Annotated in this window: 47 protein-coding genes (2 of these 47 running past the window's edge); 34 read left to right on the top strand and 13 right to left on the bottom strand. The window is 71.8% G+C overall.

Translation table 11 applies throughout. The features are described 5' to 3' along the window. Window positions 1–1,637, bottom strand: the 5' portion of a protein-coding gene (locus ABT123_RS03945; protein ID WP_351309392.1) for an AAA domain-containing protein. Its footprint begins 1,528 nt before the window's first position; the window shows 1,637 of its 3,165 coding nt (coding positions 1–1,637); its start codon is at window positions 1,635–1,637; its stop codon lies off the left edge, out of view. A gap of 325 nt (window positions 1,638–1,962) precedes the next feature. Between ABT123_RS03945 and ABT123_RS03950 the strand changes: the two genes are divergently transcribed. The 13 genes from ABT123_RS03950 (at window position 1,963) to ABT123_RS04010 (ending at window position 22,361) form a co-directional block, all read left to right on the top strand. Beyond that, window positions 1,963–3,525: a TIGR02677 family protein gene (locus tag ABT123_RS03950; protein WP_351309395.1), complete on the top strand. Its 1,563-nt coding sequence runs from the start codon at window positions 1,963–1,965 to the stop codon at window positions 3,523–3,525. Continuing rightward, a complete protein-coding gene (locus ABT123_RS03955; RefSeq protein WP_351309398.1) occupies window positions 3,522–4,757 on the top strand; it encodes a TIGR02678 family protein in 1,236 nt (411 codons plus the stop codon). The genes ABT123_RS03950 and ABT123_RS03955 overlap by 4 nt, the downstream gene beginning before the upstream one ends. Next, complete coding sequence (locus ABT123_RS03960) at window positions 4,754–8,875, top strand: TIGR02680 family protein (RefSeq protein WP_351309401.1); 4,122 nt, start codon at window positions 4,754–4,756, stop codon at window positions 8,873–8,875. Before ABT123_RS03955 ends, ABT123_RS03960 begins: the two co-directional genes overlap by 4 nt. Beyond that, window positions 8,866–10,113: a TIGR02679 family protein gene (locus ABT123_RS03965; RefSeq protein WP_351309404.1), complete on the top strand. Its 1,248-nt coding sequence runs from the start codon at window positions 8,866–8,868 to the stop codon at window positions 10,111–10,113. Before ABT123_RS03960 ends, ABT123_RS03965 begins: the two co-directional genes overlap by 10 nt. A 169-nt stretch (window positions 10,114–10,282) precedes the next feature. Beyond that, on the top strand, window positions 10,283–11,971 hold the full coding sequence (locus ABT123_RS03970; protein ID WP_351309407.1) for a GMC oxidoreductase: 1,689 nt from the start codon (window positions 10,283–10,285) through the stop codon (window positions 11,969–11,971). Continuing rightward, on the top strand, window positions 11,971–13,533 hold the full coding sequence (locus ABT123_RS03975) for a patatin-like phospholipase family protein (RefSeq protein WP_351309743.1): 1,563 nt from the start codon (window positions 11,971–11,973) through the stop codon (window positions 13,531–13,533). The genes ABT123_RS03970 and ABT123_RS03975 overlap by 1 nt, the downstream gene beginning before the upstream one ends. A 21-nt stretch (window positions 13,534–13,554) precedes the next feature. After that, on the top strand, window positions 13,555–15,462 hold the full coding sequence (locus ABT123_RS03980) for a hypothetical protein (RefSeq protein ID WP_351309410.1): 1,908 nt from the start codon (window positions 13,555–13,557) through the stop codon (window positions 15,460–15,462). Window positions 15,463–15,570: 108 nt separating this feature from the next. Then, entirely contained in the window at window positions 15,571–15,969 is a 399-nt protein-coding gene (locus ABT123_RS03985) for a hypothetical protein (protein ID WP_351309413.1), read from the top strand. Continuing rightward, the gene (locus ABT123_RS03990; protein WP_351309416.1) at window positions 15,966–16,538 is read left to right on the top strand and encodes a hypothetical protein; all 573 of its coding nucleotides are present in this window, start codon (window positions 15,966–15,968) and stop codon (window positions 16,536–16,538) included. The genes ABT123_RS03985 and ABT123_RS03990 overlap by 4 nt, the downstream gene beginning before the upstream one ends. After that, window positions 16,538–21,055, top strand: a complete 4,518-nt coding sequence (locus ABT123_RS03995; protein ID WP_351309419.1) for a putative T7SS-secreted protein — start codon at window positions 16,538–16,540, stop codon at window positions 21,053–21,055. The genes ABT123_RS03990 and ABT123_RS03995 overlap by 1 nt, the downstream gene beginning before the upstream one ends. A gap of 7 nt (window positions 21,056–21,062) precedes the next feature. Further along, on the top strand, window positions 21,063–21,515 hold the full coding sequence (locus tag ABT123_RS04000; RefSeq protein ID WP_351309422.1) for a hypothetical protein: 453 nt from the start codon (window positions 21,063–21,065) through the stop codon (window positions 21,513–21,515). Next, complete coding sequence (locus tag ABT123_RS04005) at window positions 21,512–21,982, top strand: hypothetical protein (protein WP_351309425.1); 471 nt, start codon at window positions 21,512–21,514, stop codon at window positions 21,980–21,982. The genes ABT123_RS04000 and ABT123_RS04005 overlap by 4 nt, the downstream gene beginning before the upstream one ends. Further along, window positions 21,969–22,361, top strand: a complete 393-nt coding sequence (locus tag ABT123_RS04010; protein WP_351309428.1) for an Imm50 family immunity protein — start codon at window positions 21,969–21,971, stop codon at window positions 22,359–22,361. The genes ABT123_RS04005 and ABT123_RS04010 overlap by 14 nt, the downstream gene beginning before the upstream one ends. 18 nt (window positions 22,362–22,379) lie before the next feature. Here the strand turns inward: ABT123_RS04010 and ABT123_RS04015 are convergent, their stop codons facing one another. After that, complete coding sequence (locus ABT123_RS04015) at window positions 22,380–22,835, bottom strand: Lrp/AsnC family transcriptional regulator (RefSeq protein ID WP_351309431.1); 456 nt, start codon at window positions 22,833–22,835, stop codon at window positions 22,380–22,382. Between the two features lie 130 nt (window positions 22,836–22,965). Here ABT123_RS04015 and ABT123_RS04020 point away from each other — a divergent pair, with 130 nt between their 5' ends. The 3 genes from ABT123_RS04020 (at window position 22,966) to ABT123_RS04030 (ending at window position 27,328) form a co-directional block, all read left to right on the top strand. Continuing rightward, window positions 22,966–23,976 carry an asparaginase gene (locus tag ABT123_RS04020; protein ID WP_351309434.1) on the top strand — a complete coding sequence of 337 codons (1,011 nt, stop codon included), beginning with the start codon at window positions 22,966–22,968 and terminating at the stop codon, window positions 23,974–23,976. Between the two features lie 110 nt (window positions 23,977–24,086). Continuing rightward, window positions 24,087–25,259, top strand: a complete 1,173-nt coding sequence (locus tag ABT123_RS04025) for an NACHT N-terminal Helical domain 1-containing protein (RefSeq protein WP_351309436.1) — start codon at window positions 24,087–24,089, stop codon at window positions 25,257–25,259. Next, window positions 25,172–27,328: an NACHT domain-containing protein gene (locus tag ABT123_RS04030; protein ID WP_351309439.1), complete on the top strand. Its 2,157-nt coding sequence runs from the start codon at window positions 25,172–25,174 to the stop codon at window positions 27,326–27,328. The genes ABT123_RS04025 and ABT123_RS04030 overlap by 88 nt, the downstream gene beginning before the upstream one ends. 38 nt (window positions 27,329–27,366) lie before the next feature. Here ABT123_RS04030 and meaB read toward each other — a convergent pair whose 3' ends face one another. From meaB to ABT123_RS04045, 3 genes are read right to left on the bottom strand one after another with little or no spacing between them, the layout of a single operon-like run. Further along, complete coding sequence (gene meaB, locus ABT123_RS04035; RefSeq protein WP_351309442.1) at window positions 27,367–28,371, bottom strand: methylmalonyl Co-A mutase-associated GTPase MeaB; 1,005 nt, start codon at window positions 28,369–28,371, stop codon at window positions 27,367–27,369. A 9-nt stretch (window positions 28,372–28,380) separates the two neighbouring features. Continuing rightward, entirely contained in the window at window positions 28,381–30,570 is a 2,190-nt protein-coding gene (gene scpA / locus ABT123_RS04040) for a methylmalonyl-CoA mutase (protein ID WP_351309445.1), read from the bottom strand. Beyond that, on the bottom strand, window positions 30,567–32,471 hold the full coding sequence (locus ABT123_RS04045) for a methylmalonyl-CoA mutase family protein (protein ID WP_351309448.1): 1,905 nt from the start codon (window positions 32,469–32,471) through the stop codon (window positions 30,567–30,569). The genes scpA and ABT123_RS04045 overlap by 4 nt, the downstream gene beginning before the upstream one ends. A gap of 888 nt (window positions 32,472–33,359) precedes the next feature. Here ABT123_RS04045 and ABT123_RS04050 point away from each other — a divergent pair. From ABT123_RS04050 to ABT123_RS04075, 6 genes are read left to right on the top strand one after another with little or no spacing between them, the layout of a single operon-like run. Then, entirely contained in the window at window positions 33,360–34,337 is a 978-nt protein-coding gene (locus ABT123_RS04050) for a TauD/TfdA dioxygenase family protein (RefSeq protein WP_351309451.1), read from the top strand. Between the two features lie 10 nt (window positions 34,338–34,347). Further along, entirely contained in the window at window positions 34,348–34,935 is a 588-nt protein-coding gene (ssuE, locus tag ABT123_RS04055; RefSeq protein WP_351309454.1) for an NADPH-dependent FMN reductase, read from the top strand. Window positions 34,936–34,966: 31 nt separating this feature from the next. Continuing rightward, window positions 34,967–36,013 (top strand): ABC transporter substrate-binding protein, encoded by a 1,047-nt coding sequence (locus tag ABT123_RS04060; protein WP_351309457.1) that lies wholly within the window; start codon window positions 34,967–34,969, stop codon window positions 36,011–36,013. 9 nt (window positions 36,014–36,022) lie between these two features. Continuing rightward, window positions 36,023–36,817 (top strand): ABC transporter ATP-binding protein, encoded by a 795-nt coding sequence (locus ABT123_RS04065; RefSeq protein ID WP_351309460.1) that lies wholly within the window; start codon window positions 36,023–36,025, stop codon window positions 36,815–36,817. After that, a complete protein-coding gene (locus tag ABT123_RS04070; RefSeq protein WP_502970855.1) occupies window positions 36,814–38,007 on the top strand; it encodes an ABC transporter permease in 1,194 nt (397 codons plus the stop codon). Before ABT123_RS04065 ends, ABT123_RS04070 begins: the two co-directional genes overlap by 4 nt. 15 nt (window positions 38,008–38,022) lie before the next feature. Then, window positions 38,023–39,396, top strand: a complete 1,374-nt coding sequence (locus tag ABT123_RS04075; protein WP_351309463.1) for an LLM class flavin-dependent oxidoreductase — start codon at window positions 38,023–38,025, stop codon at window positions 39,394–39,396. A 24-nt stretch (window positions 39,397–39,420) separates the two neighbouring features. Here ABT123_RS04075 and ABT123_RS04080 read toward each other — a convergent pair whose 3' ends face one another. From ABT123_RS04080 to ABT123_RS04090, 3 genes are read right to left on the bottom strand one after another with little or no spacing between them, the layout of a single operon-like run. Then, the gene (locus ABT123_RS04080) at window positions 39,421–40,338 is read right to left on the bottom strand and encodes an NADP-dependent oxidoreductase (RefSeq protein ID WP_351309747.1); all 918 of its coding nucleotides are present in this window, start codon (window positions 40,336–40,338) and stop codon (window positions 39,421–39,423) included. A 47-nt stretch (window positions 40,339–40,385) separates the two neighbouring features. Beyond that, a complete protein-coding gene (locus tag ABT123_RS04085; protein ID WP_351309466.1) occupies window positions 40,386–41,129 on the bottom strand; it encodes a DUF2470 domain-containing protein in 744 nt (247 codons plus the stop codon). A gap of 42 nt (window positions 41,130–41,171) precedes the next feature. Then, complete coding sequence (locus ABT123_RS04090; protein ID WP_351309469.1) at window positions 41,172–41,816, bottom strand: TetR/AcrR family transcriptional regulator; 645 nt, start codon at window positions 41,814–41,816, stop codon at window positions 41,172–41,174. Between the two features lie 98 nt (window positions 41,817–41,914). Here ABT123_RS04090 and ABT123_RS04095 point away from each other — a divergent pair, with 98 nt between their 5' ends. From ABT123_RS04095 to ABT123_RS04110, 4 genes are all read left to right on the top strand, one after another. After that, window positions 41,915–42,310, top strand: a complete 396-nt coding sequence (locus tag ABT123_RS04095; protein ID WP_351309472.1) for a cell division protein SepF — start codon at window positions 41,915–41,917, stop codon at window positions 42,308–42,310. A 67-nt stretch (window positions 42,311–42,377) separates the two neighbouring features. Further along, complete coding sequence (locus ABT123_RS04100) at window positions 42,378–43,667, top strand: AAA family ATPase (protein WP_351309475.1); 1,290 nt, start codon at window positions 42,378–42,380, stop codon at window positions 43,665–43,667. Then, window positions 43,664–44,035, top strand: a complete 372-nt coding sequence (locus ABT123_RS04105; protein ID WP_351309478.1) for a nucleotide pyrophosphohydrolase — start codon at window positions 43,664–43,666, stop codon at window positions 44,033–44,035. Before ABT123_RS04100 ends, ABT123_RS04105 begins: the two co-directional genes overlap by 4 nt. A 120-nt stretch (window positions 44,036–44,155) precedes the next feature. Further along, complete coding sequence (locus tag ABT123_RS04110; protein ID WP_351309481.1) at window positions 44,156–44,641, top strand: DUF6099 family protein; 486 nt, start codon at window positions 44,156–44,158, stop codon at window positions 44,639–44,641. A 56-nt stretch (window positions 44,642–44,697) separates the two neighbouring features. Here the strand turns inward: ABT123_RS04110 and ABT123_RS04115 are convergent, their stop codons facing one another. Further along, window positions 44,698–44,898, bottom strand: coding sequence for a hypothetical protein (locus tag ABT123_RS04115; protein WP_351309484.1), 201 nt, complete (start codon window positions 44,896–44,898; stop codon window positions 44,698–44,700). Between the two features lie 184 nt (window positions 44,899–45,082). On the opposite strand from ABT123_RS04115, the gene ABT123_RS04120 reads away from it, so the two are divergent. Together ABT123_RS04120 and mmuM are read left to right on the top strand one after the other, a co-directional pair. After that, on the top strand, window positions 45,083–46,006 hold the full coding sequence (locus ABT123_RS04120) for an LLM class F420-dependent oxidoreductase (protein WP_351309487.1): 924 nt from the start codon (window positions 45,083–45,085) through the stop codon (window positions 46,004–46,006). A gap of 7 nt (window positions 46,007–46,013) precedes the next feature. After that, entirely contained in the window at window positions 46,014–46,904 is an 891-nt protein-coding gene (mmuM, locus tag ABT123_RS04125; RefSeq protein ID WP_351309490.1) for a homocysteine S-methyltransferase, read from the top strand. Window positions 46,905–46,955: 51 nt separating this feature from the next. Here the strand turns inward: mmuM and ABT123_RS04130 are convergent, their stop codons facing one another. The 4 genes from ABT123_RS04130 to amcB all read right to left on the bottom strand — a co-directional run bounded on the left by ABT123_RS04130 (window position 46,956) and on the right by amcB (window position 49,730). Further along, window positions 46,956–47,672: a hypothetical protein gene (locus tag ABT123_RS04130; RefSeq protein WP_351309493.1), complete on the bottom strand. Its 717-nt coding sequence runs from the start codon at window positions 47,670–47,672 to the stop codon at window positions 46,956–46,958. 13 nt (window positions 47,673–47,685) lie between these two features. Further along, on the bottom strand, window positions 47,686–48,360 hold the full coding sequence (locus ABT123_RS04135; RefSeq protein WP_351309496.1) for a pentapeptide repeat-containing protein: 675 nt from the start codon (window positions 48,358–48,360) through the stop codon (window positions 47,686–47,688). 67 nt (window positions 48,361–48,427) lie between these two features. Continuing rightward, window positions 48,428–48,634 carry a multiple cyclophane-containing RiPP AmcA gene (gene amcA, locus ABT123_RS04140; protein WP_351309499.1) on the bottom strand — a complete coding sequence of 69 codons (207 nt, stop codon included), beginning with the start codon at window positions 48,632–48,634 and terminating at the stop codon, window positions 48,428–48,430. Further along, complete coding sequence (amcB, locus tag ABT123_RS04145; protein WP_351309502.1) at window positions 48,612–49,730, bottom strand: cyclophane-forming radical SAM peptide maturase AmcB; 1,119 nt, start codon at window positions 49,728–49,730, stop codon at window positions 48,612–48,614. The genes amcA and amcB overlap by 23 nt, the downstream gene beginning before the upstream one ends. A gap of 610 nt (window positions 49,731–50,340) precedes the next feature. On the opposite strand from amcB, the gene ABT123_RS04150 reads away from it, so the two are divergent. The 6 genes from ABT123_RS04150 to ABT123_RS04175 all read left to right on the top strand — a co-directional run. After that, complete coding sequence (locus tag ABT123_RS04150) at window positions 50,341–51,420, top strand: helix-turn-helix domain-containing protein (protein WP_351309505.1); 1,080 nt, start codon at window positions 50,341–50,343, stop codon at window positions 51,418–51,420. 19 nt (window positions 51,421–51,439) lie between these two features. Continuing rightward, window positions 51,440–52,021, top strand: a complete 582-nt coding sequence (locus ABT123_RS04155; RefSeq protein ID WP_351309508.1) for an HD domain-containing protein — start codon at window positions 51,440–51,442, stop codon at window positions 52,019–52,021. Window positions 52,022–52,202: 181 nt separating this feature from the next. Continuing rightward, complete coding sequence (locus ABT123_RS04160) at window positions 52,203–53,687, top strand: 3' terminal RNA ribose 2'-O-methyltransferase Hen1 (protein ID WP_351309511.1); 1,485 nt, start codon at window positions 52,203–52,205, stop codon at window positions 53,685–53,687. Continuing rightward, window positions 53,684–56,248, top strand: a complete 2,565-nt coding sequence (locus tag ABT123_RS04165; protein ID WP_351309514.1) for a polynucleotide kinase-phosphatase — start codon at window positions 53,684–53,686, stop codon at window positions 56,246–56,248. Before ABT123_RS04160 ends, ABT123_RS04165 begins: the two co-directional genes overlap by 4 nt. 162 nt (window positions 56,249–56,410) lie before the next feature. Further along, window positions 56,411–56,908, top strand: a complete 498-nt coding sequence (locus ABT123_RS04170; RefSeq protein ID WP_351309517.1) for a hypothetical protein — start codon at window positions 56,411–56,413, stop codon at window positions 56,906–56,908. Window positions 56,909–56,954: 46 nt separating this feature from the next. After that, window positions 56,955–57,671: the 5' portion of an arginine deiminase gene (locus ABT123_RS04175; RefSeq protein ID WP_351309520.1), read on the top strand. The gene runs 510 nt beyond the window's last position; 717 of the gene's 1,227 nt are visible here — the first part of the coding sequence; it begins with the start codon at window positions 56,955–56,957; its stop codon lies off the right edge, out of view.

Consider the following 57,671-nt stretch of genomic DNA (forward strand, 5'->3'; position numbering starts at 1 on the left):
GCCTCGTCGACGAGGACCACGTCGTACGGGCCCTCGAAGACCGTTCGGTTGGTGCGGAACCGGGCCAGGGTGGTGGCGACCAGCTTGGCGGACTTGATGATCTCGCCCTGGGCGTTGCGGGCGAGCCGTTCGTACTCCTCCTGCGCCTGCTGGTACTGCTTCTCCAGCTCCGGTCGGCGGGTGAGGTCGGTGGCCACGGCGGGACGCAGTCGTTCGGCCCGGTCGTGCTGGGCCGGCCAGCCTCGTCCGGCGGCGTGTTCGGTCAGGTCGTGGGCCTGCCGGGCGCGGGCGGCGGTCTCGGAGGCCCGGATCGCCTCCTGTTCGAGGGCGAGCGCGCGCTGCTGCGCCTGCTCGCTCTCGGCCACGAGGGCGACGGCGTCGGCTTCGAGCCGGGCGATCTGGTCCCGGGTGAGCGGGATGGTCTCTGCCAGTGCGTTGATGCGTGCACCGATACGGGCGATGTGCGCGGTCGCGGTGGCGCGGGCCTCCTGGGCTGCCACACGGGCGTCGGTGGCGGCCCGCCGGGCGTCTGCCAGTTCGTCCTGGAGGGCGGTGATCGTGTCGCGCTGTCGCCACCTGCCGACGGCGCCCTTCGTCTCAAGGTCCGTCAGCCTCAGCTCCAGGGCACGGCGGTGGTCGTCCGCGAGCAGAGCGTCGGCCTCGCTGTTCCCGGCCGCTTCCCGCACCCGGGTGATCTCCTCCGAGAGGTCGTCGACTTCGCGCCACCGGTCCTTCGCGGCGTTGGCGGCCTTCCGACGTGCCTGCGCTGTCCCGATGGCCTCCGCGAGGCGAGCCAGGCGCCGGACCGCCTGGCTGAGCCGCTGCTCCGCCTCCGTCGCCCGGGCTTGCGTCGCTGCCACGTCCTGTCCGGGCGTCCGTATGAGCTTCAGTGCCGCGAAGTACGCCGGGGCATCGAATCCCGCAAGGCTGCTTTCCAACACTGCCAACTGCCCCGCCCGGTCCCCGACCGCGACGAGTTCGGCCTCGAGTGCCGCGCGCCGGGCCGTTGCCTCCGTCAGCCGGGCCCGGACCATCAGGGGCAGGGACACGGAAGGGTCCTCGGCCACCTCGCGCAGGTGCGGCGGTCCCACCCGGACGATGTCACCCGGCTCGTGGCGCTTCTCCCGCACCACCCCCAGCAGGGCGTTGTCCACGGCGATATTGGTCGCCGACACCAGCAGCACGCGCCGGCCCTGGGCGATCAGGTCACCGATGGCCCGCTTGAGGACGGTGGTCTTCCCCGTGCCCGGCGGCCCCCACACCAGGTGGACGCCCTCGCCGAGGCAGGCCCGGTAGGCGTCCGCCTGGGCGGGATGGAAGCCCGGCGGGTCGACGGCGTGGGCCGAGGGGCCGCCGATCACGGCGGTCGCGAGAGCCGTGGCGAGGGGATGTTCGCCCAGTCCCGCGATGCCGTCACGCAGGGCCTCGATCAGGAAGGTGGGTGGCTGCTTGAGCATCCACAGGTAGGGGTCGGTGATCTCGGTGAACTCCGGTACCCGCAGCGTGAGCAGGGAGCCGTTCTGCACGGTTTCGGAGACGGCGAAGCCCTTGGTCTCGATGCCGTCGTCGTCCGGTCCGGCCAGCCTCAGGGAGTCCAGCTGTTCCGGTCCGATGTCGGAGCCCCGTAGATCGACCACGTATCGACCGGGATCACCGCTCCGGGCCGCCCTACCGACGCGCTGCCAACGTGGCTGCCTGCCCGCGCCCCCCCTCGACGGCGATCCACTCGCCGAGTGCCGAGGCGATCTCCTCGCGCCATCCCACCTACCGTCCCCCGATCCGTCCGGTCCGGTCGCCGGCCCGCTGCTGCGCCGCACCCTACCCACCTGGTGGTTGTCACATACAGTGAATGTCCGATGGCAGGCGGGCTCAACGCGGTCGGAAGCCGACCGACCGGTGAGATCCGGCCAACTGCTCCAGTCCCTGGCCGCGGTCGCGTCCCGTACGGGAGAATCGCCCGCGATGACCGACAGCACCACCGGCTCGGAAGCGCAGCCCGGCGCGTACGGCCCCTTCGCCCACCTCACTGCGCCGAATGCCGTGCTCTACCGGCACGCGATGCGTGCCTTCGTCACCGCCAAGGAGCGGTTCGCCGTTCATCTGCGGCCCGAGGACGTGTACGCCGCGCTGCCGGCCGAGGCGCGGCCCGACGGAGTGGACGGCGTGGCCAAGGCGCTGGACAGCCTCGTCGGGTGGGGGAACCTGCGGGCCGACCCGGACACCGCCCGGGTCACTGCTGTCGAGGACTTCTACCGGAAGCGGTTCATCTACCAGCTCACGCAGGCGGGGGAAGCCGCCGAGGAAGCGCTGGGCATCTACGACGAGGCGCTCGGGCGGCGCGGTGCGCTCCAGGCCGTGGCCCTGCATGACATCGTCACGCAGCTGCGGGCGCTGTTGGTGCTCGCCGCTGAGGACGAGCCCGATCCGGCCAAGGCGCACCTGGCGCTGGACGCGCTGGCGAGTCGGTTCGGCGCGCTCGCCGACAACGCGCGGGCCTTCATGGGGTCCCTGCAGCGCACCATCGATCTGCACGAGGTGGAGGAAGAGGTCTTCCTCGCCTACAAGGACCGGCTGATCCAGTATCTGGAGCGGTTCATCCAGGACCTCATCACGCTGGGCGGCCGGATCGCCCGGCTGATCCTGGAGCTGGAGGAGGGCGGCCTGATCGAGGGGCTGCTGCGGGCCGCCGCCGCGCGGGAGGCCGCCGACGCCGGTCCCGAGGAGTCGGTGCGGGCCGAGCGGGACGCCCTGGAGCGGTGGGCGGGGCGGTGGGCCGGGCTGGCCGCCTGGTTCATCAGCCGGGACGGCCGCGAATCGCAGGCCCGGCTGCTGCGCGGCCGGGCGCTCGGCGCGATCCCGCAGCTGCTGGCCGTCGTACGGTCGCTGAACGAACGCCGCGCCGGGCGCTCCGACCGGTCCGCGGACTTCCGCACGCTCGCCCGCTGGTTCGCCGAGGCGCCCGATGACGATGCCCGGCACCGGTTGTGGCGGACCGCCTTCGGGCTCTATCCGGCGCGTCACCTCACCATCGACGCGGACACCCTTGCCGCGCGGGTCGCGCGGCCGGTTCCCGCGGGCACGCCGTGGGCCGGGGCGGAGCCGCTCCGGATCAGCCCCCAGCTGCGGCGCACCGGCAGCTACGAGCGGCGCGGCAAGCCGCGCAAGGTCGAGGACCGGGCAGACCGGCGACGGCAGCTTGCCGAGGTGGCCGCCAAGCAGCGGGCCGAGATCGCGGCAGCGCGCGCCCGGCTCGTCACCGACGGGATCACCCGACTCTCCGGGCTCGGCGAACTCGACCCGGTCGCGTTCGGCCTGTTCCTGCACCTGCTCGGCGACGCGCTGGCCACCTGGCGGCCGGGCATGCGCCATACCGTGGCCACGAGCAACGACGGCTCCATGGAGATCCGGCTCAGTGCCCTGGCCGACCCGGCCACGGCCGAGGTCCGCACACCCGGTGGGGTGTTCCGAGGACCCGACCATCTCATAGAGATCATCGACCTGACGGGCGGGGAGGGGGAGCCGTGAACCATCAGCTCGCCGAGGTGCTCGACGGGCAGCACGCCGCCGATCTGCGCAAGGCAGCGCGCGCCCTGTTGAAACAGCCCCTCTTGCTGGCGCGCGGTCGCGCCGCGGAGGAGTTCCGTCTCGTTCGCCGGCACGCCTCCGAACTGCGTGAATGGTTCGACCGGAACACCGGATGGGCGCTCCAGACGGATGCCGGGTCCGCCCGCCTGCGCAAGATCCCCGGTGTGCTCACCGACCCCACGCACCCCGCGCGGGAGGTGAGCCGGGCGGCGGCTCCCTTCACCCGGCGCCGGTATGTGCTGTTCTGCCTTGCCCTCGCCGCTCTCGAACGCGGTGAGGCCCAGATCGCGCTCGGCCGCCTCGCCGACCAGGTGGTCCTCGACGCCGCCGACCCCCACCTGACCGCCGCGGGCATCGAGTTCACCCTCGACCGGCGCGACGAACGCCTCGACCTGGCCGCCGTCGTACGGCTCCTGCTCGGCCTCGGTGTGCTGCGGCGCGTCGCCGGTGACGAGGAGGCGTACGTGAGCGGGGCCGGGGACGTGCTGTACGACGTGGAACGGCGGGTACTGGCCGGACTGCTCGCCGCGCGCCGGGGCCCCTCCACGGTGGACGCCGAAACCCTGGACGACCGGCTCGCCGAACTCGTCGCGGAGACCGCGCTGGACAGCGACGAGCTGCGGTTCCGGGCGCTGCGGCGCACGCTGACCCGACGGCTGCTCGACGACCCGGTGCTCTACTACGCCGAACTCGACGACGCCGAACTCGCCTACCTCACCCGCCAGCGAGGCTTCCTCACCGCCCGTATCACCGAACTGACCGGACTCGTCCCGGAGGTGCGGGCCGAGGGCATCGCCATGGTGGACCCGGATGACGACCTGACCGACCTGCGGATGCCCGAACAGGGCACGTACGGCCATGTCACGCTGCTGCTCGCGGAGCACCTGGCCGCCGCGGACGGGCCCGTCGGCGCCGACGAGCTGGCCGGCCGTGTCCGGGAACTGGCCGCCGAGCACGGCGGGTTCTGGGCCAAGTCCGCCCGGGAACCGGGCATGGAGGCCGAACTCGTCGAGCAGGCCGTGGCCCGGCTCACCGCGCTGCGGCTCGCCTCGCGGACGGACCGCGGCGTGGCGCCGCTCCCCGCCCTCGCCCGGTACGCGGTCGGCCCGGCCGTCGTCATCGAACCCACGACAGCGCGGATGCCCGCGCAGCGAAAGGCCGGCAAGCCGTGACCCGCCTCCCCGTCCCCGAGCGATCCCGCTGGCAGCCCCTGCGCATCGGCCTGGTCGACCTGTTCCACTACGACGTGGAGGAGTTCTGCTTCCGGGACGGCCGGCTGCTGCTCCGCGGGAACAACGGCACCGGCAAGTCCAAGGTGCTCGCCCTGACCCTCCCGTTCCTGCTCGACGGAGACCTCACCTCCCGCCGGGTGGAACCCGACGGCGATCCCGGCAAGCGGATGGAGTGGAACCTCCTCCTCGGCGGTGAGCACCCGCACTCCGAGCGGCTCGGGTACACCTGGATCGAGTTTGGCCGGCGCGACGAGACCAGCGGCGTACCGTACTTCCGTACCCTGCTCTGCGGCCTCAAGGCCGTGAGCGGGCGGGGCATCGCCCGCCACTGGTACGCGCTCACCGACCAGCGCGTCGACCACAGCCGGGACGATCCGGCCGAAGACGCGCTCAGCCTGCTCGACGCCACCGGCACCGCGCTGTCCCGGGACCGGCTCGCCGAGGCCGTCGCCGGCCACGGCATGGTGTACGACCAGGCGAAGACCTACCGCAGGGCGGTCGACGAGGCGCTGTTCGGGCTGGGGGAGCAGCGTTACGGAGCCCTGGTCGACCTGCTGATCCAGCTGCGCCAGCCGCAACTGTCCAAGCGCCCCAACGAGGCTGCCCTCTCCCGGGCCCTGACCGAGGCCCTGCCGCCCGTGGACCAGGCCGTCATCGCCGATGTGGCCGAGGCATTCCGGTCCCTGGACGAGGAGAAGGAGGAGCTGGCAGCCGCCTCCGCAGCCGAGCGGGCCGCCTCCGGCTTCCTGGACCACTACCGCAGGTACGCGCGGATCGCCACGCGGCGCCGTGCCCGCCTCCCGCGCGCCGAACATTCCCGTTACGAGCACCTCCAGCGGGACCTCGTCGGCGCCCAGGAGCAGCGGGTGCGGGCCGAGGAGGAGCGGGAGGCCGCCGAGGAACACCTCGCCGTGCTGGAGGAGACCGAGGCCCGGCTGCAGGCTCAGGATGCGGCCCTGCGCGAGAGGCCGGAGATGCGCAGTGCGCGGGAGCTGGAGCAGGCGGCGCACGCGGTGGAGCGGACCGCCGGGGCCCGGGACCGGTCCCGGGACGACCAAGAGCAGGCCGCAGGGCACCACACCCGGGCGCTGGGCCGCCTCGGGGCCGCCCAGAACAGGCTGCGTGCCGCCGGACTGCTCGCCGAGGACACGTTCCGTGCGGTGCGGGAAGCGGCGGACACGGCCCGGATCGCACTGCCCGGCGACGGGCTCCCCGAGACGGATCTCCGGCGGGCGGCCGAGGAAGCCATGGACCGGGGCCGCCGCGCACTCGCCCACGCGGAGGAGCTCGCCGGGGCCGCCGAACGCGCGGCCGAGCAACGGCGTCAGGCGGCCGTCCGCCTTGACGAGGCGGACTCCGACCTCGACCGGGCCGCCGACGCGCTGGGCCGGGCGGAGGAAGCCGCCGCTGCCGCCGGGCAGGTCCTGCTGGACGACGTACGGGAGTGCGTTCGGGCATGGGCCGAGCTGACCTGCCCCGACGTGGCGGGTCTGCTCGACGAACTCCAGGAGTGGACCGGGCACTGCGACGGCCACTATCCGGTCCGTGGCCACGCCGCCCGGGCACATGGCGAGGCATCGGCGCGGCTCGCCGGGCTCGCGGCGGACACGGCCCGGCGGCTCGCCGACCTGATGGCGCGTACCGGTGAGATCCGTGTGGAGCTCAGCGCACTGGAGGCGGGTGGCCGCCGTGCTCCCCGGCCCCCGCACACCCGCGCACCGGGCCGGCGGGAGCACCTCGCCGGCGCACCGCTGTGGCGGCTGGTGGACTTCCGCGACGGACTGTCGCAGGCGGACCGTGCCGGACTGGAGGCCGCTCTGGAGGCCTCGGGGCTGCTGGACGCCTGGGTCCTGCCCGACGGCACTGCGCTCGCCGCGGACGGATACGACGTACTCCTGTCGCCGGACACCGGGCCGGTGCCTGGTCCCGGGCTCGGCGCGTTGCTGCGCCCCGCCGTGGACGGGGGCGACGCCCAGGCCGCTTCGGTGGGCGAGGACACCGCGGCACGGCTCCTCGCCGCCGTCGGGCTGGGGGAGTGGAGCGGCTCCGGCACCTGGGTGGCGGCCGACGGACGGTTCCGCGTGGGCGTGCTGACCGGCCGCTGGACCAAGCCGGCCGCCGAGTACATCGGCGAGGGCGCACGGGAAGCCGCCCGGCGGGCCCGCGTGGCCGACCTCAGGGCCGAACTCGGCGTGCTCCAGCAAGAGTCGGAGGAGGTCAGGAAGCAGGCGGAGGCAGTGGCCGCGCGCCGCCTGACCCTCGACGCCGAGCTGGCCGGCCTGCCCGATGAGGGCCCGCTCGTTCGCGCCCACGCCCGGATCACGGCTGCCGCCGAGGCGGTACGCGCGGCCCGGCTCCGGCGCGAGGAAAGGGCCGCCGGACTCGCCGAGGCGGCCGAGCTGGCCGAGCGTACGGCCGCCGAGCTCACCGGAACGGCCGCGGATCTGGGTCTGCCCGCCGACCGGCCCGGCCTGGCCGCCGTACGCGCCGCGCACGGTGCCCTCGCCGTGGCCCTGGCCGCCCTGTGGCCCGCACTGCGGGAACGGGCCGAGGCCACCCGTCAGGTGGAGGACGAACAGGCCGAGGCGTCACGGGCGGAAGAGCGCGCCGTCGAACTCGCCCGGCGCGCCGAGGACGCCGGGCGTGAGGCGGCTGCCGCGGAGGAGCGGCACCACACGCTTCGCTCGACCGTCGGCGCGGCCGTCGCCGAACTCCAGCGTCGGCTCACAGAGACCGCCGACGCTTTGCGGCACTGCCTTGCAGACCAGAAGGCGACTCGGCAGCGTCATGCGGTAGCCGACCGGGAGGCCGGCAAGGCCGAAGGACGCATCGAGCAGCTGGAGAAGGGGCTGACCGAAGCCGCCGCGGCCCGGGCAGAAGCCATCGCGGGACTCCAGCGGTTCACCGCCACCGGCCTCATCACGGTCGCCCTGCCCGATCTTCCGGTTCCCGCCGCGGACGACGGTCCGTGGGCCGCGACCCCCGCCGTCGCCCTCGCCCGGGCCATCGAGTCGGGCCTGACGGTCACCGACGATTCCGACAGCGCCTGGGAACGCGTACAGCGCCGGCTGGGCGAGGAGCTCAAGATCCTCCAGGATGCGCTCTCCCGGCACGGCCACACCGCTTCCGCCCGCATGGTGGAGGACGGCATGGTCGTCGACATCGTGTACCAGGGGCGGGAACGGGCCGTACCCGAACTCGCGGAGGCGCTCGCCGCCGAGGTCGGTGAACTCATCCGCATCCTGTCCGCCCACGAACGCGAGATCCTGGAGACCCATCTGGTCACCGAGGTGGCGGGGACCCTCCAGGAACTCATCGGTGCTGCCGAACGGCAGGTCCGGGACATGAACGTCGAGTTGGAGGACCGTCCCACCTCCACCGGCATGAAGCTGCGGCTGGTCTGGCGGGCCTCCCGCAAGGCCCCCGCCGGACTGGCACAGGCCCGTGAGCGGCTGCGCCAGTCCGCCGATGCCTGGACCCCCGAGGACCGTTCGGCGGTGGGCGAGTTCCTCCAGGCACAGATCGCCCGCCAGCAGATCGATGACACCTCGGGCAGCTGGACAGAGCACCTCACCGCCGCACTCGACTACCGCACCTGGCACGAGTTCGGCGTCGAACGCCACCAGCATGGCCACTGGGTCCCCGCGACCGGTCCTGCCTCCGGCGGTGAGCGCGTCCTCGCGGTGTCCGTGCCACTGTTCGCCGCCGCCTCATCGCACTACGCGAGCGCGAGCAGCCCCCACGCACCGCGCCTGGTCACCCTGGACGAGGCGTTCGCCGGCGTGGACGACGACTCACGCGCCAAGTGCCTCGGTCTGCTGCACGCCTTCGACCTGGACGTGGTGATGACCAGCGAACGGGAGTGGGCCTGCTACCCGCAGGTGCCCGGCATCGCCATCGCCCAGCTGTCCCGGATCGACGATGTGGCGGCCGTACTGGTCACGCGATGGGAGTGGGACGGCACACGGCGGATGCGCCGCGATGACCCGGTCCGGAACACGAACACGTCAGCGGCCGATACGACCGTGCCCGGCAGCCGGGAGCCCTTGTGGAGCTGACAGTGGGCACCGGAGCGGCGCCGGTCGACGCAGTACGACTGCGTCGTCTGCTCGGGGTTCCCGAGCTCGCCTGGCTCGTGGAGCGGACACGCCGACGCCTGGCGGCCGAACAGCCGCTCACCGGCGCCGTCACCCTGACCCGGCCCACCCCGGACCAGCGGCGCGGGGCCGAACGACTGCTCGGCCGCGTGCCCGGGGGAGGCCGTTCCCTCACGTTGCGGCTGGAAGCAGTGGACGCCGTACTGCGCCGGTCGGGCATCAGCCCGGACGGGCTCGCCGCGGCGGTCATCGCGCTCACCGGACCGGTCACCCTCCTCGGACCCGCCCGCCGGGCCGAGGAGGACGACTGGCAGGCGGCGTTCGCCCCGATCGAGGAGCTGGCCGCGGAACGTCCGGCCCTGGCGGCGTGGGCCGTCCGCCTCCGCGGGGACGGCCTGGTGCGGCGCCTGGCAGTGACCCCGGCAGCCGCCCGGCTCCTGCTCAGCCACACCGCGACCGTCCTGCGGGCCCTGCCCGCCGATCCGGCGGTTTCACTGCCCGCCTTCGCTGCCCGCGTCCTGGACAGCTCCCACGCGCTGGACGAGCGTACGGCTCTGGCCACTGTCACCCTGTCCGGCATCCGCGCGCTGACCGGCTTCCCCGACGGGACCGGGGCCCAATGGAGAAGGGATGCCTGGGCGTCGGCGGGTCTGCTGCGCGACGAGCTGTCCTCGACCGTTCTCGCCTTGAACCTGCGGGGCACCCCTGCCCTGGACTGGATGGCCGAGGCGGGTGAACCCGCCGTCCTGACCTTGCGGCAGCTCATCCGCTGTCCTCCTGCGTCCACTGCCGATGCCATTCACGTGTGTGAGAATCCGGCCGTGCTCGCGGCGGCGGCCGACACCCACGGACAGGACTGTTCGCCGCTGGTGTGTCTGCAGGGCCAGCCATCCGCCGCCGCTCTCGCCCTGCTGAGCCACCTTCACGAGCGTGGCGCAACGGTCCGCTACCACGGTGACTTCGACTGGGGCGGGCTGCGCATCGCCTCCGCCCTGCTGCGCCGCGTCCCCTGGCTGCCGTGGCGCTTCACGGCTGCCGCATACCGGGCTGCGGCGCTCGCAGGCCCGGTAGGCCAACCCCTTACCGGCCACCCGGCCGAAGCCCCCTGGGACCCGGAGCTGTCCGACGCACTCGCGGAACTCAACATCCGGGTCGAGGAGGAGACGGTCCTCGACCAGTTGTTGTCAGACCTGGTGTGACGACATGCAGCCTTGGTTTGTCAGGACGTTCGTTTGACGCTCCAGGCGCCCCGCGCTTCGAGGTGCGCGTTGCTGTGTGTGGGTGAACCATGGGAAGGGGTTGCGCGTGTTGCGGCTGCATGCGGGGGGGGCGTTATGGCATGGGCCTCGACTTTTAGAGGTGGCGAGCGTGGAATCTTTCGATGCCGTCGTCGTCGGGTCGGGTTTTGGTGGGTCCGTGACGGCCTTTCGTTTGGTCGAGGCCGGGCTGAGTGTATGCCTTCTGGAGCGGGGGAAGGCATTTCCGCCCGGGTCTTTTCCGCGTAGTCCTCATGACGCGGCCAAGAACTTCTGGGATCCGGATTCCCGTCTGTACGGGATGTATGACATGTGGAGCTTCTCGAAGCTCGACGCCCTGGTGTCCAGCGGGCTGGGCGGAGGGTCGTTGATTTATGCGAACGTGCTGATCCGCAAGCCGGAAAGCTGGTTCGTGCACGAGTCGTTCGACGGTGGTTACGAGAGCTGGCCGGTATCGCGTGAGGATCTTGATTCTCATTATGGCGATGTTGAGAAGATGATGGACGCGCAGCCGTACCCGTTCGGGGTGAAGCCGTACCAGGACACGCCGAAGACTGCTGCGATGCAGCAGGCGGCCCAGCGGCTGGGGCTGCCGTGGGAGCTTCCGCTGTTGGCCGTCTCCTTTGGGGAGCCCCCGGTGCCCGGTGTTCCCATCGAGGGTGGTGAGGACAATCTGCACCACAGTCCGCGGTATACCTGCCGATTGGTCGGCGAATGTGACGTGGGCTGCAATTTCGGCAGCAAGAACAGCCTGGATTTCACCTACCTCAGTGCCGCGGACCGGCTCGGGGCGGAGATCAGGACCTGCTGCGAGGTCCGGTCGTTCGAACCCGTCCCGCAGGGGTTTCTCGTCTCGTACATCGAGCACGCCGCCGCGGGCGGGGACCCGCTCCGTCCGCCCGAGCGGCGCACCGTCAAGGCCAGGCGGTTGGTTCTTTCCGCCGGTGCGCTCGGCACCACTTATCTGCTGCTGCGGAACCGCAGCGCCTTTCCGGCACTCAGTCCGGCGCTGGGGAGTCATTTCTCCGGAAACGGGGACTTTCTCGGGCTGGTGTTCAAGGCGCTGGAGAGGCGTGAGAGTGGGGAGACGGTGCCGCGCATGCTGGAGCCGAGTTTCGGGCCGGTTATTACGAGTGCGATGCGTGTGGATCGGGCGGGGGGTGGAGAGGGCAGTCGAGGTTTTTACATCGAGGACGCCGGCTATCCGGAATTTCTCAACTGGCTCGTCGAGCACAATGTCCTGACCCTGTCCAACCGGGTCGCGAGGTTCCTGATGCGCCGAGGGTGGTCGCAGCTGACCCATACCGCCAGAAGCCGGGTGGGGCGACAGCTCGGGGACGCCATGGGCAAGGGGCTGTTCACGGCGACCTCCATCCCGTTGCTGGGCATGGGAAGGGACGTCCCCAACGGCCGGATGTTCCTCCGGGACGGACACTTGGACCTCGACTGGGATCTCGCCGCCTCCGATCAGTACTTCGACCAGATGAACGAGACCATGCAGCGGGTGTCCCACAGTCTGGGCGGGCGCTACGCCTCGAATCCGCTGTGGTGGCTCAACCGGCTCATCACCGTGCATCCCGTGGGCGGCGCGCCGATGGGGCGCAACGCGCAGGAAGGCGTGGTGGATTCCTTCGGGCGGGTGTACGGCTATCCGGGGCTGTCGATCGCCGACGGCTCGGTGATGCCCGGGCCCGTGGGCCCGAATCCTTCGCTCACGATTGCGGCGCTGGCCGATCGGTCGGCCGTACGCATCGTCGAGGATCACCAGAAGGACCGGAAGAACCGTGCGAGGCCCTCATGATGGACGGTCAGGGTGCTGAGTCCCGCAGCGGCTCCAGCGGCTCCAGCGGATCCCCGCGGAGATCTCTTATTCTCGCCGGCGGCGGGCTGAAGGTGGCCTTCCAGGCGGGGGTCCTCCAGGTCCTGCTCGACGAGGCTGAATTGAAGTTCGACCACGTTGACGGTGCCAGTGGAGGTGTGTTCAACCTCGCCATGTACTGCCAGGGGATGTCCGGGCATGAAATTGCGGACAATTGGCGCAACCTTTCTCCGTTGAGGGGCGTTTCTCCGAACTGGCGTGAGTTGCCGAAGGGGCCCTACGCCCGTTCCCTCTTCACGCTGGACGGATATCGTCGGCATGTCTTCCCGGGCTGGGGGCTGGACTGGGAGAAGATCCGGGCCACCGATCGGGAAGCCACCTTCAACCTCTACAACTTCAGCGCCAACGAACTGGAGACGGTGACCGCCGACCGGATGGACGAGGACCGCTTCTGTGCCGGAGTGTCGCTGCCCATGTGGTTCCCGCCGGTCGTCATCGACGGGCAGACCTACATCGACCCGGTCTACCTGACCGACGGAAACGTCGAGGAGGCGATCAGGCGGGGCTGTGACGAGCTGTGGATCATCTGGACGGTCAGCCGCCGGCAACGCTGGCGGGACGGCTTCGTGGCCAACTACTTTCACATCATCGAAACGACGGCCAACGGTCAGTTGCAGTACTGGCTGCGCCGGATCGAGGCCAACAATGCGGCCATCCGCAGCGGGGATCGCGGAGAGTTCGGGCGCCTGATCGAGGTCAGGCTGCTGAGCGCCGAGGTCCCGCTGAACTACCTCATCAACTTCGGCAGGGACCGATTCGCCCAGGCCGTGGAACTCGGAGTCCACCGGGCCCGTCTCTGGTGCACCGCCCAGGGGATTCCCTGGCGGCCCGCCGCTCCTGCGGACCGCCCCGACGACCCGACCCGTATCCGGTTCACCGAACGCATGGTCGGCCGTGTGGCGTTCGGTGAGACCGACGTCCAGGCGGGGGCCTCGGCGGAGGGCGGAGCAGCCGCCGACCTGGCCGTGCACCTGACCGTCGACATCCGGGGCGTGGACCGCTTCATCGTCGGCCCGGAGCACGAAGCCGAACTGCACGGCGAGATCGTCTGCCAGGAGCTGGGCGGACGGCTTCCGGTGGAGCGGGGAACCTTCCGGCTGTTCGTGGAAGAGCCCGATCCGGAACACCTGCGGATGCGGTACCGCCTGTTCTTCACCGACCGGGCCGGTCACCGACTCACCCTCAGCGGCTACAAGGACGTCAGCGAGGACTCCCGGCGGGGCGTCTGGAAGGACACCTCCGTCCTCTATACGCGCATCCTGCGCGGCCACGTCGATGCCGGCGAGGAGTCCGGAGCCGAGGTGGTGGCCTCGGGGGCGGTCCACATCCGCCCGGCCGACTTCCTGAAGCAGCTCACCACCTTCCGGGTCGAAGCGGCAACGCTGCCCGGCAGGGTGGCCGCGTTGGGCCGCTTCGGGCAGTTCTTCTTCGGCAGGCTGTGGGACGTGTACGCGCAGAACGTCCTGCCCTGGTCGCCGCTCTGAGGCAGGTAGGCAGGAGCCATCGTGGACGTCCATGAGTTGCGCAAACACGCGGCGGCGCTCCGGTTCACCCCGCAGGAACCGGTGCGGTGGCTGGCACCGAAGGAGCTGGCCCGTACGGCGGTCAAGGTCGGGCTGGCCGCCGTGTTCGCCGACTACGCGGACAAGCGCGAGATCCAGGGCGCGCTCAAGGCCGGCCTGCTGCGGGCACCCCTGGCGGATCCCGGCTCTGCGGAGATCTGGATCGACTTCGTCGCCGACCTCGGCGACGGCTTCGAGGCGACCTGCTCGGTGGCGTCCGCCCTGGCGGCGGACCGGCAGACCATAGCCGGGGCCGCTGCCGGCGCCGGTGCCGAGCCCGCCGGGCCCGTCTCGTTGCCCCGCGCCTCGCTGCTGGTCCTCGGCGGGGACCAGGTGTACCCGGTGGCCTCCACGACGGCGTACGAGGACCGGATGAAGGGCCCCTACCGTGCCGCGCTCCCGTCGGCGCCGGACCAGCCGCTGATGGTCGCGCTGCCGGGCAACCACGACTGGTACGACGGCCTCACCGCGTTCCTGCGTACGTTCGCCCAGGGACGGCGCATCGGCGGCTGGCAGACCCGGCAGACCCGGAGCTACTTCGCCGTGAAGCTGCCGCAGCGCTGGTGGCTCGTCGGGCTGGACAGCCAGCTCGACTCCTACTTCGACGACCCGCAGCGGCGCTACTTCGAGTCCTACCTCACGCCGCGACTGCTGCCGGGCGACAGCGTGATCGTCTGCTCCGCCGAGCCCACCTGGGTGAAGAGCGACGAGGAGTCCAACGCCTTCAACTCCCTGCACTGGTTCGACCGGAACGTCATCCGAACCCGGTTCGACCGGGCGACCGGGAGGCGCGAGGAAACGGGCGCGTCGATCCGGCTGTGGCTGACCGGCGACGCGCACCACTACGCCCGCTACGCGGAACTCCTGCCCGAGGAGCAGCCCGGATCCGGCGGGACATCCGGCGGAACATCCGACGGGATATCCGGCGCGACCCTGCCGCCCGATCCCCGGCGGCGCCAGATGGTGACCTGCGGCCTGGGCGGCGCCTTCCTGGCGTCCACGCACCGCCTGCCGAAGGTGCTGCCGCTGCCGCCCGCCGCCTCGCGGATGCGGGAGAAGGACGGCCCGCCGGCGCCGTTCGCCCTCGCGCAGCAGACGTATCCCGATGAGAAGGAGTCCCGCTCGCTCGCGCGCGGGATCGCCAAGCCCTGGTCGCGTTACTGGCTGCCGCGGCGCAACCCCGGGTTCGCCGTACTGGCCGGGGTTCTGCAACTGGTGCTCGTGCTGCTGGTGGGTTGCGCGTTCGCGGTGGCGGAAGGAAGCCGCAATCCGGTCGACGCGATACGCCGGGCCGGCACCGACGACCTGGTCGGCCTGCTCTGCACGAGTGTGGCCCTGTTCGGTCTGCCCTTTGTGTTCGGGTGGGGGAGCGGGCTGCTGCCCGGACATCGGCCCAGACCGCCGACCGGCGCGATCACCGCCGTGCTGTTCCAGCTGGCGGTCGCCGTCGCGGCACTGGCGGTCGCCGTCGCCCTGGCCCGTCCGGTCCCACCCTCCTGGAACGGGGGCTGGGTGCTGCTGATGCTGCTGGTCGTCGCTGCGGTGACGGGGGCGTTCCTGGGCTCCGGGCTGTTCGCCCTGTGGGTGCTGTGGACGAACCGGGGCACGGTCGCCGAATGGCAGATGTCCGGTCAGTCCATCGACGACCACAAGGGGTTCCTCCGGATGCACATCGCACCGGACGGCACGCTCACCCTCTACCCCCTGGCGCTTGACGGCACCTGCCGTGACTGGCACCTCGCCGAGGTTGCGGACACCCCGGTTGCATGGGTGCGGCCGATGCCCGGAACGCCGCCGGCCGTGCGGCTGATCGAAGAGCCCGTCGTGATCGCGCGGACGGGCGCTGCGTAGCGACCGGACACGTTTGTTTCGTATCAGCATCACGAACATGTAGACCCCCTGTTGGGCCGGCCGGCCCGGTCGCGTAGGTTGGACGGCCGAGCGAACGGGGGCGTTGCCGTGGAGTTGACCGAAGAGATAGCCCGGGTGCGGGCAGGGGACGGGGATCCGGGGCGGCTCGTGGGGGAGTTCCGGCGGGCGGTGCTGTTGGTGCCGGTCGTGGACGGCGGGCTGATGTCCGGGTTCCAGGGCGGGATCCGCTGGATCTACGCGTTCACCGATGAGGCGGCGCTCGCCCGTTTCGCGGTCAAGCGGGGCATGCCGGCCACCGAGGAGCTGGAGTTCCTGGCCATCCTGGGGGCGCGGCTGGTGGATGGCGTGGTGCCGGGGCTGGACGGGCCGACCGGGGTCGCCGTCGACGTGGCCGACGAGGACGGGGCGATGTTGTTCCCGCCGGTGAGCGGGATCGTGCCGGATGCCGTCGCCGTCGATGCCGGCACGGAGGGGGACGGCCGGTGAGCGGCAATGAAGACCTGGGGATGGACGCATCCGCGGTCAAGAACATCACCGTGGGACTGCGCGGCGCCATCGCCGAACTGCGCGAGATCGGCACGGCCGGCGGCGCCTCGATGGGTGCCGGTTTCGAGTCCCTGTCGATGACGGGGATGGAGGCCGGGCACCCGGGGGTGGCGGACCTGTTCGAGGATTTCTGCGAGCGCTGGGAGTGGGGCGTACGGGCGCTGATCCAGGATGCCAGCACGCTCGCGTCCAATCTGGGCATCGCGGCGGGCACGGTCTGGGAGGAGGACCAGTACATCCAGGGTGCGTTCAAGGTCGGGGTGAACTCCCTCTATGGCAACCCGCACGCCTTGGAGGACGACATCGAGAAGAAGTCCTGGGACGACATCACGCGTCCGCCGTGGGAGGTCTACAAGCCGGACTGGAGCGGCGAGTCCTTCGAGAAGATGCAGAAGGACGTCGCGGAGAACTGGTCGCAGACCGGTGAGACGCTCAAAAACAACGGCCAGATCGGTTCGCTGAACGACCTGCTGCAGCAGACGGCCGGGAACGACGGGGGCAAGGACTGATGAGCTGGCGGGACTTCACCCCGGACTTCATCGAGGACGCCGGCGAGGATGTCGTCGAGGGCATAGGCGACGGCGTCGAGTGGCTCGGCGACAAGACCGCCGATCTCGCCGAGGACGTCGGCTGGGACGACGGCGCGGACTGGGTCCGGGAGAAGAGCCGGTCGCTGGCGAACTCCATGGGGGCGGAGGTCGCCGAGCTGGAGCTCGACCAGACCGAGGACCCCAAGAAGATCATCTACGGCAGTGTGTCGAAGATCCGGTCGAACGCCAAGCACCTCACCGACTTCCGGACCAACTTCGACAAGGTCGGGACGGGCATCAAGGGCTTGAGCGCGGACTCCATCAAGGGCGTGACCGCCGACGCGTACGCCGAGCACGTCGCCAAGCAGCCGCCGAAGTGGTTCAAGGCCGCCGACGCCTTCGAGAAGGCCGAAGGCGCCCTGACCCGGTTCGCCGAGACGGTGGAGTGGGCGCAGAACCAGGCCCGGGACGCCATCGAGGAGTACAAGAAGGCGAAGAAGGCCTCCCAGGACGCGCGGACCGCGTACAACGCGAAGGTCGACGAGTACAACGACGCGGTCAAGGCGAAGAAGGACGACCTGCCGCCCCGCCCCTCGGGCTTCACGGACCCGGGCGAGGCGGGCATCAAGGCCGCCTACGACAAGGTGATCAGCGCCCGCGAGCAGCGCAACGAGGCCGCGGAGACTGCCAAGACGGCCCTGACCGCGGCCCGTGACGCCGCCCCGCCCAAGCCCTCGTACGCGCAGCAGGTCGGCGACGGCTTCGAGGGCATCGCGATCGACGCCAACCACCTGGTCGGCGGCGTCATCAAGGGCACGGCCGGCATCGTCAACTTCGCCCGCTCCGTCAACCCGCTCGACCCCTACAACCTGACCCACCCGGCCGAGTACCTCACCAACCTCAACAACACGGTCACCGGTCTGGCGGTCGCGGCCAACGACCCGCTCGGCACCGCCAAGAACATGATCGACGCCTTCCAGAAGGACCCGGCGGAGGGCCTCGGCAAGCTGATCCCGGAGATCCTCGGCACCAAGGGCCTGGGCATGGCCAAGAAGGCGGCGACCGTCGGCAAGTACGCCGACAACGGCAAGCCCTCACCGCCCCGCCAGCAGGTCGACAGCGACGGCCCGAACACCACCTGCCGCACCCCGAAGGACAAGGTGTGCGTGGACGACCCGGTCGACGTGGCCACGGGCCGGATGGTCCTCCCCCAGACCGACCTGGTTCTGCCGGGTGCCCTGCCCCTGGTGCTCAACCGCACCTTCGAGTCCTCCTACCGGGCGGGCCGCTGGTTCGGTCCCTCCTGGTCCGGAACCCTCGACCAGCGCCTGGAGATCGACGCCGAAGGCGTGATCCTGGTCGGCGAGGACGGCGGCCTGCTGACCTACCCGCACCCCGCCCCCGGCCTCCCCGCACTCCCCACCCACGGCCGGCGCTGGCCGCTGGCCCGCACCCCCGAGGGCGACTACACCGTCACCGACCCCGAATCGGGGCGGACCTGGAGGTACGGAGCCGAGGGCACGCTCCTGCAGCTGGACGACCGCAACGGCAACTGGATCGCGTACGAGTACGACATCGAGGGCGCCCCCACCGGCATCAGCCACAGCGGCGGCTACCGCGTCCGGATCACCAGCGCCCACGGCCGGATCACCTCGCTGTCGCTGGCCGAAGGCACCAGGATCCTCGACTTCGGCTACACCGAGGGCCGACTGACCGAGGTCGTCAACTCCTCGGGCAAGCCGCTCCGCTTCGACTACGACGACCAAGCCCGAATAACCTCCTGGACCGACACCAACGGCCGCCGCTTCGACTACAGCTACGACGACCGGCACCGCTGCATCGCGCAGTCCGGCACCAACGGCCACCTGAACATGCGCTACGCATACGAGGAAGGCCTCACCCTCGCCACGAACGCGCTCGGCCACACCCGCCGGTACACGGTCAACGAGCGCGCCCAGGTGCTCTCCGAGACCGACGCCACGGGTGCCGCGGTCCACACGGAGCGGGACCGGTACAACCGCGTGCTGTCGCACACCGATCAGCTCGGCCATGTCACCCGGCTGACCTACGACGAGGCGGGCCGCGTCACCGCGATCGAGGGTCCGGACGGGCGGACCTCCTCCGCCGAGTACAACGCGCTGGGGCGCCCGGTCCGGGTCGTCGGCGCCGACGGGTCCGTGGTGCGCCAGACCTACGACGAGCGGGGCAACCTCACCGCCATGACGGGCCCTTCGGGGGTCACCACCCGCTTCGGGTACGACGAGCGGGGCAATCTCGCCTCGGTCACCGACGGCCTGGGCCACACCACGACCGTCCGGTGCGACCCGGCGGGACTGCCGGTCGAGCAGACCGATCCGCTGGGCGGGGTCACCCGCTGGACCCGGGACGCCTTCGGCCGCCCGGTGGCGGTCACGGACCCCCTCGGCCACACCACCCGCATGGCGTGGAGCGTGGAAGGGCGGCTTGTCGAACGGGTCGCCGCGGACGGCACCAAGGAGTCCTGGACGTACGACGGCGAGGGCAACTGTGTCCTCTTCACCGACGCGGCCGGGGGCACCACTGTCTCCGAGTACGGCGATTTCGACCTGCTCGCGGCGCGTACCGGACCCGACGGCGTCCGGTACGCCTTCGCCCACGACGCCGAGCTGCGGCTCACCGGTGTCACCAACCCGCAGGGGCTGGCCTGGACGTACTCCCACGATCCGGCCGGCCGCGTGATCAGCGAGACCGATTTCGACGGCCGTACCACCGGGTACACCTATGACCCGGCCGGGCGCCTGACGGAATGCACCACGCCGTCGGGTGCCCGCATGTGCTACGAACGCGACGAGCTGGGCCGGCTGGTCCGCGAGGACGTGAACGGGAAGGTCCGCCACTACGAGTACGACGTGGCCGGTCAGCTGGGCCGCGTGTCGGACTCCGAAGGCGAGGTCCTGCGCCTGTGGGACCGGGCCGGACGTCTCGCCTCGGAGACGGTGAACGGCCGGACCCTGTCGTTCACCTACGACCGGCTGGGCCGCCGGACGAGCCGTACGACACCGACCGGATCCGTCGCCGCATGGACGCACGACGAAGCCGGGCAGCAGGTGCGCATGGACACGTCCGGGCGGACCGTCACCTTTGAACGCGACGCGGTGGGCCGGGTGCTCTCGCGGACGCTCGGCGACGGGACGTCGGTCTCCCACACCTATGACGAACTCGGCCGCCGGACCGGGCAGGCGCTCGTCGGCCGGGACGGCCGGACCCTCCGCCGACGGGGCTACGCCTACCGCGCCGACGGAGCACTCACCGCGATCGACGACTCCGCCACCGGGCAGCGCCGCTTCAGCCTGGACACCGCCGGCCGGGTCACCGCGGTGGATGCCTCCGGCTGGAGCGAGCGGTACGGCTACGACGAAGCCGGGAACCAGACGACGGCCCGGTGGCCGCAGACCCACCCCGGCGCGGAAGCGGTGGGCGAGCGGGTCTACGAGGGCACCCGGGTGCGGCGCGCCGGCTCGGTGCGCTACGAGTACGACGCGGCGGGCCGGGTCATCCTCCGGCAGAAGGTCCGGCTTTCGCGGAAGGCGGACACCTGGCGGTACGCCTGGGACGCCGAGGACCGGCTCGTGGGGGTGGTGACCCCGGACGGTACGGAGTGGCGCTACCGGTACGACCCGCTCGGCCGCCGCACGGCCAAGCAGCGGCTCACCGACACCGGCGAGGTGGCGGAGGAGGTCCTGTTCACCTGGGACGGACCGGTTCTCTGCGAGCAGACCAACGTCTCCGACGAGCTGCCGCACCCGGTCACGCTCACCTGGACGCACCAGGGGATGCACCCGGTCACCCAGACCGAACGCATCACCGCCGAATCACCGCAGTCCGAGGTCGACACCCGGTTCTTCTCGATCGTCACCGACCTCGTCGGGACCCCGACCGAACTCGTCGACGAGGAGGGGGAAGTCGCCTGGCACACCCGGGCGACGGTGTGGGGCACTACTACCTGGAACCGAGACGCGACGGCCTACACGCCGCTCCGCTTCCCGGGCCAGTACTACGACCCGGAGTCGGGTCTCCACCACAATGTCTTCCGCACCTACGACCCCGAGACCGCGCGCTACCTTTCGCCCGACCCCCTCGGGCTGGCCCCGGCGCCCAACCCGGTGGCGTACGTGCACAACCCGCACACCTGGTACGACGCCCTCGGCCTCACTCCCTGCGGCATCGACCTCTCGCAGGCGACGCCGCACCAGGGGCGCTTCCCCAAGACGGCCAATCCCGACGAGATCCTCGTACGCCGCAAGGAGGACGGAACGGTCACGGCGTACGCGGTCTACGGGCCGGACGGGCTGCCGCTCAAGCGGGTGGACGTGGATCCGGACTCCGCACCCCACGGCGGCGTACCGGCACCGCACGTGCTAGAAACCCACAGGAACGTCAACCCCAAAACAGGTCAGGAGTTCCTGACCTGGGACAAAATGCCTCGACCCGCCCGCCCCGATGAACTGCCGAGATGATGACGTGATGGAACCGATGGACGACCCGGACATCAGGGAATGGGTCACCGCTGTGGACGGCGACGTCGACTATCTGGACTTCCTGGCGCAGCGGGTGGGCATCGCCGAGTGGTCGGCGATCGCGCGCGTGTTCCTGCCCCGGTTTGTCGAGGTGGGGGACTGCGTGCTGTGGGACCGCGTCTACGAACCCGGGAACTTCGCACAGTGGCAGACGGAACTCCCCGGGAATCCCACTGCGGTGGAGGCCGTCCTCAACCAGTTCCGGCTGTGGCAGTACCTCGATCTCGATTCCGACTTCGACGCCCAGGCGACGGCCCTGGCCGAGGACATCGCCTTCTGCTGGCGCGGCGCGCTCGCGCGGCAGTTCCCGGCGCGCGAGTTCGAGGTCTCGGTACTGGCCACGGAGGACGGCCCGGTCGTCCGCTGCACGACGATCCGCCCTGTGCCGTCCGGCCCGTGATCGATCTCACCGACCTCGTCGACCTCCGCTTCGAGGAACTGCCCGAGCTGACCGGGGTCCGGCTGCGGTCGGTGCGCATGGACGGGTGGGCTCCGACCGTCACGCTGCGCATCGACCTGCCGTCCCTTGCGGGCCGGTGGGAGGCCGGGCCCGGCGAGACCGTGCAGTGCCACCTGCAGTTCGGGCATGTCGCGGACTTCGAGATGGAGGGCTGGAGGCCGCCCGCGACCGTGGATTTCTCCTTCGAGGAGCTCCCGGACCACCGGCTGGCCGTACGGGTTGCCGGGCCGGGGGTGCGGGTGGCGTTCACCTCGAACGCCTCGCCGCTGGCCGGCCACCTCAGTGTGTTCGCGCAGGATGCCGAGGGTGGGGACGGCGGCCCGCACGCCTTCGTGCGCAAGCTCGACGTCAGGCTGTACGACACCGTCCCGCCGGTCACCGCGAGGACCTTCTATGAACACCTTTGAGTTGAACGACTTGCATGAGCTGTACGAGCTGTATGACAGCCCGCCGGACCTCGGCGGCTGCCTGATGTTCTCCGCGCACATCGACGAGCGGGACACGTCGGTGACGCTGGGCTTCCAGACCGACCGGCTGCCCGACCGGCCCCGCCCGGAGTGGGCGGACACGACGTACAACACCTTCGTGTTCTCGCTGGTGTTCCGTGAGGTGGCCGAGCTCCGCATCCGTGGCATCCTCGCCGAGGCGCAACGTGAGGTGTCCCTCGTACCGGGGCCCGAGGGCCGCATCGCCGTCTCCGTGACCGGCCCGCACCGCTCGATCGCGTTCACCGCCGGGGACTGCGGCGTCACCGGCGTGGGGGTTCGGCTCCAGGGCGGGGTGTGAGCCTGCGCAGGGTGCCGGTCAGCGGTCGACCGGCAGGCCCGTGGGTTCCTTGATGCGCTTCATGATGATCTGGGAATTCACCTCGGTGACCCCCGAGAGCGCGGTGAGCTGCTCGATCCAGAGGCGTTCGTACGCGCGCAGGTCGGCCACCGCGATGCGCAGGAGGCAGCCGGGGCTGCCGAAGAGTCGGTACGCCTCGATGACGTCCGGGATGTCCTGGAGGGCGGCCTCGAAGGTCTCCACCGCCTCCCGGTCCCGCTTGACCTCCACCGACACCAGCACCTCGAAGCCGCGGCCGACCGCCTCCGGGTCGATTACCGCCCGGTAGCCCTGGATCACGCCGTCCTGTTCTAGCTGCCGTACCCGGCGCATGCAGGGGGACGGGGTGAGGCCCACGCGCTGGGCGAGCTCCTGATTGCTGAGCCGGCCGTCCCGTTGCAGCTCACGCAAGATTTCTCGGTCGATCGCGTCCATGAAGCAATGATCCCCCAAGGTTTGTGAACAGCTGGCCGGAATTGGCAATCCGATTGCGCCTGAGACTTCCTATCATTGCTGGATACGTATATGTGTACGAGTCGATGCGAGTCGAAGGGTGGGCAGGGTCGTGGGACGGATCGTCGTCATCAGCACCGGCGGGACGATAGCGAGCCGCTGGCAGGGTTCCGGATTCGCCGCCGACGCGGACGGACGCGAGGTCATGGCCACCGCGCCGGTCCCGGAGGGCGTGACCGTCGAGGTCGTCGACCTGTTCAGCGTGAACAGCCCCCGCCTGACCACGGCACACCAGCTGACCCTGCTGCGCACCGTCCACGAGGTGCTGGCCGACCCCGACGTCGAGGGCGTCGTGGTCACGCACGGCACGGACACCCTGGAGGAATCCGCCTTCCTCGTCGACCTGCACCACCACGACCCGCGGACCGTGGTGTTCACCGGCGCGCAGCTGCCGATGGGCATCGAGGACGGGGACGGCCCGGCCAACCTCTACGACGCGCTGCTGGTCGCCGCCCGCACCCGGGGCCTCGGCGTCCTGGTGTCCTTCGCCGGGCGGGTGCACGGGGCGCGCGGCACCATCAAGACGCAGACCCTGGCGGCGGACGCGTTCGCCGACCCGTCGGGGGAGTGGCTCGGGAAGATCGGCTTCGGGAAGGTGACGGTGCTGCGCGAGCCGCAGCGGCCGAAGCCGCTGCCGCTGCCCGCCATGCCGGACGCCCAGCCGCGGGTCGACATGGTCATGCACCATGCCGACGGCGACCCGGTGCTGCTGAACGCGGCGGTCGAGGCGGGCGCGCGGGGTGTGGTGCTGGTCGCCACCGGCGCGGGCAACGCCACGCCGGAGATCGTGGCGGCGGTCGAGGCGGCGGTGGACCGCGGGGTGCTCGTGGCGCTGACCACGCGGGTGCAGGCCGGTCCGGTGACCGAGATCTACACGCACGGCGGAGCCGTCGACCTGGTCGCGGCGGGCGCGGTCCCGACCGGAACCCTACGCGCCGGGCAGGCGCGGATCGCCGTACTGGCGGCGCTGCTGGCGTCCCCGGAGCGCGACGAGCAGGAGCGGGTGCTGCGGTCCGTGCTGGAGGCCCCGACTCCGTCGGCCTCGGTGCCGGCCGCCGTCTAGGCCCGGTCCGGGTTATCCACAGGCCCGGTGGGGCGTCGGCCCAACCGCCTACGATTTGAGCATCGTTCGGAGCTCATCGGGGGGCGGGTATGGAACCGGGGATCATCGGGATGCGGTTGGCGTCGGCAGCCGTCGCCCCGCTGCTGCGAAAACTGTTCGTCACCGAGGGGCCCGGGGCCGGGGTCGTCGACAAGCCGATCCGGATCTCCGGGTACGTCTCCTTCACGGGGGAGAAGCGCTCCCTCACCGGTGCCGACGTCCGGGACCTCGCCGCCAGGCTGGTCAAACAGGCCCTGCGGACCGGCGGCGAGCGCCCCGTCCCGGCGGACGAGGAACAGGCGGTCGCCGACGCCCTGGCCGCGACCCTGCACGCCCTCGGTGATCTCACCCTCACCGACCTCGAGGCGGTCCGCCTCGGCCACCGGGAGTTCGCCCGGGAACTGCGCCGTGCGGGCGGTCGGCCCGAGCGCGAACTGAGCGCGGACGCCACCTACTTCTACGAGCGGCTGCTCGACGCGGCCTGCCTGCACATCCTGCACTTCTTCACCCAGCGGTCCACGTTCGTGGCGCACACCCTGGTCGAGCAGACGCGGGCGGTCGGCGAGCTGACTGCCAAGGTCGACGAGCTGATCCGCCGCAATCCGCTGCCGGGCGGCGAGGACGCCGCGTTCGAGCAGGGGTACCTGCAGTACGTGGCGAAGAAGCACGGCAAGCTCACGATCTACGGGATCGACCTCAACCGGTCGCCGGCCCGGTGGCCGCTGGATGTCGCCTACCTGAGCCTGGAGGCGACGTCGACCGTGCCGACGCCCTTGCACCGGGAGCTGCTGAAGCGCATCGAGGACCGCGTGGTCGCAGAGGCCGACATGGCGGCCGTGACGCAGGACCAGTGGCTCGCGTATTCGGTCGCCGCCGGTCCGCGCCTCGCGGACCAGGCGCTTGCCGACAGCCCCCGGGTCCTGCTCCGCGGGGAGGCCGGCTCGGGCAAGACGACGTTGGTCCAGTGGCTCGCGGTCACGGCCGCCGGGCAGGAGTTCTCGCCCCGGACTGCCTACCTGCACGACCGCATTCCCTTCGTCCTGCCGCTGCGCAGACTCACCCGGCAGGGCGGACGCCTCCCGATGCCGAAGGACTTCCTGGAGGCGATCGGCTGCAACCTGGCGGGGACCCAGCCGACGGGGGCTGGGAGCACCGGGTGCTCACGGCAGGACGGGGCCTGGTGCTGGTCGACGGCATCGACGAGGTGCCCGAGCGCGAGCGCGAGCGGACCCGCACCTGGCTGAGCGAGCTGATGGACCAGTACGACGGCGACAACCGCTGGCTGGTCACCTCCCGTCCGTCCGCCGTGGGCGAGCAGTGGCTGGCGGAGGCGGAGTTCAGCGAGCTGACCCTGTCCGCGATGGGCCCCGCCGAGGTGGCCACGTTCATCCGGCGCTGGCATGCCGCGGCCCGGCCGGACGCCGAGGACCCCGCCGAGCTCGACGCGTACGAACGGGACCTGCTCACTGCCGTACGCACCAAGCCCGACCTGGGCCGGCTGGCCACCAACCCGTTGATGTGCGGGCTGGTCTGCGCCCTGCACCGGGAGCGGCGCGGCTACCTGCCGCACGGCCGCAAGGAGCTCTACGAGGCCGCGCTCTCGATGCTGCTCAGCCGCCGCGACCGGGAGCGCGACATCGAGGTTCCGGAACTGGGCGAGGACGCTCAGCTCGACCTGCTCCAGCGACTGGCGTACTGGCTGATCAAGAACGGCCGTACGGAGATGGCCCGTCCGAGGGCCGACGACATCATCGGGCGGGCACTGCCCGCCGTTCCCGAGCTGGCCGCGCTGGGGGACGCGGGGGCCGTCTTCGACCACTTCCTGCTGCGCAGCGGGCTGCTCCGGGAACCCGCCCCGGACTCGATCGACTTCGTCCACAAGACCTTCCAGGACTTCCTCGGGGCCCGCGCGGCCGTGGAGGAGGGCGACTTCGGTCTGCTGATCGGCCGCGCCGGGGACGACCAATGGGAGGACGTCATCCGCATGGCGGTCGCCCTGGCCAAGCCGCGCGAGCGTGCGGAGATCCTCCGGGGCCTGCTCGCGGAGGGAGACCGGGCCTCCGACCGGCGGACCCGGTCCCGCGTCTATCTGCTCGCCGCCGCCTGCCTGGAACAGGCCACCGTCCTCGACCCCGCCGTGCGTGACCTGGTGGAGCAGCGGACGGCCGGGCTCATTCCGCCGGGAAACGCGGAAGAGGCACGCGCGCTGGCGGAAGTCGGTCCCCTCATTCTGGGGCTTCTCTCCGGCCCGGAGGGGCTCGACGACAGGTCGGCCTGGAATGTGGCCATCGCGGCCTCGAATGTCGCCTCCGGCGCCGCGATTCCCTTCCTGGCCCAGTTCGCCGAGCATCCTTTCGTCCCCGTACGCTCCCAGCTCGTGTGGGCGTGGTCGCGCTTCGACAGCGCCGAGTACGCCGATGAGGTGATCGCCCACCTGAAGCCGGACAATCTCATGTACACCGTGCAGTCCGATGAACAGCTGGATCAGCTGATCCGTCTTCGGCTGCGGCCCAGTCGCCTGGACATCAGGGGTGGTGTGTCGATCGAAGCGCTGTGTACGTACCTCTCCGGTTCCAGCATCACGGCACTCGAACTGTCCCACGGGGCCGTGCGCGACCTGGAATTCCTGGCAGGGCAGGATGAGTTGCACTCACTGGTGATTCGCGACTGCCCGGCTCTCGTCAGCCTTGCGGGGATCGGCGGGGTGCCGCTCCGCATGCTGGATATCCACATTGCGAGCCCGCAGCTCGACATGGGTCCGGCCTCCGGGCTGGCGAAGCTGGAATTCCTGGCCTTCCGCAGTCCGTCCGACACGGCATGGGACTGCGGAACGATCCTGGCTGGAGACACGCTCCAAGAGCTCCGACTGCTGGGCGGCTTGAGACCCGTGCACGGGCTCACCGGTCTCGGTGCCTGTTCCCGGCTCAGGTACCTCGCCCTGAATCCCGAATTCAGCCCGGGGTCGGCCGAGGACTGGCGCGAGATAAGCAGCCTTCCCCTGCTCAAGAACCTCCGGCTGGACCCCTCGTCGATCGAGAAGCTTCCAGAGGAGGCCACCTTGGCAGGGATCACCGACCTGACTCTGGTCGGCGGCGGGAACGGCGTGCTGCAATCAGTAATTCACCGGCTGCCCGAAGCATTTCCGCAGCTGCACGCCTTGGACATCGGGCGCGTGGTCACGGACGGCCACGTGGATGTCGCTCCGCTGGCCGGACTCGTCTTCCTGAGCGACGTCTTCGTTCCGGTGGGAAGTGACAGCGTCCGGGGGGCCGACGCATTGCCCCCCGTTGTGAAACTGCACCACCTCTTGTGACCCGCCCGGGGGCGGGGGCAGGGGGCATGCGGCGGCCCTCAGGCCCCCGCTGCCCCCGCCGCCTCTCCGAACGCCGCCAGGATCCGGTCCGCCGCCGAGGTGGCGGTCAGGTGTCCGTCGCGGACCGCCGCTTCGAGTTCCGGGGCCACGCCCCGGACCCCCGGGTGCGAGCGCAGCCGGTCCAGCAGCTCCTCCCGCACCATCGACCAGGTCCATTCCACCTGCTGGGCTGCCCGCTTCGCCGCCAGGCGGCCCGTGCCGGACAGCAGTTCGCGGTGGGCCTCCAGGCGGGACCAGACCTCGTCCAGGCCCGTCGACTCCCGGGCGCTGCACGTCAGGACCGGCGGGGTCCAGCCCGCGTCCGCCGGGTGCATCAGGCGCAGGGCACCGGAGAGTTCGCGGGCCGCCGAGCGGGCCTCGCGCTCGTGCGGCCCGTCCGCCTTGTTGACCGCGAGGACGTCCGCCAGCTCCAGGACGCCCTTCTTGATGCCCTGCAACTGGTCGCCCGTACGGGCCAGGGAGAGGAGGAGGAAGGAGTCGACCATGCCGGCCACCGTCGTTTCGGACTGGCCGACGCCGACCGTCTCCACCAGGATCACGTCGTAGCCCGCCGCCTCCATCACGATCATGGATTCGCGGGTGGCCTTCGCGACCCCGCCCAGGGTGCCCGCCGAGGGCGAGGGCCGGACGAACGCCGCCGGGTCCACTGCCAGGCGTTCCATCCGCGTCTTGTCGCCGAGGATGGAGCCGCCCGTACGCGTGGAGGACGGGTCGACGGCGAGGACGGCGACCCGGTGGCCGAGCGCCGTCAGCATCGTGCCGAACGCGTCGATGAAGGTGGACTTGCCCACGCCCGGGACGCCGCTGATCCCGATCCGGCGCGCCGCGCCGGAATGCGGGAGGAGCTGCGTCAACAGGCGTTGGGCCAGCGCCCGGTGGTCCGGGCGGGTGGACTCGACGAGGGTTATGGCGCGCGCCACCAGCGCGCGCTTCCCGTCGAGCACACCCTTCGCGTACGCGTCGATGTCGATTCTCGGGGGCATTCCCTCGGCCTAGAGGTCGTGACCGAGGTCCCCGGCCAGCCGGGTCACCAGGTCGTGCGCCGCGTCCGGAATGATCGTGCCGGGCGGGAAGACCGCCGTCGCACCCATCTCCAGCAGCGTGGGGACGTCCGCCGGCGGGATCACCCCGCCCACCACGATCATGATGTCCTCACGGCCCTCTTCCGCCAGCTGCTCGCGCAGCGCCGGTACGAGGGTCAGGTGGCCGGCCGCCAGCGAGGAGACGCCCACCACGTGGACATCCGCCTCGACGGCCTGGCGGGCCACCTCCGCCGGGGTCTGGAACAGCGGGCCGACGTCCACGTCGAAGCCGAGGTCGGCGAAGGCGGTCGCGATCACCTTCTGGCCGCGGTCGTGCCCGTCCTGGCCCATCTTGGCGACCAGGATACGGGGGCGCCGGCCCTCGGCCTCCTCGAACCGGTCCACCAGTGCGCGGGTGCGCTCCACCGACGGGGACTCCCCTGCTTCGTTGCGGTACACACCGGAGATCGTACGGATCTGGCTCGCGTGCCGCCCGTACACCTTCTCCAGGGCGTCCGAGATCTCGCCCACCGTCGCCTTCGCCCGCGCCGCGTTCACCGCCAGGGCGAGCAGGTTGCCGTCGCCGCGGTCCGCCGCGTTCGTCAGCGCCCGCAGGGTGTCCTGGGTCACCGCCTCGTCGCGCTCCTCGCGCAGCCGCCGCAGCTTGGCGATCTGCTGGGTGCGTACCGAGGAGTTGTCGACCTTGAGGACCTCGATCTGCTCGTCCGAGTCCACCCGGTACTTGTTGACGCCGATCACCGGCTGCCGGCCCGAGTCGATCCGCGCCTGGGTACGGGCCGCGGCCTCCTCCACCCGGAGCTTGGGGATGCCCGCGTCGATGGCCTGCGCCATACCGCCGGCCGCCTCGACCTCCTCGATGTGCTGCCAGGCCCGGCGGGCCAGGTCGTACGTCAGCTTCTCGACGTACGCGCTGCCGCCCCACGGGTCGATGACCCGGCAGGTGCCCGACTCCTGCTGCAGCAGCAGCTGGGTGTTGCGGGCGATGCGGGCGGAGAAGTCCGTCGGCAGGGCGAGGGCCTCGTCGAGGGCGTTGGTGTGCAGCGACTGGGTGTGGCCCTGGGTGGCGGCCATCGCCTCGATACAGGTGCGGGTGACGTTGTTGAACACGTCCTGCGCGGTGAGCGACCAGCCCGAGGTCTGCGAATGCGTGCGCAGGCTCAGCGACTTGCTGTTCTTCGGGTCGAACTGCTTCACCAGCCGCGCCCACAGCAGGCGGGCCGCGCGCAGCTTGGCGACCTCCATGAAGAAGTTCATGCCGATCGCCCAGAAGAACGACAGCCGCGGCGCGAACGCGTCCACGTCCAGCCCGGCACCCTGCCCGGCCCGCAGGTACTCGACCCCGTCCGCGAGGGTGTACGCCAGCTCCAGGTCGGCCGTGGCCCCCGCCTCCTGGATGTGGTACCCGGAGATCGAGATGGAGTTGTAGCGCGGCATGTTCTGCGAGGTGAAGGCGAAGATGTCGGAGATGATCCGCATCGACGGCTTCGGCGGGTAGATGTAGGTGTTGCGGACCATGAACTCCTTGAGGATGTCGTTCTGAATGGTCCCGGCCAGCTTGTCGGGGGAGACGCCCTGCTCCTCCGCCGCCACGATGTAGAGCGCCAGGACCGGCAGCACCGCGCCGTTCATGGTCATCGAGACGGACATCTTGTCCAGCGGAATGCCGTCGAACAGCTGCCGCATGTCGTAGATGGAGTCGATCGCCACACCCGCCATGCCGACATCGCCGGTCACCCGCGGGTGGTCGCTGTCGTAGCCGCGGTGGGTCGGCAGGTCGAAGGCGACCGACAGGCCCTTCTGGCCGGCCGCGAGGTTGCGCCGGTAGAAGGCGTTGGACTCCTCGGCGGTGGAGAAGCCGGCGTACTGCCGGATCGTCCAGGGCTGGTTGACGTACATCGTCGGGTACGGGCCGCGCAGGTACGGCGCCACGCCCGGGTAGGTGCCCAGGAAGTCCAGGCCCTCCAGGTCCCGCCCGGTGTACAGCGGCTGCACGCCGATGCCCTCGGGGGTCTCCCACAGCAGGTCTGAGGCGGCGGTGCCGGTGGACTCCTTGACGGCCGCCCGCCACTGGTCCTCGGTGGCCCCGGACACAGCGCCCGGGCTGCCGAGCGACAGCTCGGAGAAATCGGGGATGCTCATCGGGCAATTCCCATCCGGTCGAGTACGGAGGACAGCACGGCGACCGCGTCGCAGCCGGCGAAGACGTACTCGTCCACGGCCGCCTCGGCGGTGCCGGGCCGGCCGGCGAGGAACACGGTCGTCGCGCCCGCCGCCCGCAGGGCCGCCGACACGGCAGCGGCCTGCTCCTCGTACAGGGCGTCGCTGGAGCAGATCACGGCCATTCCGCCGTCCGCACCGCTCGCGGCGAAGGCCGGGCCGGCCGTCTCCGGGTCCACCGACACCGGGTCGTGCACGGCCTCGATGCCGCCCGCCTGGAACAGGTTCGCGGCGAAGGTGGCGCGTGCGGTGTGTGCGGCGGCCGGGCCGAGCGCGGCCAGGAAGATCCGCGGCCGGGCGCCGGTGGCCGCGAGGTGCGCGTCCGAGCGGGCGCGCAGCGCCTCGTACGCCTCGTCCCGGCGGACCCGGGGGAGACCGCCGGAGGCCGCTTGGGGGGCCGGCTCGCGGGCCGGCAGCTTCTCGGAGAGCAGCGGGAACTCGCTGACCCCGGTGACGGGCTCGCGGCGGGTGGCCAGCTTCTTCGACCGGGCGGCCCAGGTGGCGGCGAGCCGCTCGGCGACCAGGCCGGAGCGCAGGGCGGCGGCCTGGCCGCCGGCCTGCTCGATGCTCCGGAAGAAGTCCCAGGCGGCGTGGGCGAGTTCGTCGGTGAGCTGTTCCACGTACCAGGAGCCGCCGGCCGGGTCGATCACCCGGGCCAGGTGGGACTCCTCCAGCAGCACGGTGGAGGTGTTGCGGGCGATCCGGCGGGCGAAGGCGTCCGGCAGGCCCAGCTCGTGGTCGAAGGGGAGCACGGTGACGGAGTCCGCGCCGCCCACCCCGGCGGCCATGCAGGCCACGGTGGTGCGCAGCATGTTCACCCACGGGTCGCGGCGGGTCATCATCACCGGCGAGGTCACCGCGTGCTGCCGCTGGGCGCCCGCCTCCGGGGCCCCCGAGACCTCGGCGATGCGGGCCCACAGCCGGCGGGCGGCGCGCAGCTTGGCGATGGTCAGGAACTGGTCGGCGGTGGCCGCGTAGCGGAACTCCAGCTGCCCGAAGGCCGCTTCGGTGCTGAGGCCGGCCTCGGTGAGGGCGCGCAGGTAGGCCACGCCGGTGGCCAGGGACAGGCCCAGTTCCTCGGCGGCCGAACCGCCCGCCTCGTGGTACGGCAGCGCATCCACGGTGAGGGCGCGCAGGCCGGGCCAGCCGGCGGCGGTCTGCCGGGCCAGGGCCAGGGCCGGAGCCGGGTCGAGGGCCTCGCCGGTGCGGGCCTCGTGGCCCAGCGGGTCGGCGCCGAGGCTGCCGTGCGCCGCCTCGGCGGGCACGCCGCGCTCGGCGTATAGGTGCAGCAACTCGGCTGCGGCCTCGGGGTATTCGGCGCCGGCGTCCAGGGCCACCGGGGCCAGGTCGAGGTAGACCCCGTCGAGTGCGCGGGCGAGACCGGAGACCGGGATTCCGCCCTGGCCCACGGTGATCCACAGCGAGGTGACCCCGTTCTCCAGGTCGGCCAGGACCGCCTCGTTGAGCCGGGCCGGATCGGTGTGCACGAGCCGCTGCCGTACGTCCCAACCGGAAGCCACGTTGCCGGCCGCCCGGCCGCCGCGGACGAAGGGCGCGAAACCGGGCAGTCCGGTCTCGGCCCGGCCGTCGGCGGCGCTGGGCGTGGCCGAGGCGGCCGTGGTGGCCGTGGTGGCCGCGGTGTAGAGCGGGCGGGTGCGGAGCCCGTCCTCGAGCTGGGTGGACAACGCGTCTTCCGCGGCCGTGCCGGAGGCTTCCTTGCCCGACTTGCGCAGTACGCCTTCTACCAGGCGCTGCCACTGCTCATGTGTCGCGTCAGGGAACTCGGCGGCCAGGGAGAGCCCGTCGTCAGGCAGGACCGTCATGGCTCGAATGCTAGGGGGGTCACTCAGGCGAGACCATAAGCGCTGGATGTGATCTCGCCCTCGCAGGTGAAAGAGGACGGATCGGATGGAACGTGAGTTCCGGTTGACTTCGACGGATCGCTGACCAGCGGTCCGAGCGATACGGCCGCGGCGACCCCGGACAGCACCGCCGGGCCCGCATACGGAACGCCGACCCGCGCCGGCTCGGCGCAGACGCGCCTCGGGGCGCAGGTCTACCGGGATCCGGGGCCGGCCGATGCCACCGGTGCGCCGTCCGGGCCGTCCGGGCCGTCCGGGCCCGTCCGTTCCGAGCAGCTCGCGCAGCACGGCGGCGTTCGCTGCGTGGCGGTCGCATTGCGGGGCCGTGAAATCCCCCGGCGGGACCGACCGGTTGGTCAGCACGGCCTGTGGGCGCTCGTGCAAACCGCCGAATCGGCAGGTCAGAGCGGGTTCGACGGGACGGTGCGAACGTCCGTGCGGGCAATGGTTCCCTCGGTACCCGCCGCTCCGGGCCGCCCGTGCTGCCCGGCACGGACCTTGACCGGCCCCGGGTGCGCTGCCACGCTCCGAGCCATGTCCGCGACCGAAACCTTCGCTCCGCGGCTCCACACGTCCGGCCAGGTCCTCGTACCGGCCGGGTGTCCGGGCCGCTGTTGTCCGGCCCCCGCCTGCCGCTAGCGGCTCGCACCGCCCGCTGACCCCGGTTCTGCCCGCCTTCCCCCGGGCCTGCCGCCCGGGGCCGGGCCGTCGCGTCTTCGATCGCATCACCCCGCCGAGCCGTCGGCGCGGGCTCCCCACACCCCTGGCGCCCGCGCCGGCACCGGCTCCGGCTCCGCGCCCGGAGCCATGCCCGCACCCCCTCTTCCTTCCTCCCCAAGGAGTGCTCCCATGTCCACGGCCACCCGCACCCATCTCACCGTCACCAGGATCGGCGGCCGGATCGGCGCCGAGATCGGCGGCGTACGCCTCGGCGGCGACCTCGCCCCCGCGACCGTCGCCGGCATCCGCGCCGCCCTGCTCGCCCACAAGGTCGTCTTCTTCCGAGGCCAGGACCACCTCGACGAGGCGGGCCACGAAGCCTTCGCCCGCCTGCTCGGCACCCCCGTCGCCCACCCCACCGTCCCTTCCGCCGACGGCCGTTACGCCCTGGGCATCGACTCCCACCACGGCGCCCGCGCCAACCAGTGGCACACCGACGTGACCTTCGTCCCCGCCTACCCGGCCTTCTCCATCCTCCGCGCCGTCACCCTCCCGCCCTACGGCGGCAACACCCTCTGGGCCAACACCGCCACCGCCTACGAGCACCTTCCCGAGCCGCTCCGGGCCCTCGCCGACAGCCTGCGCGCCGTCCACTCCAACGAGTACGACTACGCCGCCCTCAAGCCCGAGGCCCTGCCCGAGGCGCTCGCCCAGTACCGCGAGGTGTTCACCTCCACCACGTTCCTGACCGAGCACCCGGTGGTCCGCGTCCACCCCGAGACCGGCGAACGCACCCTGCTCCTCGGCAACTTCGTCCAGCGCATCCAGGGCCTCACCGGCCGCGACTCCCGCACCCTGCTGAACCTCTTCCAGGACCACATCGAGAGCCCGGAGAACACCGTCCGCCACCAGTGGCAGCCCGGTGACGTGGCCATCTGGGACAACCGCGCCACCCAGCACTACGGCGTCGACGACTCCGACGACCACGAGCGCACCCTGCGCCGGGTCACCGTCGACGGTGACATCCCGGTCGGCCCGGACGGGCGCCCCTCCGTACTGCTCAGCCCCGCGACCGTGCCCGACCCCTCCTTCGGCATCCCCTCCGGCGCCTCCACGGCCACGGCCACCGCCACCGCCACCGACACCGCCACCGCAACCTCGGTCTGAAAGAGAACCCGTGCCCAGCATCCTCGCCCTCACCGGCAGCCCCTCCCTCCACTCCCGCACCGCCGTCGTCGCCGACCACGCCCTGCGCCGCCTGGCCCACGCCGGCCTCGACACCGCCCACCTGGCCGTACGCGAGCTCCCCGCGGCCGACCTGCTCGCCGCCCGCACCGGTCAGCCCGAATTGCGCCGCGCCCTGGCCGCCGTCGCCGAAGCCGACGGCCTGGTCATCGCCACGCCCGTCTACAAGGCCGCGTACACCGGGATCCTCAAGGCCTTCCTCGACCTGCTCCCGCAGGACGGCCTGGCCGGCAAGACCGTCCTGCCGCTCACCACCGGCGGCAGCATCGCCCACGTCCTCACCATCGACTACGCCCTGCGCCCGGTCCTCGCCGCGCTCGGCGCCCGCCATGTCACCGCCGGACGCTTCCTCCTCGACTCCACGATCGAGCGCGAGAACGGGCAGCGGCCGGACCGGCTGCGCCCCGAAGCCGAACTCGACCTCTACCAGGCCGTCGACGAGTTCGCGTACGCCGTGAACGCAGGCGCCGTCACAGCCGCCGCCACCGCTGCCACCGCCGCCGCTGTCGGCACCTCCTGACCGACCTCCGCCCCGACAAGGAACCACCACCATGCCCGCAGCACTCACCCCGCCCACCACCTCCCGGCGCCAGTTCCTCACCCTGCTCGGCATCTCGGCGGCAGCGGTGAGCTGCGGCACGGCCACCGCCACGGGCGGCGGGTCCGGAGACCAGGTCAAGACCCTCAAGTACCAGGGGTCCGTCGGCCAGGTCACCCTCCCCGAGCTCGCCGCCGACCTCGGGTACCTGAAGGACCTGAAGCTCGAATGGGTCGGCAACACCATCAGCGGCCCCCAGGACATCCAGTCGGCCGCCACCGGCCAGATCCACTTCGGCGGCGCGTTCAACGGCGCGATCGTCAAGCTCGCCTCCGCCAAGGCCCCCATCAAGGCGGTGATCTCCTACTACGGCAGCGACCAGTACTCCTACGGCGGCTACTACGTCCTGGAGGACAGCCCCATCCGCTCCGCCCGGGACCTCATCGGCAAGAAGGTCGGCATGAACACCCTGGGCGCGCACGCCCAGGCCCTGCTGGAGATCTACCTCGGCCGCAACGGCCTGTCGAAGTCCGAGGCCGCCAAGGTCGAATCCCTCGTGGTCCCGCCCGTCAACACCGAACAGGCCCTTCGCCAGGGCCAGATCCAGGTCGGCGTGCTCGGCGGGGTGCTGCGCGACAAGGCCCTCGCGGCCGGCGGCATCCGGCCGCTGTTCACCGACTTCGAGCTGCTGGGCGCCTTCAGCGCAGGCTCGTACGTCATGACCCAGCGCTTCCTGAAGGAGAACCCGGACACCGCCCGCACCTTCGTCACCGGCGTGGCCCAGGCCATCGAGTGGTCCCGCACCACCCCCCGGGACCAGGTGATCGCCCGGATGACGGAGATCGTCACGAAGCGCGGGCGCAACGAGGACACCGCGGTGCTGAAGTACTGGCGGTCCTACGGCGTCGCCGAGACCGGCGGGCGCATCGAGGACAAGGGGTTCCAGCTCTGGCTCGACTGGCTGGGCGACCGCGGCGAGGTGAAGAAGGGGCAGCTGACCGCGGCCGGCCTCTACACCAACGAGTTCAACGCACACGCACACACACCCGGAAAGGGGTGAGGAGCGGCCATGGCGCACATCGTGTTCGACGGCGTACGCAAGACCTTCGGGGAGTTCACCGCTCTCGACGGGATCGACCTGGAGATCGCCGACGGCGAGTTCACCGTGGTCGTCGGCCCGAGCGGCTGCGGCAAGTCCACCCTGCTGGACCTGCTCGGCGGCCTGGCCCGCCCCAGCGGCGGACGGATCCTCCTCAACGGGCGCCCGGTGACCGGGCCGGGCCTGGACCGGGGCATCGTCTTCCAGCAGTACGCGCTGCTGCCGTGGCGCACGGCGCAGGGCAACGTCGAGTTCGGGCTGGAGGCCACGGGCGTGCCGAGGCGGCAGCGCGCCGCGCGGGCGCGGGAGTTCCTCGATCTGGTCGGCTTGACGGGGTTCGAGGGGCGGCACCCGCACGAGCTGTCCGGCGGCATGCGCCAGCGGGTCGCGATCGCCCGCTCGCTTGCGTACGACCCGGACGTGCTGCTGATGGACGAGCCGTTCGCGGCGCTGGACGCCCAGACCAGGGAATCGCTCCAGGACGAGCTGCGGCGGATCTGGCAGAGCACCGGGAAGACGGTCGTCTTCATCACGCACGGCATCGAGGAGGCCGTCTACCTCGGGCAGCGGGTGGCGGTCATGACCTCCCGGCCCGGCCGCATCAAGGAGGTCGTACCGGTGTCGTTCGGCGACCGCTCCGGACTGCTGGGCGAAGACCTGCGCTCCAGCCCGGAATTCGCCCGCTACCGCCATGAGATCTGGACCCTCCTCCACGACGAGGTGGCCCGGGCCCAGCAACAGGAGAAGGAGGCGGCAGCCATATGACCAGCGGAACCGACACCACCGCCCTGGCCGCAGCGGGCCTCGCCATCCCGCCGACCCCGGCCCCCACTGCGACCGGCACCGCGCCGCAGCGCGAGCAGAGGCCCGCGGCTCCCGCGGAAGCCACGGCCACGGCTCCGGCCTCGGCCGCGGCCGTGGTTACGGTGGACGGCAAGGCCAGGACCGCCGAGCCCGAGGTCGAGCAGGGTGAAGACGGCGGTTCCGGCGCCGCGCCGGAGCGCGAGCCCGCTGTTCCGGCGAAAGCCCCCGCCCCCGCCCTGGCCGCCGCCGAGGCGGACGGCAGGGCCGGCACCGCCGAGGCCGAGCGGGACGGAGCCGCCGGAGCCCCCGCGTCCGACGTCAAGGCGCCGCCGGTGCCGATCGTACGGGCGCGCACCCGGCGGGGCCACGCCATCGCCCGGGCCGCCGGACGGGCCCTGCGGGCCGTTGTGCTTCGGTCCGCCGCCATTCTTGCCCTGCTCGCCCTGTGGGAGATCGCCCCGCGCGCCGGCCTGGCCGATCCCACCTTCCTCCCGCCGGTCAGCGAGGTGGCGGTCGCCTGGTGGGAGCTGCTCCGCGACGGACAGCTCGCCGAGCATGTCCGGGCCAGTCTGATCCGCTCCTTCGGCGGCTTCGGCATCGCCGTCGCCGTCGCCGTCCCGCTCGGCCTGCTGATCGGCTGGTACCGCCCGGTCGCCGAGCTGCTCGGCCCGCTGCTGGAGGTCTTCCGCAACACCGCCGCCCTCGCCCTGCTGCCGGTCTTTGTCCTGCTCCTCGGCATCGGCGAGACCTCGAAGGTCTCCATCGTCGTCTACGCCTGCGTCTGGCCCATCCTGCTGAACACCATCAGCGCGGTCCGCAACGCCGACCCGACCCTCGTCCGCCTCGCCCGCTCGATGGACCTCTCCACGCCCCGGCTGTTCCAGAAGGTGATCCTGCCGTCCTCGGTGCCCGCCGTCTTCACCGGCATCCGGCTGGCCGGAGCGGTCTCCATCCTCGTGCTGGTGGCCGCCGAGATGATCGGCGCCAAAGCCGGCCTCGGCTATCTGATCAACGCCTCGCAGTTCAACTTCGCCATCCCGCAGATGTACGCGGGAATCATCACCATCTCCGCCATCGGCGTCGGCTTCAACCAGCTGCTCGTCACCATCGAACGCCGCCTGAGCCTCTGGCGCGTCCCCGCTTTCGCCTAGGGAACCGGAACCGACATGACCACCCAGCCGCCCCACACGCCCCGCCCGCCCCACACGCCCCACACGCCCCGCACCCTGCACCTCAACGCGTTCCTGATGAACGCCGGCCACCACGACGCCGCCTGGCGCCACCCGGACAGCAGCCCCGAGCGCGTCACCGACCTCGCCTACTTCCAGGAACTGGCCCGGATCGCCGAGCGCGGAAAGCTCGACTCCATCTTCTTCGCCGACGGCCTCGCCCTCTGGGGCAAGGCCCGCTACAACGCCCTCGGCGGCTTCGAGCCGCTCACCCTGCTCGCCGCGATCGCCGCCGTCACCGAGCACATCGGCCTGATCGCCACCGTCTCCACCACCTTCAACGAGCCCTACCACCTCGCCCGGAAGTTCGCCTCCCTCGACCACCTCAGCGGCGGCCGGGCCGGCTGGAACATCGTCACCTCCGGCACCGTCGACGAGGCCCGCAACTTCAACCGGGAGGAGCACCTGGAGCACCGGATCCGCTACGAGCGGGCCCACGAGTTCCTCGACGTCGCCACCAAGCTCTGGGACAGCTGGGAGGACGATGCCGTCGTCCTCGACAAGGAGCGTGGCATCTACGCCGACACCGACCGGCTGCACCCGGCCGCGCACCGCGGCGAACACTTCCAGGTGGCCGGCCCGCTCAACGTGCCCCGCTCCCCGCAGGGCTACCCGCTGCTCGTCCAGGCCGGATCCTCCGAGGACGGCAAGGAGTTCGCCGCCCGCCACGCGGAGGCCGTCTTCACCGCCCAGCAGACCCTCGCCGACGCCCAGACCTTCTACAAGGACCTCAAGTCCCGGCTGCCCCGCTACGGGCGCACCGAACGGGACCTGCTGGTGCTCCCCGGCATCGCCCCCGTCCTCGGCTCCACCGAGGCCGAGGCAAAGGCGCTGGAACGGCAGCTCACCGACCTCCAGGTGCCGGAATACGGCCTCGCCCAGCTCTCCGGCATGCTCGGCACCGACCTGAGCGGCCTGCCGCTGGACGGCCCGCTGCCCGACCTCCCGGAGGAGCGGGACATCAACGGCAACAAGAGCAGGTTCACGCTGGTCGCCGAGCTGGCCCGGCGGGACGGGCTCACCCTGCGCGAGCTGATCGCCCGGCTCGGTGCGGGCCGCGGCCACCGGGTGGTCGCCGGCACCCCCGAGCAGATCGCCGACCAGCTCCAGGAGTGGTTCACCCGGGGTGCCGCCGACGGCTTCAACATCATGGCGCCGGTCCTGCCCACGGGGCTCGCCGACTTCGTCGACCAGGTGGTGCCGATCCTCCGGCAGCGCGGCCTGTTCCGCACCGAGTACACCGGCCGCACCCTGCGCGAGCACTACGGCCTCCCGCGGCCGGCCAACCGCCACGCGCGGGCGGCGGTATGACCGTCCGCCGGCGGGGGCAGGACCTCACACGGTGAGGACGATCTTGCCGCGGGTCCGGCCGGAGGCGCTGAGCTCCCAGGCCTTCGCGGCCTCCTCGAGCGGCAGCGCGTGCGCGACGCTGACGGTCAGCTTTCCGGCGTCGGCGAGTTCGGCCAGGAAGGTGAGGCCGGCCGTGTCGGGCCGCACCCACAGCTGGTGGGCGCCCTTGGCGGCAGCCTCGTAGTCGGCGATGGAGACCACCCGGTCGCGCTGCCGGACCAGCGGCTGCAGGATGTCCACCCCGTCCCCGAAGAAGTCGAGGCCGGCGTCGATGCCCTCGGGGGCCAGCTCGCGGATCCGGTCCGCGAGCCCCTCGCCGTACAGGACCGGCTCGGCGCCGAGCGAGCGCAGGTAGTCGTGGTTGTGGGCACCGGCCGTGCCGATGACGCGCAGCCCGAGGGCGACCGCGATCTGCACGCCCAGGGAGCCGGTCCCGCCGGCCGCCGAGTGGATCACCACGGTCTCGCCGGCCTTCAGGCCCGCCCGGGTGAGGGACTGGTACGCGGTGAGGCCGGCCAGGGGTATGCCCGCTGCCTGCTCGAAGCTCAGCGAGCGCGGCTTCCGGGCGAGGGTGCGGACGGGGGCGGAGACCAGCTCGGCGTAGGTGCCGAGTTCCACCCACTCCTTGCGGAGATATCCGAAGACCTCGTCGCCGACGGCGTAGTCGAAGGTGTCCTCGCCGACCGCCTCGACGACACCGGCCACGTCCCAGCCGGGGATCACGGGGTAACGGACTTCCAGGATGGGGTCGAGGTAGCCGGCGGCCAGCTTCCAGTCCACCGGGTTGACCCCGGCGGCCTTCACCCTGATCAGTACCTCGTCGGGTCCGACCTTGGGCTGTGGGGCATCAACGAGTCGGAGGGAAGCGGGAGTTCCGTATGCGTCGTACGTGATTGCCTTCATGGTCACGGCAACCGGCGCCCAGCTCCGGCTATTCCGGTATTCCGGGATCAGGCGGGCAGGGTGTTGCGGTGCGAACGCCTGCGGGCGGCGCTGAGCAGGGCCTGGATCTGGGCGCCGGACTGCTCGACGTCGTCCAGCGGGGAGGGGAAGGGCAGCCGGAGGTCGCGGTGGCCGTGCCGCGTCTCCAGGCGCAGGGTGATCCCGTACCGGTCCATGGCGAGCGGCAGCGCGCGCAGGACGGAGCCGGCCGGCTGCTGCGGGATCAGCCGGAGCAGCAGGGTGACCAGTTCGGGGTGGTCGTCGAGGAGGTGGGTGAGCATGCCCGCCTCGTACGGGGCGAGCGGGTCGGGGTAGGCCTCGTCCAGCTCGTCGAGGCCGATGTACGAGCGGCCCTCGGCGGTCTCCAGGACGGCCTGGGCGTACTCGACGCAGGTGCTCTCCGACAGGTCCGGCGCGCCGCCCTGGGCCGGGAACGGGGTGAGCAGGTGGCCCAGGATGGTGACCCGGGCGCGCACCCGGTCGCGGACCGGGGCGGGGGAGACGTCGGTGAACTCCAGCCGGATCGCCGGGCGGCCGTCCTGGGGGAGGGTGCGGGCCGGGGTGGGGTGGAGGTGGAACCGGCCGAGCACATCGGAGCCGTCCATCTGGCGGACCTCGGTCCGCAGTCCGTCGGTGACCACGGTCATGGAGTGGGCGGCGGCGAGGATCGACCGGACCCGCTCGGCGTCGGTGGGCCGTGTGGGGGCGGCGGTGCTGGTCGCCGGGGTGCCTGGGGCGCCGGACATGCGCATGCGGATCTCTCCATCATCCCGAGGAGGCGTGGTTAGGTATGCCTAACCTAACCCATCCCGGTCCGGGTGGGTAGCGGCCCCGCTGAGCACCGTGCGGGCCAGCGCGCCGAGGGCGTGGACGATCCGTTCGGGGCCGAGCCCCAGGGTGTGCCGCTGGTGCTGGTACGCCTCCGGGGCCAGCGGGCTGAGGGCGATGTCCGCGCAGGCGTCCGGGTCCGCCACCCCGGCCTCCGCCAGCAGCGCCCGGACATGGCGGCGCCAGTGCCGGTACGCATCGGTGGTGAACCGGGCCGGCCCCGCCCCGGCCCCCAGGGCCAGCGGAAGGTGACGTTCCAGCAGCTCCACGGCTGCCGCATAGAAGGCGGCGAGCCGCTCGGCGGCCGGCGCCCCGGGTCCCAGGGGCGGCGGACCGTACGCCAGCCGGCCCTGGAGGAGCCGCTCGTGCTCCTCGAGGAGGGCGGCGGCGACCGACCGGGGATCGGGAAACCGGCGGTACAGGGTGGCCCGGCCCACCCCGGCCGCCCTGGCTATCTGGTCCATCGTGACCGTTCGCGGATCCTGCTCGGCGAACAACCGGTCGGCCGCGGCGAGGATCTGCTCGTGGTTGCGCACCGCGTCGATCCGCCGGGGCCGCGGAACGGGCAGTGGCGGAAGGGGCAGTGTACGAAGCTCATCGCGACTGCTCATGGCCGCGACCCTACGTCGTTCGTGTCGGTGTTGGGCTGAACGGGTGAAACGCGAGAGGATGGGGGGATGCACATGAAGCGTGGGGCCGAGGTGGGCCGGTGAGCAGGTACGACGTCACCGACGAACAGTGGGAGGGGCTCGCACAGGTCGTGCCCCTGCGCAGTCGCAACGAGTGGCCGTCGAGGGTGGACCACCGCACCATCCCCACGGCTCACCAGGCGGCGGCAGCCGAGCAGCGACGGTTCGTCGTGCTCAGAGTCCAGATCTTCGCGGACGCGCGCGAGGTCGCCGAGTACCTGGTCGCGCAGATCCCGGTGCTGCTGGATCTGACCGGGGCCGACAGCGAAGTGGCCAAGCGGATCCTGGACTTCAGCAGCGGGGTGGTCTTCGGGCTGGGCAGCGGGATGCACCGGGTCGACCGGAACGTCTTCCTGCTCGCACCGGTCGGCACCGAAGTGGAGGGGATCGCGGCGGCGGCCGTCCCCCGATCGTAGGAAGGTCCGGACGGCGGAACGGTTCGGCGGCGGCCCGCTCCTGCGGGCCGGCCGTACCGTCCGCCGCATGGACGCCACCACCGCCACCGCCACAACTGCCACCACCGCCCTCGACGCCGTGCGCACCCGGGTCCCGGACCCGCGCACCTACGCCTGGCCCACGACCACCGCCCCCACTCCGCCTGTTCCGGCTTCGGCTCCGGCTTCGGCCGTGTCGGAGCCTCCGGTGGAGGGCGGGCCGCAGTTGCGGGCCGGGGTGAGTGAGCTGAGGCTGTCCGCCTTCGGGCCGCACCGGGGCGTCGGGGTCGCCTTAGGGCCCGTCACCCTGCTGGCCGGGCCCAGTGGGAGCGGCAAGTCCCAGGTGCTGGCCGCCTATGCAGCCCTGGCCGGTCTCGGGGGCGGGGCGGAGCTGGCCGAGGTGTTTCCCGAACCAGCCGCCTGCGTGCCCGACCGGGCCCTGCCCGACGCCGCCGGAAGGCGCGGGTTCCGGATCGGCTGTACGGTCGACGGCCCGGCCGGGCCGGTCCGCCTCGACCTCGCCGTACAGGCCGAACCCGGCCTGCGGATCGTCGGCGAACGGCTCAGCGCGGGCGGCCGGACCCTGCTCGCCACCGCCCTGCGCGATCCCGGCCGGCCGGTGGTCCAGGCCGCCTGGCTGAGCGGCGGCGCCGGCGGGGTCACCCGCGCCCCGCTGCCCGACGACCGGCTCGGCACCGCCCTGCTGGCCCTCCGGGTGGCCGGGCGGACCGAGGCCGAGCGCCGGGTGCTGGCGGCTGCCGAGCAGGTGGTGGTCGCCCTGCGCTCGGTGTACGCCTGCGACCCGCGCCCGGACCGGATGCGTGCGCCCGCCGCGCCCGGCGAGGGCCGGCTGGCCGGCGACTGTGGCAACCTCGCCGACGTACTGCGCCGGACCCGCCACGAGTGCGGCACCCGGCACGCCCTCCTGGTGCACGCCGCCCGGGCCGGCTGCGCCGGTCCCGTGCAGGACCTGGCCGCCCGGACGCTGGCCGACGGCCGGGTGGCCGCCGAGCTGCTGCGCGGCACCGGCCCGGCCACCGCCCTCGGCCGGCTCGGCGACGGGGAGCTCCGCTTCCTCGCGCTCGCCCTGGTGCTGCTGACCGGCCCCGGGGTGCTCGCGGTGGACCCCGCCGCCGAACTGCCCTCGGCCCGGCAGACGCTGACCGTGCTCGCCGACGGCTTCGAGCGCGCCCTGGATGCCCGGCAGCGGGCCGAGCTGGTGCGGCTGGCCCGGCTGTCCGGCGGGCGGGGGCACCTGCGGCTGGTGGCCGCGGTGGGGGAGGAGGCCGTGGGTGCGCGCGGGCTGCCGGGGGTGTCGGTGGTAGACCTGGTGCCGTGAGTGGAGAAGAGAAGTGCGATGAAAGGCTCGGGCAACTGCAGCGGAGGCTGGCCGAGTTTGCGGCGGCCCGCGGCTGGGAGCCGTACCACACCCCGAAGAACCTGGCGGTGGCGCTGAGCGTGGAGGCCGCCGAACTGGTCGAGATCTTCCAGTGGCTGACCCCGGAACAGTCGGCGCGGGTGATGGAGGAGCCGGACACCGCGCACCGGGTGGCCGACGAAGTGGCCGATGTCCTGGCGTATCTGCTGCAGTTCTGTGAGGTCCTCGGGGTGGATGTGCTGGATGCGCTCGCAGCGAAGATCGAGAGGAACGAGCTCCGCTTCCCCCGGCCCGGCACTCCGGGGCCGGATCGTCACTCTTCGGAGTGACGGCGATATCCACACCCCTGATTCTGTCCACATTTTCCGAATACCCCTGGCTTTACTGGCTCATTGCCTTCACTCTGGGTAGTGATGAGTACGGGGTGTCGTGCGGACGGGGGACGGCATATGGATGCGGTGCGGCTGATCGCGGCCGGCCGGCATGCGCTGGCACAGAGCGGGGCGGCGATGGACATCGTCGGCGAGGCCTGGCAGGCCCAGGCACTGGCCCAGGGGATCGGCAGCTGGCTGTCGGTCACTGGGCCGCGAGAGCTGAGAGCGGAGGCAAGGGGCCTCGGCGAGGCGGGGAGCAGAGGCTGCGGCGTGCTCGACCGGGCGCAGCTGAGCGGGGAGGGCAGAGTGCCCGACCATCCGCCACGGGCGGCCCAGTTGACGGAGGTTTCGGATGTGCGACAGGCCCTGCTGGGCTTGCAGGCGCTGCTGGGCGAGGTCGGCATAGCGCTGGTCGGAGTGGCCTGTGCCACCGATGACGACGCTCTGTACTGGCCGTGCATAGAGGCCATTGACGCGGCCGACGAGTCCAGCGACCGGGTCCGGGCGATCCTGCGCCGGCTCTCGGTCCGCGAGCGGGGCTCCGCCTCCGGGGTCGCCTGAGCGCCGGCGGCAGGGCGGGTCCCGCCGCGCGCGGGGCGGCGGGACCGGGGGGCGGTTCAGCTGGGGAAGGGGGAGGGGCTCCCGTTGTCGGGGGTGCGCTCCGCGGAGGACTGGAGGTCGGCGTCGAGCTGGGAGAGGTCGGCGTTGAGGGCGGCCATCAGCTCTTCCATCTGCTGGAGGAGTCCCTTCGGTGCGCCGTTCTGCGCGAGTACCGGAGGCTCCTGTCCAATGTGCTCGGGCACGGACTCCTGGGACATGGCGGCGGCCTCCTCGGCCCGGGCCCTTCCGATGCGGAAGGGTGCGGTGGACGTACCGGCATGGGGCCGCCGGCGCGCGGGCCGGGCGGTCCGGCTCCGTCCGAGCCAACGATCTCCATCGGCGCCGGGGCACGATGTTGACGGAGATTCACCCGGCAGGGGCGGGAAGGGCAGGATGGGAGGTATGGATCTTCGCATTTTCACCGAACCCCAGCAGGGCGCCGACTACGACACCCTGCTGACCGTGGCCCGGGCCACCGAGGACCTGGGCTTTGACGCCTTCTTCCGCTCGGACCACTACCTGAAGATGGGCTCCGTCGACGGGCTGCCCGGCCCCACCGACGCCTGGATCACCCTCGCGGGCCTGGCCCGCGAGACCAAGCGGATCCGGCTCGGCACCCTGATGACGGCCGGCACGTTCCGGCTGCCGGGGGTGCTGGCCATCCAGGTGGCGCAGGTGGACCGGATGTCCGGCGGCCGGATCGAGCTGGGGCTGGGCGCCGGCTGGTTCGAGCAGGAGCACAAGGCGTACGGGATCCCCTTCCCCGCGGAGCGGATCGCCCGGCTGGAGGAACAGCTGGCCATCGTCACCGGCCTGTGGGCCACCGAGATCGGGAAGACCTTCGACTACGCCGGCGCCCACTACCGGATCGAGGACTCGCCGGCGCTGCCCAAGCCCGCGCAGGCCAAGGTGCCGGTCCTGATCGGCGGGCACGGGGCCAAGCGGACCCCGGCGCTGGCGGCGCGGTATGCGGACGAATTCAACATGCCCTTCGCCTCCGTCGCCGACAGCGAGCGGCAGTTCGGCCGGGTCCGGGCCGCCGCGGAGGCGGCCGGCCGCAGCGCCGACGAGCTCGTGTACTCCAATGCGCTGGTCGTGTGTGTCGGCCGGAACGACGCCGAGGTGGCCCGCCGGGCCGCCGCCATCGGCCGGGAGGTCGACGAGCTCAAGGCCAACGGACTGGCCGGGTCCCCCGCCGAAGTGGTGGAGAAGATCGGCACCTACGGGGCGATCGGATCCTCCCGGATCTACCTCCAGATGCTCGACCTCGACGATCTGGACCACCTGGAGCTGATCTCCTCCCAGGTCCTGCCCCAGCTCGGCTGACCGCCCGATGACCCGCGCATCCGGCCCGCTCGCCGAGGCCCTGGCCCGCCGCACCGTCCTGCTCGACGGCGGGCTCAGCAACCAGCTCGCCGACCAGGGCTGCGACCTGTCCGGCGGCTGGTGGACCGGCCGGGTGCTCGACGAGGCCCCGGAGGAGGTACTGGCCGCCCACACCGCCTACGTCCGCTCCGGGGCCGAGGTGCTGATCACCGCGAGCTACCAGGTCCCGGCCGAGCCCGCGCTGCTGCACCGCAGCGTCGACCTGGCCGCGCGGGCCGCCGAGGCCGCGGACCACGAGGTGTGGGTGGCCGCCTCGGTCGGACCGTACGGGGCGCTGCTCGCGGACGGCTCCGAGTACCGCGGGCGGTACGGGCTGAGCGTGCCGGCGCTCGCCGCCTGGCACCGTCCCCGGATCGAGGCCCTGCTGGCCGCCGGCCCCGACGTCCTCGCCCTGGAAACCGTCCCCGACACCGACGAGGCCGAGGCGATGCTGTCCGTCCTGGCCGGGACGGGTGCCCGGGCCTGGCTGTCGTACACGGTGCAGGGCGGCCGGACCCGGGCCGGCCAGCCCCTCACCGAGGCCTTCGCCCTGGCCGCGGAGACCCCGGAGGTGATCGCGGTCGGGGTCAACTGCTGCGACCCCGCCGAGGTCCTCGCCGCGATCGGCCCGGCCGCGGCGGCCACCGGCAAACCCGTGGTCGCCTACCCCAACGACGGCTCCGTCTGGGACGCCGAAGCCCACCTCTGGCACCCACCGGACACCCCGACACCCTGGCCGACCACCGCCTGGCAGACCGCCGGCGCCCGCCTGATCGGCGGCTGCTGCCGCGTCGGCCCCGCCCACATCACAGGCCTGTCCCGCAGACTGCGACCCCCGACCCCGCCCGGCGCCGGGTGACGGCTGAATGCTGGGGGCGGGGGGCACAGGAAATGGGGGCTGCGGTAGGGGTCAGATCAGGGACGGCAAGGTGCCGCGCTGCCAGTGCCCGAGCCAGAAGGCCATGACCGACGGCTGGTCCTGGTCTTCGGTGGAGCCGTCGTGCAGCAGGTACTCCGTGGGGGCGATGTAGCCCTCGCCGGGCGCGAGACGGATCCGGACGCACCGGATGGGTTGGCCCGCGGCGACGTGGGCGCGGTAGTCGTCAGTGCTGGGGTAGCGGTACTCGTAATCCTCTGGGTGGACGGCCCGGCAGACGGCTTGGGCGTCGAGGGTGCCCAGCAGGATGTACCGGCTTCCCGGGCCCAGGTTGAGGGCGAGGCGGCGCCGGCCGGTCGCTTTCTCCCCGTAATGGAGCTTGTCCCAGTTGTCGAGGTGGAGGCCGATGCGGCGGCCGTCCTGGTAGTTGTCGGTGGTGGTGAGCATGTCGGGCTTGGCGAGGGCCTGACCCAGGTACTGGGCCTGTTCGTCGCCCATCTGCTGTGCCAGGTCTTCCAGGTTTCCGGCGGTGGGTGCCGGCGGCCGGACGATCTCCACCAGCGTGCTCGGCGGGGTCCACGGCGGGGCGGCCAGCCCTTGGGCGGCGGCCTCGCTGAGCGGCTGCCACTGCCCGGACGGTACGACCGCCCCGTCTTCGAGGGCGGGATCCCCGCTGACGGTGCGGACCGCGGCGAAGTCGCACCGCTCCCGCAAGGCGCCCTGGTCGGTGAAGGCTACGCGTAAGGGCACTGGTCCTCCTGGGTCAGTCGTCGCCGATGGTCATGTCGAGTTCGTTCACGAGGGCCTCGGCGAGGTCACTCTGCTGGCCGTGATCGATGCGGACCTTGGACAGATTGACGACGCCGCGGACGGTCGAGAGATCGTTGCCGCGCAGGTCGGTGTCCCGGTAGCGGCCGGTGCCGAACTCGGTGAGCCTGAGCGTGCAGTCGGAGAACACGACGTCGGACAGGTCGCACTCGGTGAACGTGGCCTCGGTGAAGGTGCAGCCGACGAAGGCGACGGGCCCTGTGGCACGGACCTTTTCGAAGCTGGCGTAATCGAACTTGCAGCCCTCGAACAGCACGTCATCGAGTACCAGGCCGTCCAGGGCGGCCCCCATCAGCTTGCAGTCGCGGAGGACCACACGGGTCAGCTTGCTGTCGCCCCAGCGGGTGGCGCCGAGGTCGCTGCTGGCGATCTCCACACCGTGCAGGTTCAGGCCCTCGAACTCGACACGCTTGGACCGCAAGCCCGTGATGCGGCCGGTGATGAGCTGGGTGTCTATGAGGTCGAGCGACCGCAGGTCGGCCTCACCAAAGGCGAAGTCCTGGACGGTGCCGCGCGGGCTGTCGAGGGTGTCGACGGCCGAGAGGTACAGGCCGAGCTCGTCCAGGTCGGGGGTGGTGACGGTGACGTGGCCGAACGTGCGGGTGGTCATGGGGTGCTCCGTTCTGTGAGGTGCCGCGGCGGTCCCGCGCGGTTGGCTGGACCGCCGCGGCAGGCCGCTACTTGTTCTTCCAGTTGTCCCAGGTCGGCCGGTTGTCGAAGGTGGTGGCGGTCTGGAAGGCGGACTGGTTGTTCCAGACGGCGGTGGTCCAGGCGTTCTCCCAGCGGGCGACGACCTGAGATCCGGCGGCCTCCAGCAGAGATGTGAATCCCGGTGCCGAGTCCATCACGAGCGTGGTGGCGTCAGGGGCGGTGTGCGCGGACATGTCGCGTGACTCCCTCGAGTAGGGCGATCTTGGAGGTGGTGCAGTACGAGGTGCGGGTGCCGTCCATGCGGCCCCCGTGTTCGAAATACCGATTCGCGGGATGCGCCCCTCCGCAGAAGGAGAAGGTGGGGCAGGTGGCGAGGCAGTTGTCCACGCCGTCCCAGAACTCGGTGATCCAGGGAGTGCGTTCCTCGGCTTCGGCGACCAGGACGTCCAGACCGCTTTTGAGTACGTTGCCGGTGGTGAAGTCGCCGAACCGGGGATCGGTGAACCCGGCCAGCTCGGGGGAGAGCATGACCACGCCGCCGTCGTAGGCGACGGTCGGCAGCGGGTCCCACGGCGAGGACGCGGGCAGGGGGGCGGTCTCGTGACCCGTGAGGACGGCACCGGCGAAGTTGAGAACGCGCTGCACCTCGCGCAGCCGTACGACGGGGTTGCCGCGCCAGGCATCCGCCAGGGCCGCCCAGAACTCGGCCGCCCGCACGGGGTCGGCGGCCTTGGAGCCGGTGTTGACGCCCTCCTCTTCTTCGACGTTGACGCCGAGGGTGGTCACACCCAGCTCGGCGAAGACCTCGTAGAAGCGGGCGGCGTCGGCCGGGTCGGGGTCAGAGACCACGGCGATGGCGGAGTAGGGGATGCCGCGGTGCCGTAGTCGCTCGATCCCCCGTAGGGTGACGCGAAATCCCGGGTGGCCGGCGAGGGTGACGCGGTGGGTGTTCATGTCCTCGGGGCCGTCGATGCTGACGCCCACGTGTACGTCGTGCTCCAGCGGGAACTCGCACCACGCGTCATCCACGAGTGCGGCGTTCGTCTGCACGCTGTGCTTGACGTCCTTGAAGGGGGTCATGAGGGCCGCAAGGTGCTCGCGGCCGGTGGCCAGTGGCTCCCCGCCGTGCCACACGACCTCGAACACCGGATTGTCGGCCGCCCACGGATTGACGGCCGCGGCTACGGCTTCGGCGACGGCAGCCGACATCAGGTGCTTCGTTTTCCGGAACGGTAGGTAGCAATACGTGCAGTCCATGGGGAGGCACTGCGTGGTCGGCTGCATGATCACGGACCGGGGAATGGTCGCTAGCCGTAAGGCACTGTGCATCGTGCTCCTTTCGGTGTGAGCGAGTGGTGCCTGGTTGCGCCGCGGGTGCGTGGGGGCTTAACCCCCGGCGTCGCCGTGTTCGGCCTGTGCCGACTACAGGCAGAGCGGGCGGAGTGGTGCCCCCGCCCGGGTGGCGCCTGCGAGACCACCAGGGCGGGGAGACTGTGAGCCCGTCAGCGGCCCTGCAGCTCGGGACGTCCTTGCGGCTCACCGCTGCGGCTCCTCACGCTGGTTGATGGTCGGGCCGGCGCCCAGCGTGAATTTCTCCAACCCCCGGGCGGCGCGGCCCTGGAGGGCGGGGCTGGGGTCCGGGCTGTCGAAGGCGTCGCCCTGGGGGGGGCGAACTCGGGCTCGTCCTGAAGCTGACGGACGAGCGGGCGACGGCGAGGCAGCTTGGTCATGACGCACTCCTCGGTGGGAGGGGGACGCAGCGGGACGCAGGGACCGGGGAGGAACGACTGCGCCCCGCTGCCGGGGGTGCGGCGTCAACCTCGGGCCCGGGTACTGAGCCTGGTCGATCGTGCAAGATGAACGTACGGTCGCGCTGTGTGCGGTAGGACTGACTGCGGGTACGTGTTTAGGCAGGGGGCCGCACCGGGGAGCGCGAGCGATGGCGACGAGACCAACCACCGTCACGATTGCGGGCTTTGTGCTGCGTACGGCGCGGGAGTCGGTACCGCTCACGCAGGCGGCGATGGCCGAGGCCCTAGGCGTGGACCTGGCCACGGTGCAGGGGTGGGAGTCGGGTCGGCGGCCGGTCGCACATATGAGGGCGGTGGATCTCCTGGGACTTCGGCGGCGGCTGGCCGGGCTCGGTGCGGACGCGGCGGTCGTGGGGATGCTCGACGCGGCGATGGACGCGGACCGGATCACCAGCGCCACCCTCACTGGCAGCGACGGACCGCACCCCCTGGCTGAGTGGGTGCACACCCGGGACACCGCCCACATGCTCGCCTGGGCGCTCACAGGTACCCGGCCGCCTTCCCTTGCCGGGATTCCGTCCCCCCGCCGGAGAGGGCCGGCAGCAGCCTCGCCACTCCTCCCTGCGGCGGACCGGGCCGCGTTCTTCGAGCAACTGCGGACCACAGCGGAGGCGGCGCCCAGGACCGACCCCCAGGGCGTGCTCCTGCACCGCCAGGCTCTGTATCTGACCTCGTACGACAAGACGCCAGAGGCGGTGGCGTGGACCGCGCAGGCCCTCCATGCCCGACGCGGTCTGCTCGCGCGGCGCGGCTGGACTCCGCAGTGGGCGGAGGCGCGTTCGACGGCCACTGCCCTCGCCCGGCTCGGGGACCCGGTGCCGCTGCTGGACTTCATTGAGCGGGCGGTGGTGGACGACGACGCGGGCGAGGCCGCGAACCTGAACTACTGGGCCTATTGGCTGGGTGGGACCCCACTGCCGCAGTCCGACGACCTGTTCATGCGGGACCGGCAGCTGACCGGATGGGACCCTGTCACGCTGCTGCGCGGGCTGACGTACGGCCTGCACGACGCCCCCGGGTACGTCGACCTGTACGCGCACACCATGTGGGCCCTGCTGACGGCCCACCCGTGGTTGCCGCAGGCGTCGGGCATGCTGGTGCGGGACCTCGCGGAGCGTACCGGGCACCTGTTGGACGGGGGTGGCATCTCGGAAAGATCCCGCCGCGAACTCAGCCACGTGAACTACGTTTTACGTGATCGCACCTGACAGACCGGAGGGTCACCACATGGCAGACGAGACGGCGAACGCCCAGGGCACGGCCGGGTTCCTCTTCGAGATGGGCGTGCTCAAGAACGCGAAGCGGACCGGGTGGTGGTTTACCGGGAACAGCAACCCCGAGTCGATCGCAGAGCACTCCTTCCGCGTCGGCATCGTCGGCGCTGTCCTGGCCATGATGGAAGGCGTGGACCCCGCCAAGGTCGCGCTGATGTGCCTCTTCCACGACACGCAAGAAACCCGGATCGGGGACATCCCGCACATCGGACGCCGGTACATCGATGCGGCGACGAACGAGACCGTCACCGCGGATCAGGTCTCTGCTGCGCACCCGGCGGTCAAAGCCGGGGTGCAGCGGGTCGTGGGCGAGTACGAGAGTGGCGACACCCCCGAGGCGATCGTGGCGAAGGACGCGGACAAGCTCGAATGCCTGGTGCAGGCCGTGGAGTACCGCGCTCAGGGCTACACGCTCGTACAGGACTGGATCGACACGTCGTTGAACAGCCTCAAGACGGCGTCGGCGCAGGCCCTCGCGGAGGCCGCGCTGACCATGTCGCCGCTGGAGTGGCGGAAGACCTTTCTGGGGCAGTAGCCGGGCCTGGGAACGCGGAAGTCCCCGCTGGCCGGCTCCACCAGCTTGACGACGTGCCGCACGATGGACGCGCGTTCGGCGGCGGCTGTGCCGGAATCCTCACGGCCGTGTCGGCGTACATCGGGTCGCCGCGCCGAAATCTGGTCGCCCGGCCGGGGATGGTCAGCCCATACTCGAGTGCATGTTCCTGACGATCACCACGACCGGTACCGCCGAGAATCCGGCCACTGACCTGGGCTTTCTGCTGCACAAGCACCCGGGCAAGGCCCAGGGGTTCAACACCTCCCACGGCACGGCCCATGTCCTCTACCCCGAGGCAACGGCCGAGCGCTGCACTGCCGCGCTGCTGCTGGAGGTCGACCCCGTGGCGCTGGTTCGGCGAGGTCAGGGCAAGGGGCGCGGCGGGGCGCCCGATGCTGCGCTGGCCCAGTACGTCAACGACCGGCCGTACGCCGCCTCCTCGCTGCTCGCCGTCGCCCTCGGCAGTGTCTTCCGCAGCGCTCTGAAGGGGCAGTGCACCGCCCGGCCCGAACTGCCGGAGCGGGCGCTGCCGCTGCGGGTGGAGATCCCGGTGCTGCCGGCCCGTGGTGGGCCGGAGCTGGTGCAGCGGCTGTTCGGCCCGCTCGGCTGGGCGTCCGTGGAGGCCGTCCCGGTCCGGCTGGACGAGAAGTTCCCGGAGTGGGGCGACTCGCGCTACGTACGGCTCGTGCTCGAAGGCGAGCTCAGGCTCGCCGACGCGCTGCGGCAGCTCTACGTCCTGCTGCCCGTGCTGGATGACGCCAAGCACTACTGGGTGGCTCCCGACGAGGTGGACAAGCTGCTGCGCGCCGGAGAGGGCTGGCTGGCCGGACACCCCGAGCACCAGCTCATCACCGCCCGCTACCTGGCCCGCCGCTGGGGCCTGACCCGGGAGGCCATGGCCCGGCTGGAACTGGTCCGGCTCGCCGAGGCCGACGGCAGCGAGGTCGAGGAGATCGACAACGCGGTGGACGAGACACAGGACACCGAGGAGCGGCCGGTGCCGCTGGCCGTGCAGCGCCGCGAGGCCGTGCTCGCCGCGCTGCGGGCGGCCGGCGCGCAGCGCGTGCTGGACCTCGGTTGCGGGCAGGGGCAGCTGGTGCAGGAACTGCTCAAGGACGTCGCGTTCACCGAGATCGTCGGCGTGGACGTGTCCATGCGGGCCCTGTCGATCGCGGCCAAGCGGCTCCGGTTGGACCGCCTGGGCGAGCGGCAGGCTGCCCGGGTGACCCTGCTCCAGGGTTCCCTCGCCTACACCGACAAGCGGCTGGCCGGCTACGACGCCGCCGTGCTCAGCGAGGTCATCGAGCACCTGGACCTGCCCCGGCTGCCCGCCCTGGAGTACGCGGTGTTCGGCGCGGCCCGCCCCCGCACGGTCCTCGTCACCACCCCCAACGTCGAATACAACGTCCGCTGGGAGTCGCTGCCCGCCGGCCACGTCCGGCACGGCGACCACCGCTTCGAGTGGACCCGCGAGGAGTTCCGCGGCTGGGCGGCGGACGTGGCCGCCCGGTACGGGTACGAGGCCGCGTTCCTGCCCGTCGGCCCCGACGACCCGGAGGTCGGGCCGCCCACCCAGATGGCCGTCTTCACCCTGAATAGTGCTGATGGCACTGCCGAGATCCCGAAGGAGGGCCGGGCCGCATGAGCAGCAACGAGACCGAGCACAGCGCGAGGAAGCGCAGCCTGCCCGTCACCGACCTGTCCCTCGTCGTCCTGATCGGGGCCACCGGCTCGGGCAAGTCCACCTTCGCCCGCAAGCACTTCAAGCCGACCGAGATCCTCTCCTCCGACTACTGCCGGGGCCTGGTCGCCGACGACGAGAACGACCAGAGCGCCAGCAAGGACGCCTTCGACGTCCTCCACTACATCGCCGGCAAGCGGCTGGCCGCCGGCCGGCTCACCGTCGTCGACGCCACCAGCGTCCAGCAGGAGGCCCGCCGCCAGCTGGTCCAGCTGGCCCGCGCCCACGACGTCCTGCCCATCGCGATCGTCCTCGACCTGCCCGAGGAGGTGTGCGCCGCGCGCAACGCGACCCGCCCCGACCGGGCCGGACTGCCCCGCCAGGTCATCCAGCGGCACCGCCGCGACCTGCGCCGCTCCCTGCGCGGCCTGGAGCGCGAGGGCTTCCGCAAGGTGCACGTGCTGCGCAGCGTCGAGGAGGTCGACGCCGCCGAGGTGGTACGGGAGAAGCGCTTCAACGACCTCACCCACCTCACCGGCCCCTTCGACATCATCGGTGACATCCACGGCTGCTCCTCCGAGCTGGAGACCCTGCTCGCCAAGCTGGGCTACCGCGACGGCGTCCACCCGGCCGGCCGTACCGCCGTGTTCGTCGGCGACCTCGTCGACCGCGGCCCGGACAGCCCCGGAGTGCTGCGCCGCGTGATGGGCATGGTCAAGTCCGGCAACGCCCTGTGCGTGCCCGGAAACCACGAGAACAAGCTCGGCCGGCACCTCAAGGGCCGCACGGTGCAGCAGACCCACGGCCTCGCCGAGACCGTCGAGCAGCTCGCCCGCGAGGACGAGGAGTTCGTCACCGAGGTGCGGGAGTTCATCGACGGGCTGGTCAGCCACTACCTCCTCGACGGCGGGAAGCTGGTGGTCTGCCACGCCGGCCTGCCGGAGAAGTACCACGGCCGCACCTCCGGCCGGGTCCGCTCGCACGCCCTCTACGGGGACACCACCGGCGAGACCGACGAGTTCGGCCTGCCGGTGCGCTACCCGTGGGCCGAGGACTACCGCGGCAAGGCGGTCGTGGTCTACGGGCACACCCCGGTCCCGGACACCTCGTGGATCAACAACACCATCTGCCTGGACACCGGAGCCGTCTTCGGCGGGAAGATGACCGCGCTGCGCTGGCCGGAGCGCGAACTGGTCGACGTACCGGCCGAGAAGGTCTGGTACGAGCCGGTCAAGCCGCTGGCCGCCGAGGCGCCCGGGGGCCTGGAGGGGCGCCCGCTCGACCTGGCCGACGTCCACGGGAAGCGGATCGTCGAGACCCGGCACCTGGGCAACGTCACCGTGCGCGAGGAGAACGCGGCGGCGGCCCTGGAGGTCATGAGCCGGTTCGCGGTCGACCCGCGGCTGGTCCCGTACCTGCCGCCGACCATGGCCCCGACCGCCACCTCGAGCGAGGAAGGCTACCTGGAGCACCCGGCCCAGGCGTTCGAGCAGTACCGCAAGGACGGCATCGCACAGGTCGTGTGCGAGGAGAAGCACATGGGCTCCCGCGCGGTCGTGCTGCTCTGCAAGGACGCGGGCGTGGCCGGCGAGCGCTTCGGGGTGACCGGAGTCACCGGATCCGTCTACACCCGGACCGGGCGGCCCTTCTTCGACGACCCGGCCGTCACCGAGGAGGTCCTCACCCGGCTGCGCGACGCGGTCGCCGGCGCCGGCCTGTGGGAGGAACTCGCCACCGACTGGCTGCTGTTCGACGGGGAGCTGCTGCCCTGGTCGCTGAAGTCCACCGGACTGCTGCGCCACCAGTACGCGGCAGTGGGTGCCGCCGCCGGCGCGGTGTTCCCGCAGGCCCTGGCCGCCCTCGAGGCAGCCGCCGCCCGCGGGGTCGACACGGGTGAACTGCTCGCCCGGCAGCGCGGCCGGGCCGAGGACGCAGCCGCGTTCACCGACGCGTACCGGCGCTACTGCTGGACCACCGACGGCCTGGACGGGGTCCGGTTCGCGCCGTTCCAGCTGCTGGCGGCCGACGGGCGGAGCCTGGCCGCGGTCCCGCACGACGAGCAGCTGGCCTGGCTGGACCGGCTGGTCGAGGCGGACGAGAAGAGCGGCACCGGGCTGCTGCGCCGCACCGGCCGGGTGCTGGTCGACACCACGGACCCGGAATCGGTCCGGGCGGGCACCGAATGGTGGCTGGAGCTGACCGCGGCGGGCGGCGAGGGCATGGTGGTCAAGCCGCTCCGGGCGTACGAGCGCGGGGCGGACGGGCGGCTGGTCCAGCCGGGCGTCAAGGTGCGCGGACGCGAGTACCTCCGGATCATCTACGGCCCGGAGTACACCCGTCCGGAGAACCTGGAGCGGCTGCGGCAGCGCTTCCTCGGGCACAAGCGGTCGCTGGCCCTGCGGGAGTACGCGCTGGGGCTGGAGGCCCTGGACCGGCTGGCGGCGGGGGAGCCGCTCTGGCGGATCCACGAGGCGGTGTTCGCGGTGCTGGCGCTGGAGTCGGAGCCGGTGGACCCGCGGCTCTGAGCTCCGGCCGTACCCGTGACGCCGGGCGCACCCGTGACGGCAGGGCGGTGACCACCGGCGCGCGGGATCGTTCTTCCAGGGCAGCGGTGTGTATGCCACGGATATGCCACGGATGCGCCACGCATGTGCCACGGACGGAAGGACGGAACGTCAGATATGAAGATGACCGCGCGCGGAAGCATTGCGGCGCTCATGACCTGTATGGCCGCTGCCGGAGCGGCGGCCCCGGCCGTCGCCGGCGGGGTCCCGGTGGGGGTGCCGCTGGATGCGGTCGAAGGCGCGCTGGGGGTGGACGCCCCGCGCCTGGGCACCGGCGTGCCGCTGCCGGTGGTCGGCGCGATCGAGCCGCCCGTGCACCACCAGGGCGACATGCTGCCCACCCCGGTGCTGCCGGCGATCCCGGTCGGCACCGAGCTCGGCGACACCCTGGTCAGCTCCCCGGTGCCCAACCTGCTCGGCAGCAAGGAAACGGACGGCGAGGGCTCGCTCGACGCCCCCGCCACCACCCTGCTGGCCCGCAGCCCGGGTGCGGTCCTCGGCTCGCCGCTGACCATGCCGGATGCCTCCAACTCCGGGCTGCCGAACGTGGTGGCCCCGAAGCTCGGAGTGATCGGCCCGGAGCTGACCGGCGCACCCACGGCACTCCTCGGCCTGCGCTGAGGAAACAGGACATCAAAACGCCGCCCGGTCTGCGAACGTGTACGACATGGGATTCCATGTCGACTCCGAGACCGGGCGGCTGCGCCGCGTCATACTGCACCGGCCCGACCTGGAGCTGAAGCGGCTCACCCCGAGCAACAAGGACGCGTTGCTCTTCGACGACGTGCTGTGGGTCCGGCGGGCCCGGCAGGAGCACGACGGCTTCGCCGATGTGCTGCGGGACCGGGGGGTGGAGGTCCACCTGTTCGGCGATCTGCTCGCCGAGGCGCTGGACGTTCCGGAGGCCCGCCGCCTCGTCCTGGACCGGGTCTTCGACGAGAAGGAGTACGGGCCGCTCGCCACCGACCATCTGCGGGCCGTGTTCGACGAGTTGCCCTCGACGGAACTCGCCGAGGCGCTGGTGGGCGGGATGACCAAGCGGGAGTTCCTGGAGCGGCACGCCGAGCCGGTGTCGGTCCGCTTCCACGCCCTGGAGCTGGACGGCTTCCTGCTGGGACCGCTGCCCAACCACCTGTTCACCCGGGACACCTCCGCCTGGATCTACGACGGGGTCTCCATCAACGCCATGCGCTGGCCGGCCCGGCAGCGGGAGACCGTGCACTTCGAGGCCATCTACAAGCACCATCCGCTGTTCACCGCCTCCGGGGCCTTCCACTACTGGTCCCAGGGCCAGGCCGACTACCCCTCCACCATCGAGGGCGGGGACGTCCTGGTCATCGGCAACGGTGCGGTGCTGATCGGGATGAGCGAGCGGACCACCCCG

The sequence above is a fragment of the Streptomyces sp. NPDC002054 genome (assembly GCF_040296685.1).
Taxonomy (GTDB): domain Bacteria; phylum Actinomycetota; class Actinomycetes; order Streptomycetales; family Streptomycetaceae; genus Streptomyces.

Excerpts from the sequence above, each read along its gene's own strand:
- ABT123_RS03950 (WP_351309395.1), top strand. The coding sequence starts at position 1,963 with ATGACCGACAGCACCACCGGCTCGGAAGCGCAGCCCGGCGCGTACGGC.
- ABT123_RS03975 (WP_351309743.1), top strand. The coding sequence starts at position 11,971 with ATGGACGGTCAGGGTGCTGAGTCCCGCAGCGGCTCCAGCGGCTCCAGC.
- ABT123_RS03995 (WP_351309419.1), top strand. The coding sequence starts at position 16,538 with ATGAGCTGGCGGGACTTCACCCCGGACTTCATCGAGGACGCCGGCGAG.
- ABT123_RS04000 (WP_351309422.1), top strand. The coding sequence starts at position 21,063 with ATGGAACCGATGGACGACCCGGACATCAGGGAATGGGTCACCGCTGTG.
- ABT123_RS04010 (WP_351309428.1), top strand. The coding sequence starts at position 21,969 with ATGAACACCTTTGAGTTGAACGACTTGCATGAGCTGTACGAGCTGTAT.
- ABT123_RS04015 (WP_351309431.1), bottom strand. The coding sequence starts at position 22,835 with ATGGACGCGATCGACCGAGAAATCTTGCGTGAGCTGCAACGGGACGGC.
- ABT123_RS04025 (WP_351309436.1), top strand. The coding sequence starts at position 24,087 with ATGCGGTTGGCGTCGGCAGCCGTCGCCCCGCTGCTGCGAAAACTGTTC.
- meaB (WP_351309442.1), bottom strand. The coding sequence starts at position 28,371 with ATGCCCCCGAGAATCGACATCGACGCGTACGCGAAGGGTGTGCTCGAC.
- scpA (WP_351309445.1), bottom strand. The coding sequence starts at position 30,570 with ATGAGCATCCCCGATTTCTCCGAGCTGTCGCTCGGCAGCCCGGGCGCT.
- ABT123_RS04045 (WP_351309448.1), bottom strand. The coding sequence starts at position 32,471 with ATGACGGTCCTGCCTGACGACGGGCTCTCCCTGGCCGCCGAGTTCCCT.
- ABT123_RS04050 (WP_351309451.1), top strand. The coding sequence starts at position 33,360 with ATGTCCACGGCCACCCGCACCCATCTCACCGTCACCAGGATCGGCGGC.
- ABT123_RS04060 (WP_351309457.1), top strand. The coding sequence starts at position 34,967 with ATGCCCGCAGCACTCACCCCGCCCACCACCTCCCGGCGCCAGTTCCTC.
- ABT123_RS04065 (WP_351309460.1), top strand. The coding sequence starts at position 36,023 with ATGGCGCACATCGTGTTCGACGGCGTACGCAAGACCTTCGGGGAGTTC.
- ABT123_RS04070 (WP_502970855.1), top strand. The coding sequence starts at position 36,814 with ATGACCAGCGGAACCGACACCACCGCCCTGGCCGCAGCGGGCCTCGCC.
- ABT123_RS04075 (WP_351309463.1), top strand. The coding sequence starts at position 38,023 with ATGACCACCCAGCCGCCCCACACGCCCCGCCCGCCCCACACGCCCCAC.
- ABT123_RS04080 (WP_351309747.1), bottom strand. The coding sequence starts at position 40,338 with ATGAAGGCAATCACGTACGACGCATACGGAACTCCCGCTTCCCTCCGA.
- ABT123_RS04085 (WP_351309466.1), bottom strand. The coding sequence starts at position 41,129 with ATGCGCATGTCCGGCGCCCCAGGCACCCCGGCGACCAGCACCGCCGCC.
- ABT123_RS04090 (WP_351309469.1), bottom strand. The coding sequence starts at position 41,816 with ATGAGCAGTCGCGATGAGCTTCGTACACTGCCCCTTCCGCCACTGCCC.
- ABT123_RS04100 (WP_351309475.1), top strand. The coding sequence starts at position 42,378 with ATGGACGCCACCACCGCCACCGCCACAACTGCCACCACCGCCCTCGAC.
- ABT123_RS04110 (WP_351309481.1), top strand. The coding sequence starts at position 44,156 with ATGGATGCGGTGCGGCTGATCGCGGCCGGCCGGCATGCGCTGGCACAG.
- ABT123_RS04115 (WP_351309484.1), bottom strand. The coding sequence starts at position 44,898 with ATGTCCCAGGAGTCCGTGCCCGAGCACATTGGACAGGAGCCTCCGGTA.
- ABT123_RS04120 (WP_351309487.1), top strand. The coding sequence starts at position 45,083 with ATGGATCTTCGCATTTTCACCGAACCCCAGCAGGGCGCCGACTACGAC.
- mmuM (WP_351309490.1), top strand. The coding sequence starts at position 46,014 with ATGACCCGCGCATCCGGCCCGCTCGCCGAGGCCCTGGCCCGCCGCACC.
- ABT123_RS04135 (WP_351309496.1), bottom strand. The coding sequence starts at position 48,360 with ATGACCACCCGCACGTTCGGCCACGTCACCGTCACCACCCCCGACCTG.
- amcA (WP_351309499.1), bottom strand. The coding sequence starts at position 48,634 with ATGTCCGCGCACACCGCCCCTGACGCCACCACGCTCGTGATGGACTCG.
- amcB (WP_351309502.1), bottom strand. The coding sequence starts at position 49,730 with ATGCACAGTGCCTTACGGCTAGCGACCATTCCCCGGTCCGTGATCATG.
- ABT123_RS04150 (WP_351309505.1), top strand. The coding sequence starts at position 50,341 with ATGGCGACGAGACCAACCACCGTCACGATTGCGGGCTTTGTGCTGCGT.
- ABT123_RS04155 (WP_351309508.1), top strand. The coding sequence starts at position 51,440 with ATGGCAGACGAGACGGCGAACGCCCAGGGCACGGCCGGGTTCCTCTTC.
- ABT123_RS04160 (WP_351309511.1), top strand. The coding sequence starts at position 52,203 with ATGTTCCTGACGATCACCACGACCGGTACCGCCGAGAATCCGGCCACT.
- ABT123_RS04165 (WP_351309514.1), top strand. The coding sequence starts at position 53,684 with ATGAGCAGCAACGAGACCGAGCACAGCGCGAGGAAGCGCAGCCTGCCC.
- ABT123_RS04170 (WP_351309517.1), top strand. The coding sequence starts at position 56,411 with ATGACCGCGCGCGGAAGCATTGCGGCGCTCATGACCTGTATGGCCGCT.